At 71.9% G+C, this 57393-nt stretch carries 50 protein-coding genes; 14 read left to right on the top strand and 36 right to left on the bottom strand.

The features are described 5' to 3' along the window. Positions 1-47: 47 nt before the first annotated feature. From truB to rimP, 7 genes are all read right to left on the bottom strand, one after another. On the bottom strand, positions 48-950 hold the full coding sequence (gene truB / locus ACWGH0_RS24215) for a tRNA pseudouridine(55) synthase TruB (RefSeq protein WP_453406314.1): 903 nt from the start codon (positions 948-950) through the stop codon (positions 48-50). Further along, on the bottom strand, positions 947-1405 hold the full coding sequence (rbfA, locus tag ACWGH0_RS24220; protein WP_453406315.1) for a 30S ribosome-binding factor RbfA: 459 nt from the start codon (positions 1403-1405) through the stop codon (positions 947-949). Before rbfA ends, truB begins: the two co-directional genes overlap by 4 nt. Positions 1406-1446: 41 nt before the next feature. Next, the gene (locus ACWGH0_RS24225) at positions 1447-1740 is read right to left on the bottom strand and encodes a DUF503 domain-containing protein (RefSeq protein WP_453406316.1); all 294 of its coding nucleotides are present in this window, start codon (positions 1738-1740) and stop codon (positions 1447-1449) included. A 264-nt stretch (positions 1741-2004) separates the two neighbouring features. Beyond that, the gene (gene infB / locus ACWGH0_RS24230; RefSeq protein WP_453406317.1) at positions 2005-5148 is read right to left on the bottom strand and encodes a translation initiation factor IF-2; all 3144 of its coding nucleotides are present in this window, start codon (positions 5146-5148) and stop codon (positions 2005-2007) included. Positions 5149-5295: 147 nt separating this feature from the next. Next, complete coding sequence (locus tag ACWGH0_RS24235) at positions 5296-5574, bottom strand: YlxR family protein (RefSeq protein WP_453406318.1); 279 nt, start codon at positions 5572-5574, stop codon at positions 5296-5298. 75 nt (positions 5575-5649) lie between these two features. Next, positions 5650-6648 carry a transcription termination factor NusA gene (gene nusA / locus ACWGH0_RS24240; RefSeq protein WP_453406319.1) on the bottom strand — a complete coding sequence of 333 codons (999 nt, stop codon included), beginning with the start codon at positions 6646-6648 and terminating at the stop codon, positions 5650-5652. Positions 6649-6650: 2 nt separating this feature from the next. After that, positions 6651-7148 (bottom strand): ribosome maturation factor RimP, encoded by a 498-nt coding sequence (gene rimP / locus ACWGH0_RS24245; protein WP_453406320.1) that lies wholly within the window; start codon positions 7146-7148, stop codon positions 6651-6653. A 153-nt stretch (positions 7149-7301) separates the two neighbouring features. Between rimP and ACWGH0_RS24250 the strand changes: the two genes are divergently transcribed. From ACWGH0_RS24250 to ACWGH0_RS24260, 3 genes are all read left to right on the top strand, one after another. Beyond that, the gene (locus ACWGH0_RS24250) at positions 7302-7808 is read left to right on the top strand and encodes a hypothetical protein (RefSeq protein ID WP_453406321.1); all 507 of its coding nucleotides are present in this window, start codon (positions 7302-7304) and stop codon (positions 7806-7808) included. Next, positions 7805-8266, top strand: coding sequence for a ferritin-like domain-containing protein (locus tag ACWGH0_RS24255; protein WP_453406322.1), 462 nt, complete (start codon positions 7805-7807; stop codon positions 8264-8266). The genes ACWGH0_RS24250 and ACWGH0_RS24255 overlap by 4 nt, the downstream gene beginning before the upstream one ends. A gap of 69 nt (positions 8267-8335) precedes the next feature. Beyond that, positions 8336-9229, top strand: coding sequence for an aminoglycoside phosphotransferase family protein (locus tag ACWGH0_RS24260; protein ID WP_453406323.1), 894 nt, complete (start codon positions 8336-8338; stop codon positions 9227-9229). An 86-nt stretch (positions 9230-9315) separates the two neighbouring features. On the opposite strand, the gene ACWGH0_RS24265 is transcribed toward ACWGH0_RS24260, so the two are convergent. The 7 genes from ACWGH0_RS24265 to ACWGH0_RS24295 form a co-directional block, all read right to left on the bottom strand. After that, a complete protein-coding gene (locus ACWGH0_RS24265) occupies positions 9316-11022 on the bottom strand; it encodes a proline--tRNA ligase (RefSeq protein WP_453406324.1) in 1707 nt (568 codons plus the stop codon). A 70-nt stretch (positions 11023-11092) separates the two neighbouring features. Further along, a complete protein-coding gene (locus ACWGH0_RS24270) occupies positions 11093-11665 on the bottom strand; it encodes a GNAT family N-acetyltransferase (protein WP_453406325.1) in 573 nt (190 codons plus the stop codon). A 26-nt stretch (positions 11666-11691) separates the two neighbouring features. Next, on the bottom strand, positions 11692-12537 hold the full coding sequence (locus ACWGH0_RS24275; RefSeq protein WP_453406326.1) for a GNAT family N-acetyltransferase: 846 nt from the start codon (positions 12535-12537) through the stop codon (positions 11692-11694). A gap of 126 nt (positions 12538-12663) precedes the next feature. Then, on the bottom strand, positions 12664-13845 hold the full coding sequence (gene ispG / locus ACWGH0_RS24280) for a flavodoxin-dependent (E)-4-hydroxy-3-methylbut-2-enyl-diphosphate synthase (protein WP_453406327.1): 1182 nt from the start codon (positions 13843-13845) through the stop codon (positions 12664-12666). Positions 13846-13952: 107 nt separating this feature from the next. Further along, the gene (locus ACWGH0_RS24285; protein WP_453406328.1) at positions 13953-15254 is read right to left on the bottom strand and encodes a M50 family metallopeptidase; all 1302 of its coding nucleotides are present in this window, start codon (positions 15252-15254) and stop codon (positions 13953-13955) included. Then, positions 15251-16504, bottom strand: a complete 1254-nt coding sequence (gene dxr, locus ACWGH0_RS24290; RefSeq protein WP_453406329.1) for a 1-deoxy-D-xylulose-5-phosphate reductoisomerase — start codon at positions 16502-16504, stop codon at positions 15251-15253. Before dxr ends, ACWGH0_RS24285 begins: the two co-directional genes overlap by 4 nt. 265 nt (positions 16505-16769) lie before the next feature. After that, on the bottom strand, positions 16770-17561 hold the full coding sequence (locus ACWGH0_RS24295; RefSeq protein WP_453406330.1) for a hypothetical protein: 792 nt from the start codon (positions 17559-17561) through the stop codon (positions 16770-16772). Positions 17562-17758: 197 nt separating this feature from the next. On the opposite strand from ACWGH0_RS24295, the gene ACWGH0_RS24300 reads away from it, so the two are divergent. Together ACWGH0_RS24300 and ACWGH0_RS24305 are read left to right on the top strand one after the other, a co-directional pair. After that, on the top strand, positions 17759-18205 hold the full coding sequence (locus ACWGH0_RS24300; RefSeq protein ID WP_453406359.1) for a DinB family protein: 447 nt from the start codon (positions 17759-17761) through the stop codon (positions 18203-18205). 86 nt (positions 18206-18291) lie between these two features. Next, entirely contained in the window at positions 18292-18498 is a 207-nt protein-coding gene (locus tag ACWGH0_RS24305; protein ID WP_453406331.1) for a hypothetical protein, read from the top strand. 131 nt (positions 18499-18629) lie between these two features. Here ACWGH0_RS24305 and aroA read toward each other — a convergent pair whose 3' ends face one another. The 6 genes from aroA to ACWGH0_RS24335 all read right to left on the bottom strand — a co-directional run bounded on the left by aroA (position 18630) and on the right by ACWGH0_RS24335 (position 29037). Further along, a complete protein-coding gene (aroA, locus tag ACWGH0_RS24310) occupies positions 18630-19868 on the bottom strand; it encodes a 3-phosphoshikimate 1-carboxyvinyltransferase (RefSeq protein WP_453406332.1) in 1239 nt (412 codons plus the stop codon). 154 nt (positions 19869-20022) lie between these two features. Further along, positions 20023-21963, bottom strand: a complete 1941-nt coding sequence (locus tag ACWGH0_RS24315) for an acyl-CoA dehydrogenase family protein (RefSeq protein ID WP_453406333.1) — start codon at positions 21961-21963, stop codon at positions 20023-20025. A 391-nt stretch (positions 21964-22354) separates the two neighbouring features. Further along, positions 22355-23008: a hypothetical protein gene (locus ACWGH0_RS24320; RefSeq protein WP_453406334.1), complete on the bottom strand. Its 654-nt coding sequence runs from the start codon at positions 23006-23008 to the stop codon at positions 22355-22357. A gap of 237 nt (positions 23009-23245) precedes the next feature. Continuing rightward, the gene (locus ACWGH0_RS24325) at positions 23246-24691 is read right to left on the bottom strand and encodes an aldehyde dehydrogenase family protein (protein WP_453406335.1); all 1446 of its coding nucleotides are present in this window, start codon (positions 24689-24691) and stop codon (positions 23246-23248) included. 508 nt (positions 24692-25199) lie between these two features. Further along, on the bottom strand, positions 25200-26825 hold the full coding sequence (locus ACWGH0_RS24330; protein ID WP_453406336.1) for a PucR family transcriptional regulator: 1626 nt from the start codon (positions 26823-26825) through the stop codon (positions 25200-25202). 97 nt (positions 26826-26922) lie between these two features. After that, positions 26923-29037 carry an ATP-binding protein gene (locus ACWGH0_RS24335; protein WP_453406337.1) on the bottom strand — a complete coding sequence of 705 codons (2115 nt, stop codon included), beginning with the start codon at positions 29035-29037 and terminating at the stop codon, positions 26923-26925. A 360-nt stretch (positions 29038-29397) separates the two neighbouring features. On the opposite strand from ACWGH0_RS24335, the gene gabT reads away from it, so the two are divergent. Next, complete coding sequence (gene gabT, locus ACWGH0_RS24340) at positions 29398-30732, top strand: 4-aminobutyrate--2-oxoglutarate transaminase (protein ID WP_452806132.1); 1335 nt, start codon at positions 29398-29400, stop codon at positions 30730-30732. Positions 30733-31144: 412 nt separating this feature from the next. After that, entirely contained in the window at positions 31145-31711 is a 567-nt protein-coding gene (locus ACWGH0_RS24345; protein WP_453406338.1) for a phosphatase PAP2 family protein, read from the top strand. Here the strand turns inward: ACWGH0_RS24345 and ACWGH0_RS24350 are convergent. From ACWGH0_RS24350 to ACWGH0_RS24385, 8 genes are all read right to left on the bottom strand, one after another. Next, the gene (locus ACWGH0_RS24350) at positions 31638-32096 is read right to left on the bottom strand and encodes a hypothetical protein (protein WP_453406339.1); all 459 of its coding nucleotides are present in this window, start codon (positions 32094-32096) and stop codon (positions 31638-31640) included. The genes ACWGH0_RS24345 and ACWGH0_RS24350 overlap by 74 nt on opposite strands. A gap of 144 nt (positions 32097-32240) precedes the next feature. Beyond that, positions 32241-33656, bottom strand: coding sequence for an NAD(P)/FAD-dependent oxidoreductase (locus tag ACWGH0_RS24355; RefSeq protein WP_453406340.1), 1416 nt, complete (start codon positions 33654-33656; stop codon positions 32241-32243). A 21-nt stretch (positions 33657-33677) separates the two neighbouring features. Continuing rightward, on the bottom strand, positions 33678-34484 hold the full coding sequence (locus tag ACWGH0_RS24360; RefSeq protein WP_453406341.1) for an ABC transporter permease: 807 nt from the start codon (positions 34482-34484) through the stop codon (positions 33678-33680). Further along, positions 34484-35416, bottom strand: coding sequence for an ABC transporter permease (locus ACWGH0_RS24365; RefSeq protein WP_453406342.1), 933 nt, complete (start codon positions 35414-35416; stop codon positions 34484-34486). Before ACWGH0_RS24365 ends, ACWGH0_RS24360 begins: the two co-directional genes overlap by 1 nt. Then, on the bottom strand, positions 35413-36564 hold the full coding sequence (locus ACWGH0_RS24370) for an ABC transporter ATP-binding protein (RefSeq protein ID WP_453406343.1): 1152 nt from the start codon (positions 36562-36564) through the stop codon (positions 35413-35415). The genes ACWGH0_RS24365 and ACWGH0_RS24370 overlap by 4 nt, the downstream gene beginning before the upstream one ends. 46 nt (positions 36565-36610) lie before the next feature. Beyond that, a complete protein-coding gene (locus ACWGH0_RS24375) occupies positions 36611-37858 on the bottom strand; it encodes a polyamine ABC transporter substrate-binding protein (protein ID WP_453406344.1) in 1248 nt (415 codons plus the stop codon). Between the two features lie 48 nt (positions 37859-37906). Continuing rightward, a complete protein-coding gene (locus tag ACWGH0_RS24380) occupies positions 37907-39421 on the bottom strand; it encodes a gamma-aminobutyraldehyde dehydrogenase (RefSeq protein WP_453406345.1) in 1515 nt (504 codons plus the stop codon). 295 nt (positions 39422-39716) lie between these two features. Continuing rightward, positions 39717-40430: a DUF4190 domain-containing protein gene (locus tag ACWGH0_RS24385; protein ID WP_453406346.1), complete on the bottom strand. Its 714-nt coding sequence runs from the start codon at positions 40428-40430 to the stop codon at positions 39717-39719. Between the two features lie 109 nt (positions 40431-40539). Here ACWGH0_RS24385 and ACWGH0_RS24390 point away from each other — a divergent pair, with 109 nt between their 5' ends. Continuing rightward, positions 40540-41565, top strand: coding sequence for an adenosine deaminase (locus ACWGH0_RS24390; protein ID WP_453406347.1), 1026 nt, complete (start codon positions 40540-40542; stop codon positions 41563-41565). 22 nt (positions 41566-41587) lie between these two features. After that, a complete protein-coding gene (locus tag ACWGH0_RS24395) occupies positions 41588-42274 on the top strand; it encodes a glycerophosphodiester phosphodiesterase (RefSeq protein WP_453406348.1) in 687 nt (228 codons plus the stop codon). A gap of 91 nt (positions 42275-42365) precedes the next feature. On the opposite strand, the gene ACWGH0_RS24400 is transcribed toward ACWGH0_RS24395, so the two are convergent. Beyond that, the gene (locus ACWGH0_RS24400; protein WP_453406349.1) at positions 42366-43805 is read right to left on the bottom strand and encodes a gamma-aminobutyraldehyde dehydrogenase; all 1440 of its coding nucleotides are present in this window, start codon (positions 43803-43805) and stop codon (positions 42366-42368) included. A gap of 163 nt (positions 43806-43968) precedes the next feature. On the opposite strand from ACWGH0_RS24400, the gene ACWGH0_RS24405 reads away from it, so the two are divergent. The 5 genes from ACWGH0_RS24405 to ACWGH0_RS24425 all read left to right on the top strand — a co-directional run bounded on the left by ACWGH0_RS24405 (position 43969) and on the right by ACWGH0_RS24425 (position 49435). Next, positions 43969-44475, top strand: a complete 507-nt coding sequence (locus ACWGH0_RS24405; protein WP_453406350.1) for an Lrp/AsnC family transcriptional regulator — start codon at positions 43969-43971, stop codon at positions 44473-44475. Continuing rightward, positions 44460-45839: an aspartate aminotransferase family protein gene (locus ACWGH0_RS24410; RefSeq protein ID WP_453406351.1), complete on the top strand. Its 1380-nt coding sequence runs from the start codon at positions 44460-44462 to the stop codon at positions 45837-45839. Before ACWGH0_RS24405 ends, ACWGH0_RS24410 begins: the two co-directional genes overlap by 16 nt. A gap of 254 nt (positions 45840-46093) precedes the next feature. After that, positions 46094-46831 (top strand): ABC transporter ATP-binding protein, encoded by a 738-nt coding sequence (locus ACWGH0_RS24415; RefSeq protein ID WP_453406360.1) that lies wholly within the window; start codon positions 46094-46096, stop codon positions 46829-46831. Beyond that, positions 46813-47964 (top strand): hypothetical protein, encoded by a 1152-nt coding sequence (locus ACWGH0_RS24420; protein ID WP_453406352.1) that lies wholly within the window; start codon positions 46813-46815, stop codon positions 47962-47964. Before ACWGH0_RS24415 ends, ACWGH0_RS24420 begins: the two co-directional genes overlap by 19 nt. Positions 47965-48310: 346 nt before the next feature. Further along, a complete protein-coding gene (locus tag ACWGH0_RS24425; RefSeq protein WP_453406353.1) occupies positions 48311-49435 on the top strand; it encodes an LOG family protein in 1125 nt (374 codons plus the stop codon). 213 nt (positions 49436-49648) lie between these two features. On the opposite strand, the gene ACWGH0_RS24430 is transcribed toward ACWGH0_RS24425, so the two are convergent. From ACWGH0_RS24430 to pyrH, 7 genes are all read right to left on the bottom strand, one after another. Continuing rightward, a complete protein-coding gene (locus ACWGH0_RS24430; RefSeq protein WP_453406354.1) occupies positions 49649-50668 on the bottom strand; it encodes an ABC transporter ATP-binding protein in 1020 nt (339 codons plus the stop codon). Continuing rightward, positions 50668-52287, bottom strand: a complete 1620-nt coding sequence (locus tag ACWGH0_RS24435; RefSeq protein ID WP_453406355.1) for an ABC transporter permease — start codon at positions 52285-52287, stop codon at positions 50668-50670. The genes ACWGH0_RS24430 and ACWGH0_RS24435 overlap by 1 nt, the downstream gene beginning before the upstream one ends. 56 nt (positions 52288-52343) lie before the next feature. After that, positions 52344-53441, bottom strand: a complete 1098-nt coding sequence (locus ACWGH0_RS24440) for a thiamine ABC transporter substrate-binding protein (RefSeq protein ID WP_453406356.1) — start codon at positions 53439-53441, stop codon at positions 52344-52346. Between the two features lie 216 nt (positions 53442-53657). Next, positions 53658-54764 carry a 23S rRNA (adenine(2503)-C(2))-methyltransferase RlmN gene (rlmN, locus tag ACWGH0_RS24445; protein ID WP_453406357.1) on the bottom strand — a complete coding sequence of 369 codons (1107 nt, stop codon included), beginning with the start codon at positions 54762-54764 and terminating at the stop codon, positions 53658-53660. Positions 54765-54844: 80 nt separating this feature from the next. Next, positions 54845-55843 carry a phosphatidate cytidylyltransferase gene (locus ACWGH0_RS24450; protein ID WP_453406358.1) on the bottom strand — a complete coding sequence of 333 codons (999 nt, stop codon included), beginning with the start codon at positions 55841-55843 and terminating at the stop codon, positions 54845-54847. Continuing rightward, positions 55843-56400, bottom strand: coding sequence for a ribosome recycling factor (gene frr / locus ACWGH0_RS24455; RefSeq protein WP_138896000.1), 558 nt, complete (start codon positions 56398-56400; stop codon positions 55843-55845). The genes ACWGH0_RS24450 and frr overlap by 1 nt, the downstream gene beginning before the upstream one ends. Before the next feature lie 133 nt (positions 56401-56533). Continuing rightward, positions 56534-57289 carry a UMP kinase gene (gene pyrH / locus ACWGH0_RS24460; RefSeq protein WP_138895999.1) on the bottom strand — a complete coding sequence of 252 codons (756 nt, stop codon included), beginning with the start codon at positions 57287-57289 and terminating at the stop codon, positions 56534-56536. Positions 57290-57393 lie beyond the last annotated feature (104 nt).

Consider the following 57393-nt stretch of genomic DNA (forward strand, 5'->3'; position numbering starts at 1 on the left):
GGCCCGAGGGCCGCCCGCTCGACGGTGGACCGTACGGCCCGGCGAGCTCAGCCGAAGACGGCCAGGCTCTTCGCCTTGCCCCGGTTCTCCTCGACGAGCGCCAGGAACCGGTCCCCGGGCCCGAAGACCGCCACCGGGCTGGTGTCGTAGGCCGGCATGTCGAGCCGTACGCCGTTGGTCACCAGGCCCGCGCGCCGCTCGTCGACGTCCCACCGGGCGAACGCGGCGGCCGCCGCGTCGGCGATCGGCATGACCGTGAGCTCCTCCTGGAGCTGCTCCAGCGTCTTCGCGGCGTCCAGCCCGTACGGGCCGACCCGGGTGCGGCGCAGCGCGGTCAGGTGGCCGCCGACGCCCAGGCCCGCGCCGAGGTCGCGCGCGAGGGCCCGGATGTACGTACCGGAGGAGCAGACCACGGAGACGACGAGGTCGACGACGGGCGTCCCGTCCTCGGCCACCGCCTCGCGCACGTCGTAGACCTGGAAGGACGAGACGGTCACCGGCCGGGCCGGGATCTCGAACTCCTCGCCCTCGCGCACCCGCGAGTACGACCGCTTGCCGTCGATCTTGATGGCGCTGACCTTGGACGGCACCTGCATGATGGCGCCGGTCAGCTCGGCCACACCGGCGTCGATGCCCTCCCTGGTCACACCGGAGGCGTCGGCGGACGCGGTGATCTCGCCCTCCGCGTCGTCGGTGACCGTGGTCTGGCCGAGCCGGATCGTACCGAGGTACTCCTTCTCGGTCAGGGCGAGGTGTCCGAGGAGCTTCGTCGCCTTCTCCACGCCGAGGACGAGGACGCCCGTCGCCATGGGGTCGAGCGTCCCCGCGTGCCCGACGCGGCGGGTCTTGGCGATCCCCCGCATCTTGGCCACGACGTCGTGCGAAGTGAAGCCGGACGGCTTGTCGACGATGACAAGGCCGTCCGGCGTCGTGGTGGTGCGCTTGTTCATTCCGCGGTTTCGCCCTCGTCCTCGGCTGCGTCGTCGTCCTCGGGCTTGCGGTACGGGTCGGCCTCGCCGGCGTACGTCTTGCCCGTGGACACCTGGCGCACCTCGGCGTCCTTGGCGCGCGCCTTGTCGAGGAGGTCCTCGATGGTGCGCGCGTTGTCCGGCAGCGCGTCCGCGACGAAGGCGAGCGACGGCGTGTGGCGCACGCCGGTCTGACGCCCGACCTCGGAACGCAGCACCCCCTTGGCGCTCTCCAGCGCGGCGGCCGAGGCGGCGCGCGCTTCGTCGTCGCCGTAGACCGTGTAGAAGACCGTGGCCTCCCGCAGGTCACCGGTGACCCGGGCGTCCGTGATGGTCACGAACCCCAGTCGCGGATCCTTGATTCGCCGGTCCAGGGTCTCCGCGACCACGACCTGGATGCGATCGGCCAGCTTGCGGGCCCGCGCTTTGTCGGTCACCGGTCCGTCTCCTCTTTCTGCTGCTGCTGAACTTCAGTACTTCAGTCTTCATCACCGTGCAGCCGCCGTCGTACCGACAGCAGCTCCACCTCGGGCCGGGCGGCGACCATGCGCTCGCACCGGTCCAGTACCTCCGAGAGGTGCCCCGTGTCCCCCGATACCACCGCCAGGCCGATCTCGACCCTGCGGTAGACGTCCTGATCGCCGACTTCCGCGACGCTCACCGCGAACCTGCGATGGAGTTCGGCGACGATCGGGCGTACCACGGAGCGCTTCTCCTTCAGCGACCGTACGTCGCCGAGGAGCAGGTCGAAGGAGAGTGTCCCCACATACATGTGTGTCCGGATGTCCCGCCGGTTCGGGGTCGTGCCCCGCCAACCGCTTGGCAGGGACACAAGAACCGTACACGCAACGGCCGGGGCCGCTCGACGGAAATAACATCACCCCCGCGGCCCCCCCCCAGCCCAGCGGGGCAAAACCGCGGGCCCCCCCCACCCGTTGGGCTGCCACACAACACCCCTACCCCCCCGGGCGGGGGCCGCCCCCGGTAAATAACTCCCGCCGCGCGCCCCCGACACTGCACTGCGTGCCTACACGGCTCAGCCGCGCGGCTTCTCGCGCATCTCGTACGTCGCGATGACGTCGTCGACCTTGATGTCGTTGAAGTTTCCGAGGTTGATACCGCCCTCGAAGCCTTCGCGGATCTCGGTGACGTCGTCCTTGAAGCGACGCAGACCCTGGATGTTGAGGTCCTCGGCGACGACCTTGCCGTCGCGGATGAGGCGCGCCTTGGTGTTGCGCTTGACCTCTCCGGAGCGGACGAGAACACCGGCGATGTTGCCCAGCTTGGACGAGCGGAAGATCTCGCGGATCTCCGCCGTGCCGAGCTCGACCTCTTCGTACTCCGGCTTGAGCATGCCCTTGAGGGCCGCTTCGATCTCTTCGATCGCCTGGTAGATGACCGAGTAGTACCGGACGTCGACGCCCTCGCGGTCCGCCATCTGCGCGGCGCGGCCGGCAGCTCGGACGTTGAAGCCGATGACGATGGCGTCGGAGCCCATCGCCAGGTCGATGTCGGACTCGGTGACCGCACCCACACCGCGGTGCAGGACCCGGATCTCCACCTCTTCGCCGACGTCGAGCTGGAGCAGCGAGGACTCGAGAGCCTCCACCGAACCGGACGCGTCGCCCTTGATGATGATGTTGAGGTCCTGGACCAGACCGGCCTTGAGCACCTTGTCGAGGTCCTCGAGGGACACCCGGCGGGTGCGCTTGGCGAAGGCGGCGTTGCGCTCACGCGCAGCACGCTTCTCGGCGATCTGGCGGGCCGTACGGTCCTCGTCGACGACCAGGAAGTTGTCGCCGGCGCCGGGGACGTTGGTGAGACCCAGGACCAGGACGGGGGTCGACGGACCCGCTTCCTCGACGTTGTTGCCGTTGTCGTCGAGCATGGCGCGGACTCGGCCGTACGCGTCACCGGCGACCATCGTGTCGCCGACGCGGAGCGTTCCGCGCTGGACGAGCACGGTGGCGACGGCGCCGCGGCCCTTGTCGAGGTGGGCCTCGATCGCGATGCCCTGTGCGTCCATCTCGGCGTTCGCCCGGAGGTCGAGCGACGCGTCGGCGGTGAGGATGACCGCTTCGAGGAGTTCCTCGATGTGGAGACCCTGGCGCGCGGAGATGTCGACGAACATCGTGTCGCCGCCGTACTCCTCGGCCACCAGACCGAACTCGGTGAGCTGACCGCGCACCTTGGTCGGGTCGGCGCCCTCGACGTCGATCTTGTTGACCGCGACCACGATCGGCACACCGGCGGCCTTGGCGTGGTTCAGCGCCTCGATCGTCTGCGGCATCACACCGTCGTTCGCCGCGACCACGAGGATCGCGATGTCGGTGGACTTCGCACCACGGGCACGCATGGCGGTGAACGCCTCGTGACCGGGGGTGTCGATGAAGGTGATGGCGCGCTCTTCACCGTTGACCTCGGTGGCGACCTGGTACGCACCGATGTGCTGCGTGATGCCACCGGCCTCGCCCGCGACGACGTTCGTCTTGCGAATGGCGTCGAGGAGTCGGGTCTTTCCGTGGTCGACGTGACCCATGACGGTCACGACCGGCGGACGGGAGACGAGCATGTCCTCGCCGCCCTCGTCCTCGCCGAACTCGATGGAGAACGACTCGAGGAGCTCGCGGTCCTCCTCCTCCGGGCTGACGATCTCCAGGATGAAGTTCATCTCTTCGGCGAGGAGCTTCAGCGTCTCGTCGGAGACGGACTGCGTGGCAGTGACCATCTCGCCGAGGTTCATCATCACGCCGACGAGCGACGCCGGGTTGGCGTTGATCTTCTCGGCGAAGTCGGTGAGCGAGGCACCGCGCGACAGGCGGACGGTCTGTCCGTTGCCGCGAGGCAGCATCACGCCGCCCACGGACGGGGCCTGCATGGCCTCGTACTCCTGGCGCCTCTGCCGCTTCGACTTGCGACCGCGACGCGCGGGACCACCGGGACGGCCGAACGCGCCCTGCGTGCCACCACGGGCACCGGGACCGCCGGGACGTCCACCGAAGCCGGGACGACCGCCGAAGCCGCCGCCACCACCGGGACGGCCCGCGCCGCCACCGCCGCCGGGACCACCGGGACGGCCGGCGAAGCCGCCGCCGCCACCACCGGGACCGGCCGGACGGCCGGCGAAGCCGCCGCCGCCGGGACGACCGCCACCGCCCGGACGGCCACCGGGGCCGCCGGGACCGCGGCCACCGCCGCCGGGACCGCCACCGGGACGGGGGGTGCCCGCCGCGGGACGCTGCGGCATCATGCCGGGGTTAGGACGGTTGCCACCGGGGGCACCGCCCGGACGCGGGGCGCCGCCCTGCGGACGGGGCATGCCGCCCGGGGTCGGGCGGGCGCCGCCCTGGCCCTGGGGACGCGGAGCGCCGCCGGGAGCACCCTGCGGACGCGGGGCGCCACCGGGGGCACCGGCGCCGCCGGGACGCGGGGCGCCACCCGGACGGGGCGTCTGCGGACGCGCCATGCCGGTGGAGCCACCAGAGGTGAAGGGGTTGTTGCCCGGACGCGGACCCGCGGGACGGGCGCCTCCGGGACGGGGGGCCTGCTGGCCGCCGGGACGGGCGGGACGCTCGCCACCACGGCGGTCGTCGCGCTGGCCGCCGTCACGCTGACCGCCGTCGCGCTGACCGGCCGGGGCCGGACGGGCGGGACGGGGACCGGGCGTGGCACCCGCGGGACGCGGGGCCTGCGGCTGCTGCGCGGGCGCTGCCGGGGCCTGCTGGGCAGGCTCGGGCGCGGAGAACTCGGCCGCGGGGACCGGAGCCGCCGGAGCGGGCTTCGGCGCGGGCTTCGGACCCGGGCGCGGTGCGCCGGACGGCGCGGAGGGCGCCGATGCCGACGGGGCGGCCGGAGCCTCGGCCGCGGCCGGCTTGGGGGCCGGCGCGCCGGGCTTCGGGGCGCCGGGACGGGACGCCTGCGCCGGGGAGGGCGCGGACGTGGGAGCCGCCGGAGACGGCTTCGCGGGCGTCGCCTTACGCGGCGCGCCCGGCTTCGCTGCGGACTTGCCGGCGTTGCCGCCGGGACCCTGCAGTGCGTCAGTCAGTTTGCGTACAACCGGCGCCTCGATCGTCGAGGACGCCGAACGGACGAATTCACCAAGTTCCTGGAGCTTGGCCATGACGACCTTGCTCTCTACACCGAACTCCTTGGCGAGTTCGTAAACCCGGACCTTTGCCACTTCGCTCCTTTGAGGTCCGGGTTACCGCCGGACCGTCGCTACTTCATGGGCGTACTCATCGCGTACTCATCGAGTGCTCATCGCAATCTCGACCTACTTCCAACTCGCGAGGTACCTGACCGCACGGTTATCCGTGCCGTTCTCTTCTTACGGTGTTGCCTGCTCGACAAACTGGCTCAGTGCCGTTGTGCCGAGCGGTGCCCGGCCCCGAAAGGCCCGGGGAAACGCCCGGCGGCGGACCGCCAGGGCGAGACACTCAGAGGCGGGGTGAATGTACGCACCCCGGCCGGGCAGCGTACCGCGAGGATCGGGGACACATTCGCCCTCGATCTCCACGATGCGCAGCAGTTCGCGCTTGGCCGCTCGCTCCCGGCATCCCACACAGGTTCGCTCAGGGCATACGCGGGCATGCGTCCGGCCAGACACTATTAAGTCTACCTCCCCGCGGCGACCTCACCCCATGGGGGCAAAAATCGAACGGTTGTTGTCGTGAAACCGGCCTCAGTCCTGGTCGGAGGACTCGGGCTGCTCGGTGTCGGAGCGGATGTCGATGCGCCAGCCGGTGAGCCGCGCGGCGAGGCGGGCGTTCTGGCCCTCCTTGCCGATCGCCAGTGAGAGCTGGTAGTCCGGAACGGTGACACGGGCGGAGCGGGCCGCCATGTCCACGACCTCGACCTTGCTCACGCGCGCGGGCGACAGGGCGTTGGCGACCATCTCGGCCGGGTCGTCCGACCAGTCCACGATGTCGATCTTCTCGCCGTGCAGCTCGGCCATGACGTTGCGCACCCGGCCGCCCATCGGGCCGATGCAGGCGCCCTTCGGGTTCAGCCCCGACCGCGTCGAGCGTACGGCGATCTTGGAGCGGTGGCCGGCCTCGCGGGCGATGGCCTCGATGACCACCGAACCGTCGGCGATCTCCGGCACCTCGAGGGCGAAGAGCTTCTTCACCAGGTTCGGGTGGGTCCTGGACAGCGTCACGGACGGACCGCGCACGCCCTTGGCCACCCGTACGACGTACGAGCGCAGCCGCAGGCCGTGCGTGTACTCCTCGCCGGGCACCTGCTCCTGCACCGGCAGGATGGCTTCCAGCTTGCCGATGTCGACCAGGACGTTCTTCGGGTCCCTGCCCTGCTGGACGACGCCCGTGACGACGTCGCCCTCGTGGCCCGCGTACTCGCCGAAGGTCCGGTCGTCCTCGGCGTCGCGCAGACGCTGGAGGATGACCTGCTTGGCGGTGCTGGCCGCGATCCGCCCGAAGTCGGACGGGGTGTCGTCGAATTCCTTCGGCTCCTGGCCCTCTTCGAGGTCGGCCGGGTCCTCCTTCGCCCAGACCGTCACATGACCGGTCTCGCGGCTGAGCTCCACGCGCGCGCGGCGGTGGCTGCCCTCGGTGCGGTGGTACGCGATGAGGAGGGCCGATTCGATCGCCTCGACCATCAGGTCGAAGGAGATCTCCTTTTCTTTCGCCAAGCCCTTCAGGAGCTTTACGTCGATGTCCATGGCTACGCCTCCTCTTCCTTCTTGTCCTTGCGGTTGAACTCGATCTCCACCCGCGCCTTGGCGATGTCCGCGAAGGCGACGCGGCGGGCGGTGGGCCTGCGGCCCTTCACGCCCGGCACCTCGAGGTCCAGGCCCTCGTCGTCCACGGTGAGAATGCGCGCGACCAGCTCGTCGCCGTCGTTCAGCGTCAGCTTGGCGAGGCGGCCGGTGGCCCGTACGTAGTGGCGGTGCTCCGACAGCGGGCGGTCGGCGCCCGGGGAGCTGACTTCGAGGACGTACTCGCCCTCGCCCATCGCGTCCGTCTCGTCGAGCTTCTCGGAGATGGAGCGGCTCAGCTCGGCGCAGGCGTCGAGTTCCACGCCTTCGTCGGAGTCGACGACGATCCTCAGCTGACGGCGCCTGCCGGCCCGGGACACCTCGATGTCCTCCAGATCGAGGCCTTCCGCGCTGACCAGTGGTTCCAGGAGTGCGCGCAGCCTGTCGCTCTGGGTGGTGCTCATCCGGGTGACTCCTCGGCCGCGTGTGCTGTTGTGTGGATCGTCGCGTGTCAGATCAAAGGGTATCCGGTCCCGAGGGGTGTTGCCGTCCGCCCACCGGGGAGCCGCGGGTACGCTCGCCTGCGGTGATCACCGCAGCGGCCCGAGGGAGACACAGTGCGGCGCACGGAAACCACACGCAGGGGTGTGCTCGCCGCGACCGGGGCCGCGGCCGCCGCGCTGCTGACCGGGTGCGCGCGGGACACGGCCGCGCGCGGCCGGGAGGGCTCCTCCGCCGACGCCGTGGCCGCCGCCGTACGGGCCGAGGCGGGGATGCGCAAGCGCTCCGCGCGGGCCAGGCGGACGCTGCTGGCCCACTACGACGCCGTGATCGCCGCCCATCCCTCCGCCGCCGGCCGGCTGGAGCCGCTGCGCGACGCCGTGGCCCGGCAGGCGCAGGCCCTGCGGGGCGAGGGCGCGGCGGTACGCGCCGCGGCGCCTCCGGCCGTGGCCGCGGAGCCCGGCGCCGCGCTGAAGGAGCTCGCCGCCGAGGAGCGGCGGGCCGCCGACGCGCACACGGCGGCGCTCGTCGACGCGCCGCCGGAACTGGCGAGGCTGCTGGCGTCCGTCGCCGCGGCCGGCGCCGCGCACGTGTATCTGCTGACCGAAGGGAGCGAGGGGTGAGCGGGACGCCGACCGCCGCACGGGCGCTGGAGGCGGTGCAGGCCGCGCTGGCCGCCGAGCACGCCGCCGTGTACGGGTACGGGGTCGTCGGCGGCCGGGTCGCCGAGGGCCGCGGGGACGAGGCGCGGGAGGCGTACGACGCCCACCGGGCCCGGCGCGACGCGCTGGAGCGGACCGCGCGCGACCTGGGCGCGACCCCGGTGGCCGCGGCCGCCGCGTACGCCCTGCCGTTCCCGGTGCCGGACGCGGCGGCGGCGCTGCGGCTCGCCGCCGAACTGGAGGACCGGGTGGCCGGGGTCTACGCCGACCTCGTGCGCGCCGCCGGCGGCCCCCTGCGGCGCGAGGCGGCGGGGGCGCTGCGGGAGGCAGCGGTGCGGGCGGTGCGCTGGCGCGGGCGCGGCGTAGCCTTTCCTGGGCTCGCCGAGCTGACCACGCCGGCCGTGAGCCGCAAGCAGTGAGGCGCTCCGGCCCCGGGACCGGTCGCGGGACCGGCCCTCGCACCGGCTTTTGAAGGGGACACCACACGCATGCTTTTCGAACCGCCGCAGCGTCTCGTACGAGCGCTCGGCGAGGCGTACCCGGAGGTGGCCGCCGACTGGCTCGGACGGCTGCCGGAGCTGGCCGAGGAGGCGGTGGCGCGGCGGAAGCTGACCGTCGAGCGGGTGCAGAACCCGGGCGGCAGGAGCAGCCTGGTCGTTCTCGTACGCCGGCAGGACGGCACGGCCGCCGCGCTCAAGATCGCCCCGGAGGCGGCCGGGCCCGGCCGGGAGCGCGCGGCGCTCGCGCACTGGAACGGCTGGGGCGCGGTGGAGCTGACCGACGGGGACGCCGGGAGCGGTGAACTCCTCCTGGAGCGCCTGCACCCGGAGGTCTCGCTGCGTTCGCTGCCGGAGGCGAAGGCGCTGCTCGAGGCGGCCGGGATCGTACGCCGGCTGTGGATCGAGCCGCCCCCGGCGCATCCCTTCGAGACGGTCGCCGAGCGCACGGCCCGGCAGGCGGTGGCGATGCGCTCCGCCGATCCGGCGCTGGCCCCGCTGGTGGAGGCGGCCCTCGCGGCGCGCGAGGAACTGACGGCGTCGGCGGACGAACTCCTGCTGCTGCACGGCAACTTCAGGCAGGGCAAGGTCCTCGCGGGCGACCGGGCGCCCTGGCTCGCCGTCGGGCCGGAGCCCCTGGTCGGCGAGCGGGCGTACGACCTGGCCCGGCTGGTCCGCGACCGGGTCGAGGACCTGGTCGCGGCGGCCGCGGGCGCGTCCGCCACCCGCCGCCGGGTGAACAGGCTCGCCGACTCCCTGGACGTCGACCGGGCCAGACTGCACGGCTGGACGCTGTTCCGCGCGGTGGAGTCCGGCCTGCGCGCGACGGCGGCCGGTCGCCACCAGGACGCCGAACTCCTGCTGGAGTTCGCCGGCTGGCTGTAGTCCCCGGCCCCGGGAACGCGGGGGCGGGCACGCACGAGGGGCCCCGCGCGGATCGCGCGGGGCCCCTCATGGTGCTGCCGGCAGGCTCAGGCGGTCAGGCGGGCGATCGCCTCGTCGACCGTCAGCTCCTCGCGCTCGCCCGTGCGGCGGTCCTTCAGCTCCACGACGCCCTCGGCGCTGCGGCGGCCGGCGACCAGGATCTTGGGTACGCCGATGAGCTCGGCGTCCGTGAACTTCACGCCCGGCGAGACGCCCGGACGCTCGTCGACCAGCACGCGCAGCCCGGCCGCGCCCAGCTTGTCCGCGACCTCGACGGCCAGCTCCGTCTGGAGCGCCTTGCCCGCGGCGACGACGTGCACGTCGGCCGGGGCGATCTCGGCCGGCCAGCACAGGCCCTTGTCGTCGGCGGACTGCTCGGCGAGGGCGGCGACGGCGCGGGAGACGCCGATGCCGTACGAGCCCATGGTCACGCGGACCGGCTTGCCCTGCTGGCCGAGCACGTCGAGCTGGAAGGTGTCGGCGTACTTGCGGCCGAGCTGGAAGATGTGGCCGATCTCGATCGCGCGGTCCAGCTTGAGGCCGGCGCCGCACTTGGGGCAGGGGTCGCCCTCTTCGACGACGACGACGTCGAGGTAGTCGTCGACCTGGAAGTCGCGGCCGGCGACGACGTTCTTCGCGTGCTTGTCCTGCTGGTTGGCGCCGGTGATCCAGGCGGTGCCGGCGGCGACGCGCGGGTCCGCGATGTAGCGGACCTTCTCCAGACCCTGCGGGCCGACGTAGCCGCGCACGAGGTCGGGGCGGCCCACGAAGTCCTCGGCGGTGACGAGCTCGACCACGGCGGGCGCCAGGTGCTCCCCAAGCTTGCCCAGGTCGACCTCGCGGTCACCGGGGACGCCGACGGCGACGATCTCGCCGTCGACCTTGACCAGCAGGTTCTTGAGGGTGGCCGACGCCGGTACGCCGAGGTGTTCGGCGAGGGTCTCGATCGTCGGGGTGTCGGGGGTGTCCAGCTCCTCGACGGGACCGTGCTCCGAGCCGTCGTACGCGGCGGCGACGGCCTCGGCGCTGAAGGTGACGGCCTCGGTGTTGGCGGCGTAGTCGCACGCCGGGCAGTCCACGAAGGTGTCCTCGCCGGCCGCGGCGGGGGCCAGGAACTCCTCGGACGCCGAGCCGCCCATCGCGCCGGACACGGCGGAGACGATGCGGAAGTCGAGGCCGAGGCGCGCGAAGATCTTCTGGTAGGCGGCGCGGTGCAGCGCGTACGACTCCGCCAGGCCCTCGTCGGTCGTGTCGAAGGAGTACGAGTCCTTCATCTGGAACTCACGGCCGCGCAGCACGCCGGAGCGCGGACGCGCCTCGTCGCGGTACTTCGTCTGGATCTGGTAGAGCATGACCGGCAGGTCCTTGTAGGACGTGCACTGGTCCTTGACGGTCTGCGTGAAGATCTCTTCGTGCGTCGGGCCGAGCAGGTAGTCGGCGCCCTTGCGGTCCTTGAGGCGGAACAGCAGGTCGCCGTACTCCTCCCAGCGGCCGCTCGCCTCGTACGCCTCCTTGGGCAGCAGCGCGGGGAGCAGCACCTCCTGGGCGCCGATCTCGTCCATCTCCTCGCGGACGACGCGCGTGATGTTCTCGAGGACCTTCTTGCCCAGCGGGAGCCAGGTCCAGATCCCCGCCGCGTTCCGGCGGACGTAGCCTGCGCGCACCAGCAGCTTGTGGCTGAGCGTCTCGGCGTCCGCCGGGTCGTCACGCAGTGTCTTGACCATCAGACGGGACATGCGCTGGACCTGGGCCATGGTGAACTCCTGCGAAGAAACGTGTGATGGCTAGGAGGTTAGCCGGGCGGCGTCGGGCACGGGAAATCCGTTACCGGCCGGGACGGCGCAGCGGGAGCGGCGCGCCCATCACGGCGTACGGCCTCGGAGCGCTCGGGAAGTGGACCTGGCGTGCCAGGTCGACGTAGCCCAGCGCACGGTAGAGGCCGCGGGCCGGGCTCTCGGTGTCGATCGCGGAGAGGATCGAGCGGGGCTCCTGCGCGGTGTCCGTGATGGTGGTGATGAGCCGGCGGCCGATGCCGCGTGCCTGGTGGGCGGGGGCGACGTGCAGTTCGGTGATGACGAAGGAGTGGTCGAGCCAGCCGTCGTTGCCGCTCTGGCGCAGGTACGGCTCGACGACCGTGGACCACCAGTGCGTCCGGCTGTTGGGCATCCCGTAGACGAAGCCGACGAGCCGCCCGTCGGGCGTTGTGGCGCCGAGCGCGCGGGCGCCGGGGTTCAGCAGGTGCCGCAGCACGATGTGACGGCGTACCCCGATCTCGTCGTCGGTGAGGCCGAAGGCGAGGGCCTGTACGGCGAGCGCCTCGTCCACGCGCGCGGCGAGATCCACGGGCTCGATCACAACGGCGGGGGTCTGGGGTTCTCCCCCGGAAAGAGGTGCCATGCAGCGCACCCTACTTCGCAAGGACGTCAGAACAACACGCTCATAAACGCGCCGACCTCACGGAACCCGACCTTCCGGTAGGCCGCGCGGGCGGCGGTGTTGAAGTCGTTCACGTACAGGCTGACGACGGGCGCGATGTCGGCCAACGCGTAGCGCAGGACCGCCGCCATGCCGGTCTCGGACAGGCCCCGGCCGCGGAACTCGGGGGCCACCCAGACGCCCTGGATCTGGCAGGCCTGCGCGGTCGCGGCGCCGATCTCCGCCTTGAAGACGACCTTGCCGTCGTCGATGCGGGCGAACGACCGCCCCGCGGCGACGAGTTCGGCGACCCGCGCCTGGTAGAGCAGTCCCCCGTCGCCCGCGAGCGGGGAGACGCCGACCTCCTCGGTGAACATGGCCACGCACGCGGGCATGATCACGTCCATCTCGGCCTTGCCGATGCGCCGGACCCGGGGGTCGGGCCGGATGTCGGGCGAGGGCTGCTCGGTGACCATGAGCGGCTGGTGCGGGCGTACGTCGCGGGCGGGGCCCCAGCTGGGTTCCAGCAGCCGCCACAGCTGCCGGGTGGTCTCGGCGGGGCCGACGATCGAGGAGCAGCGGCGGCCGGCCCGGCGGGCGCGGTCGGCGAAGCCGCGGACGGCCTCGGGGGTCGCGCAGATCGGGACCAGGTTGGCGCCGGAGTAGCACAGCGAGCGCAGACGGCCGTCGGCGTACCAGCCCCACATCTCGCCGCCCAGGCGCCACGGGTCGAGTCCCGCCGCCTGGACGCGCGAGGTCACGAAGGCGTTGGCGACCGGATCGCTCTCGAGGATCGCGAGCGCGGCGCCGAGTTCGCCGGGGTCGAGGACCCGGGTAGTGGTCTGAGTCAACACGTGAGGGGCCTCACCGTACGGTCTTCTGATCTCCGCACTCTACCGGGCGCTCCCGCGGGACGCCGCAATACGGGACGGAGCCCTGCCTCGGGGGCAGGGCTCCGTCGCGTACGGGTGCGGGGGAAGTCAGTGACTGACGGCGGCCTCGGGCTCGCCGACGGCGTCGACGACCGGCGGGCCGGACGGGACGCCGTCCTTCTCCATCTGCTCGGCGATCTTCAGCGCCTCTTCGATGAGGGTCTCGACGATCTTCGACTCGGGCACGGTCTTGATGACCTCGCCCTTGACGAAGATCTGGCCCTTGCCGTTGCCCGACGCGACGCCGAGGTCGGCCTCACGGGCCTCGCCGGGGCCGTTGACGACGCAGCCCATGACGGCCACGCGCAGCGGCACCTCCATGCCGTCGAGACCGGCGGCGACCTGGTCGGCCAGCTTGTAGACGTCGACCTGGGCGCGCCCGCAGGACGGGCAGGACACGATCTCCAGGCGGCGCTGCTTGAGGTTGAGCGCCTCCAGGATCTGGAGGCCGACCTTGACCTCCTCGGCCGGCGGCGCGGACAGCGAGACGCGGATGGTGTCGCCGATGCCCTCGCTGAGCAGCGCGCCGAACGCCACGGCGGACTTGATGGTGCCCTGGAACGCGGGGCCCGCCTCCGTCACACCGAGGTGCAGCGGGTAGTCGGACTGGGCGGCGAGCAGGCGGTAGGCGTTGACCATCACGACCGGGTCGTTGTGCTTGACCGAGATCTTGATGTCACCGAACCCGTGCTCCTCGAAGAGCGACGCCTCCCACAGCGCGGACTCGACGAGGGCCTCGGGCGTGGCCTTGCCGTACTTCTTCAGCAGGCGCGCGTCGAGCGATCCGGCGTTGACGCCGATGCGGATCGGGGTCCCGGCGTCGGAGGCCGCCTTGGCGATCTCCTTGACCTTGTCGTCGAACTGCTTGATGTTGCCCGGGTTCACCCGGACCGCCGCGCAGCCCGCGTCGATGGCGGCGAAGACGTACTTCGGCTGGAAGTGGATGTCGGCGATCACCGGGATCTGCGACTTGCGCGCGATGGTCGCGAGCGCGTCGGCGTCGTCCTGGGTGGGACAGGCCACGCGTACGATCTGGCAGCCCGAGGCCGTCAGCTCCGCGATCTGCTGGAGCGTCGCGCCGATGTCGGACGTCCTGGTGGTCGTCATCGACTGCACCGAGACGGGTGCGTCCCCGCCGACGGCCACCGATCCGACCTGGATCTTGCGGCTGACCCTACGGTCGGCGAGCTTCGTCGGAACGGAAGGCATTCCGAGAGAAATTGCAGTCATCTGCTGTGCAACCCCAAGTGTGGATCAAGGTCCCGAGATCGGCGGGCTCCGGACTTCGAGGTTACGTCACCGCGAAAGCCCGGAGCACACCACATCACCGCGTCCGCTCAAGAGATTCGCACCGGATTGACCACATCGGCCACCAGTACGAGCGCCGTGAAGCAGATGAAGACACCGGCGACCACATAGGCCACGGGCATCAGCTTGGCCACGTCGAAGGGACCCGGGTCGGGTCGCCGGAACAGCTTCGCCACAGTGCGCCGCAGCGACTCCCACAGCGCCCCCGCGATGTGCCCGCCGTCGAGCGGCAGGAGCGGGAGCATGTTGAACAGGAAGAGGGAGAGGTTGAAGCCGCCGATGAGGAACAGCATCATCCCGACGGTGTTCTCCATGGGCAGCCCGAGACCGAGGATCTCGCCGCCCACACGGGCCGCGCCGACCACGCCCATCGGGGAGTCCGCCTTGCGCTCCTCGCCGTTGAACGTCGCGTTCCACAGGTCCGGGACCTTGGACGGCAGGTCGATCAGCGAGGCCACGCCGGACTCGATCATCACGCCCATGCGGTCCAGCGAATCGGTGAAGGACAACGGGACGACGGCCGAGCCGGGGCCGAAACCGAGGTAGCCCGCCTCGACGTACTGATCGGCGACGGGCTGCCCCTGGGCGTCCTTCTCGGCCACCTTGTTGGCGATCAGATCGGCCTTGAGGACCTTCTGGGCGCCGTCGCGCTCGACCGTGACGGTGGCCGGGCCGATGGTCTCGCGGATGCGGTCGGACAGGGTGGCCCAGTCCTCGACGGGCCTGCCGTTGAAGGCGACGATCCTGTCGCCCTTCTGCAGGCCGGCGGCCTTGGCGGGCGACGCCGGGTCGCCCTTGCGGCAGTCGCGGTTCTCGCTCTGCGCGACCACGCAGGGGACGACGGTGTCGACGGTGGTCGTCTGCTGGTTCAGGCCGATCGTCATGAAGACGCCGAGGAAGATCGCCACGGCCAGGATCAGGTTCATGAAGGGGCCGGCGAACATCACGATCACGCGCTTCCACGGCTTGCGCGTGTAGAAGAGCCGGGTCTCGTCGCCGGGCCGCAGTTCCTCGTACGCCGCCGAGCGGGCGTCCTCGATCATGCCGCGCCAGGGCGACGTCGACCGGGCCTCGATCTTGCCGTCGGGTCCCGGCGGGAACATCCCGATCATGCGGATGTAGCCGCCGAGCGGGATCGCCTTGATGCCGTACTCCGTCTCGCCCTTGTGGCGCGACCAGATGGTCGGGCCGAAGCCGACCATGTACTGCGGCACCCGGACGCCGAAGAGCTTGGCGGTCGAGAGGTGACCGAGCTCGTGCCAGGCGATGGAGACGAGCAGCCCGACAAAGAAGATGACTATCCCGAGGACCGTCAACAGGATCGTCGTCATGCGCGAGCCTCCGCTGTTGCCTGTGCTGCGATTTCACGGGCCCGGGCTCGTGCCCAGGTCTCGGCTTCCAGGACGTCCGCGACCGTGAGCGAGGTTCCCGTACGAGGGGCGCCGTGCTCGGCCACTACTGCGGCGACCGTATCCACGATCCCGGTGAACGGCAGCCGTCCCGCGAGAAACGCGTCGACGCACTCCTCGTTCGCGGCATTGAACACCGCCGGGGCCGTGCCCCCGAGCGTACCGACGTGGCGGGCGAGTCCCACGGAGGGGAACGCCTCCTCGTCGAGGGGGAAGAACTCCCAGGTCGACGCCTTGGACCAGTCGAAGGCGGGGGCCGCGTCCGGGACGCGCTCCGGCCAGCCGATGCCGATGGCGATCGGGCCCCGCATGTCGGGCGGCGTCGCCTGGGCGAGCGTCGAGCCGTCGGTGAACTCCACCATCGAGTGAACGTACGACTGGGGGTGGACGACGACCTCGATGCGGTCGAAGGGGATGTCGTAGAGGAGGTGGGCCTCGATGACCTCCAGCCCCTTGTTGACCAGAGTGGCCGAATTGACGGTGATCACCGGGCCCATCGCCCAGGTGGGGTGCGCGAGTGCGTCCTCCCGGGTGACACCGGCCAGCTCGGCCTTCGTACGTCCCCGGAACGGGCCGCCGGACGCGGTGACGACGAGCTTGCGCACGTCGGAGCGGGTGCCGCCGGCGAGGGCCTGGAACAGCGCCGCGTGCTCGGAGTCGACCGGGATGATCTGGCCCGGCTTGGCGAGCGCCTTCACGAGCGGCCCGCCGACGATCAGCGACTCCTTGTTCGCGAGGGCCAGGGTGCGGCCCGCTTCCAGGGCGGCCAGGGTCGGGGCGAGGCCGATGGATCCCGTGATGCCGTTGAGGACCGTGTGGCACGGGGAGGCGGCGACCTCGGTGGCGGCGTCGGGTCCGGCCAGGATCTCGGGCAGCGGCTCAGCGTCGCCGTACCGGGCCGCGAGCGCCTCGCGCAGGGCGGGCACGGCGTCCTCGCGGGCGACCGCGACGGTACGGACGCGCAGCTGCCGCGCCTGCTCGGCGAGCAGGTCGACCCGGCCGCCGGCCGCGGAGAGCGCGGTGACGCGGAAGCGGTCGGGATTGCGGAGCACCAGGTCGATGGCCTGGGTTCCGATGGACCCGGTGGAGCCGAGGACGACGATGTCCCGGCGGCCTTCGGACGGGTCGAAGGCGATGTGCGGGTCGGCGAGGGGGGCTGGACTGTCGCTCATGCCCCCCATTGTTGCCGCAATGGCGCACCGGGCGGACAGCGCGTCCCCGCGTTTCACCGGCTTCGCGGCGGCCGGGCGGCGGCGGGGTCACCGGCGTCGTGCCCGGCGGGCGGCGACGGGGGCGCGCAGCCGGGCGGGGCGGCGGGGCCGGGCGGGAGCGCCGTCACGGTGTGCGGGGCGGTGGGGCGGCCGGTGCGCCGGGTTCGCTCCGTACTCCATCGGCCGGTGCCGCGACGGCCGTTCGGCGTACGGGCCGGCTCGCGGATCACCCGGGTGCGACCACCGACCGGAACTTCTCCCACTGGGCGTCGGTGACCGACTCGGGCACGCCGCCGAAGTCCTTGGTGCTCGTGATCTCGCCCCGGAAGGAGAGGGTGGCCGAGCCGGAGCGCACGACGGTGAGGTACTCGTGGAGCTTGAGCTTGCCCTTCACGTCGAGAATGGTGAAGTGGTAGGCCCTGGCCTCGTCCGCGCCCGCGCCGAACTCGGGCGCGTCGACCGGCTCCACCTTCAGGTATTCGCCCTTGGCGATGGCCCGCACCTCGGTGAAGCCGTCGGCGCACTCCCGGCCGGCCCTGGCGAGGGCCTTCATCACCCGGGCCGCGTCGCCGCCCCCGTACGAGCGGAGCTGGACGGCGACGGTCAGGCCGAGCACCTCGTCGGGGACATCGACCTGGCGGTTGACCTCGCTCTTCAGGTCGTAGTCGGTGACGTCGGCGGCGAGGCTGACCAGGGGCTGGCAGAGGGCCGGTTCGGCCGTGTAGTCGTCACCGTGCGGCGCGCCGAGGGTGAACTCCGAGGCGGTGTACTCGCCGACGCTCTCGCCGTCGGTGAAGGAGGCGGCGGTGAGTTGCGCCTCGGTGAGGGCTTCGGGCCCCTGGGCGCCGGCGGACGCCGTTCCCCTTCCGCCCGGCCGCTTGCCGTCCTGGCCGGTGTCGCCGTCCTGGCCGCCGCCGTCCTGACCACCGCCGCACGCGGCCGCGCCGGCCAGCAGGAGGCCGGCCGCCACGAGGGCCGCGCCGCGCCGCCGCCGGCTGTGCTTTCCCGCCCCGAACATGCGTGACCCCTGGTTCCGTTGATGCGTGAGTGAGTGCACGATTGTGGTGCACGGGTGCGGTTCGCGCCACAGGCACCCCGCCCGGACGACGCCCGTCCGCCTGTTCGCCCGTACGCCCTTACGAGAAGGAGCCGGCCTTGGCCGTCGAACGCACCGATCCCTTCGTCATCGCCGGTGAACGCGAGACCCTGCGCGCGATGCTGGAGTTCCACCGCTCGACGCTCGCCATGAAGTGCGACGGGCTGGGCGACGAGGACCTGCGCCGGCAGTCGGTGCCGCCGTCGACGCTGTCGCTGCTGGGTCTGGTGCGGCATATGGCGGAGGTGGAACGGGCATGGTTCCGCCGGGTGATCGACGGCGAGGACATTCCGCTCGTGTGGTCGGACGAGGGCGACTTCCAGGTGGCGTACGACGCGTCCTCGGCCACCCGGTCGCAGGCGTTCGACGCCTGGCGGACGGAGGTCGGGCACGCGCGGCGCATCGAGCGGGAGGCCGAGTCGCTGGACGTGACGGGCGTCTGGGCCCGGACGGGCAAGGACGTGTCGCTTCGGCTGGTGATGCTCCACATGGTGCACGAGTACGCCCGCCACAACGGCCACGCCGACTTCCTGCGCGAGGCGATCGACGGAAGCGTCGGCGTGTGATGCGGGCCCCGGCTGCCCCGAGTGAGCTGCTGATCCACGAAGTTGAGCGGACCGGTTCCGGTGAGGCCGTCTGTGTGGTGCGGTGCGTGGGCGGAGTCGCGCGCGTGGGGCAGGAGTACGCGGTTCCGGCGGCGCCGGGCGCGGCTGAGTGCCTTCCCGTCGTACTGGAGGGCATCCAGCGCTACGAGAACGTGCACGTCGATCTCTTCGGTGCGCCGCACGCCGCCAAGGTCCGGCTGTCGGGGCCGGGGGTGCGGGGGCTGAGGCCGCGGCTCGTCGTCTCCGGGGGGTGAGCGGCCCCTCGGGCGTCCGGCGCATACCGAGCGGGCGTCCGGCGGGCGTCCGGCGGCGGTTGAGCGGGTGGCGGCGGGCGTGCGGCGGTTGGGTACGGTCCGGCGGTTGAGCGGCGCGCCTCCGGCGGCGGTTACCAGGCGCGCCGGAGTGCCGCGAAGGCCTCGTGGAAGGCCGGGAACGTCTTGCGCACGCAGCCGGGGTCGTCGAAGGTGACGCCCGGTGCGGTGCGCAGGGAGGTGACGGCGAAGGACATCGCCATGCGGTGGTCGCCGTGGGTGGCGATCTCGGCGGGGCGCGGCGTGCCGGGGTGGATCTCGATCCAGTCGGGGCCTGTGGCGACCGTGACGCCCATCCGCCGCAGGTTCTCCGCGCAGGCCTCCAGCCGGTCGCACTCCTTCACGCGGGTGTTGGCGACGTCCTCGATGCGGACCGGCCCGTCGGCGTACGGCGCGATGGCGGCCAGCGTCGGCATGGTGTCGGAGATGTCGCGCATGTTGACCGTGAGGCCGTGCAGGGTGCCGGTGCCCCGGACGGTGGTGCTGTCGGCGGCGACGCGGACCTCGGCGCCCATCCGCTTCAGCACGTCGACGAAGCGCAGGTCGCCCTGGAGCGCGCCGGCTCCCAGCCCGGGGACCGTGACCTCGCGGCCGGGCGAGATCGCCGCCGCGGCGAAGAAGTAGCCGGCGGTGGAGGCGTCGGGCTCGACGGCGTACGTCGTGGCGCGGTAGCCGCCGGGCGCGACGGTGAAGACGTCGCCCTCGCGGGTGACGCGGGCACCGAAGCCGCGCATCATCGCGAGCGTGATCTCGACGTACGGCGCCGAGACGAGGTCGGTGACCGTGATGCGCAGGCCCTCGGCGGTCAGCGGGCCGAGCATCAGGAGCGCCGTCAGGTACTGCGACGACTCCCCCGCGTCGAGGGTGACGTCGCCGCCCTTGATGCCGGCGGCTTCGATGCGCAGCGGGTGGTGGCCCTCGGCCTCCTCGTGGCGGAGGTCGACGCCCAGTGCGCGCAGCGCCTCGGTGAGCGGGGCCAGCGGGCGGCGGCGCATCTGCGGGGAGGCGTCGAAGCGGTACGTGCCGGACGCCGCCGCGGCGGCGAGTGTGGGCAGGAAGCGGGCGGTGGTGGCGCCGTCGCGGCAGTACACGTCGGCCGCGCCGGCCGCCGGGCCCTCGGGGCGCCCCTCGACGCGCCAGGCGTCGGCCCCGCGCTCCAGCCGGTAGCCGAGCCGGCCGAGTCCCTCGGCGAAGCCCTCGGTGTCGTCCGAGCTCAGCGGACGCAGCAGGGTGGTGGTTCCGGCGGCCGCGGCGGCGAGGAAGAGGGCGCGGGCGGTCACGGACTTGGAGCCGGGAATGTCTACGAGGGTCACGGAACCCCATCCTGCCGCGCCCACGCCGACGCGCCGCGCTCCGTTCCGCCCCTTGGACACGTACGGGCGTACGGGCGTACGGGCGTACGGGCGTACGGGCGTACGGGCGTACGGGCGCGAGCGCACCCGGCGGCGCCGGGTGCGCCCGCGTGTGTCAGCGGATCGGGCGGTGGACGTTCTCCCGTTCCGAGGGGCCGGGGGCGGCCTCGGTGATCCAGGGCCCGTCGCCGCTGGGGTCGACGACGCCCTGCTCCAGCCAGGTGTACGTACCGGACAGGACGCCCTTGACGACCTTGCGGTCGAGGTCGTCGGTGTTGGTCCACAGGCGGTTGAAGAGTTCCTCCGTCCGGATGCGGGACTGGCGGCAGAAGGCGTCGGCCAGTTGGTACGCCTCGCGGCCGTGATCCGTGGTGGTGCGCAGGAGTTCGGCGCGTACGCAGGCCGCGCTCACGGCGAAGAGCTCGGCCCCGATGTCGACGATCCGGCCGAGGAAGCCCTGCTTCGTCTCCATGCGGCCCTGCCAGCGCGACATCGCGTAGAAGGTGGAGCGGGCGAGCTTGCGTGCCGTGCGTTCGGCGTAACGGAGGTGGACGGACAGGTCCGGGTGCCCGGCCGGGTGGAACTCGGCGTACGAGCGCGGCAGTTGTCCCGGCCCGGTGACGAGTTTGGGGAGCCACTTGGCGTAGAAGCCGGCCGCGTTCGCACCCGCCTTCGCCTTGGCCGAGAGCGGCTTGTCGGGGTCGATGATGTCGCCCGCCACCTTCAGGTGGGCGTCGACCGCCTCTCGCGCGATGAGCAGGTGCATGATCTCGGTGGATCCCTCGAAGATCCGGTTGATGCGCAGATCGCGCAGCATCTGCTCGGCGGGGACGGCCCGTTCGCCCCTGGCGGCCAGCGAGTCCGCGGTCTCGAAGCCCCGGCCGCCGCGGATCTGGACGAGCTCGTCGGCCATCAGGCAGGCCATCTCGCTGCCGTACAGCTTGGCGAGGGCCGCCTCGATACGGATGTCGTTGCGGTCCTCGTCGGCCATCTGTGAGGACAGGTCGAGTACCGCTTCGAGGGCGAAGGTGGTGGCGGCGATGAAGGCGATCTTCGAGCCGACGGCCTCGTGGAAGGCCACCGGCTTGCCCCACTGCTCGCGCACCGACGACCACTCGCGGGCGATCTTCAGGCACCACTTGCCCGCGCCGACGCACATCGCGGGCAGCGACAGGCGTCCGGTGTTGAGGGTGGTGAGCGCGATCTTGAGGCCGGCGCCTTCGGGGCCGATGCGGTTGGCTGCGGGGACCCGTACCTGATGGAAGCGGGTGACACCGTTCTCCAGGCCGCGCAGGCCCATGAAGGCGTTGCGGTTCTCGACGGTGATGCCCGGCGCGTCCGCCTCGACCACGAAGGCGGTGATGCCGCCCTTGTGGCCGGGCGACTTCGGCACGCGCGCCATGACGACCAGCAGGTCGGCCACCACCCCGTTGGTCGTCCAGAGCTTCACGCCGTCCAGGACGTACGCGTCGCCGTCCGGGACCGCGGTCGTCGCGAGCCTGGCGGGGTCGGAGCCCACGTCCGGCTCGGTGAGGAGGAACGCGGAGATGTCGGTGCGGGCCAGGCGCGGCAGGAAGGCGTCCCGCTGCTCCTGTGTGCCGAAGATTTTGAGCGGCTGCGGTACGCCGATCGACTGATGCGCCGACAGGAGCGCGCCGATGGCGGGGCTCGCGGAGCCGACGAGCGCCAGGGCCTTGTTGTAGTACACCTGGGTGAGGCCGAGGCCGCCGTACTTGATGTCGATCTTCATGCCGAGCGCGCCGAGCTCCTTGAGCCCGTTGATCACCTCGTCGGGGATCTTCGCCTCGCGCTCGATCCGCGCGCCGTCGATCCGCGTCTCGCAGAAGTCCCGGAGCTTGGCGAGGAACGCCTCCCCGCGCGCCGCGTCCTGGGGCGGCGGCATCGGATGGGGGTGGATGAGGTCCATGCGCAGGCGGCCGAGGAACAGTTCCTTGGCGAAACTGGGCTTGCGCCAGTCCTGCTCGCGCGCCGCCTCGGCGACCTGCCGCGCTTCGCGCTCGGAGACCTTGGGCTGCTGGGTCGGTTGTGCGGACATGAGGAGCTCACCTCGCCGCGAGTCGTGGCCCGGTCGGTCGCATTACCGACTGGTTTACTCGACCGTATCTACCCGATATCCGGCATCCCCACCACCCCTGGCGCACCGTTCGCGGTCGGGGCGGAACGCGGCCGCGTCGCGTCCGTCCGGCTGAGACGGGGCGGCGGCGCGCCGGGACGGAGGCCCGGCAGGCGACGGCGGGGCCTTCGTGGGCGGCTCAGTGACGGCGGTCTCCTACGAGCGCCCGGCGGGCCGTCCCGCCCGGATCACGGACGCTCGCGCAGTCGCCCACAGCAGCCACCCTGGTCGGCTCACCGGCGCCGGCCTTCCACCCGCGGCCCGCACCCGCCGCCCGCCGGGCCGTCCCGCGCGGGTCGGCGACGGCGGTCGCTCACCCGGCGGCCCGTCCCGGGCCCGGCACCGGTTCCCGGTGACTCAGCCGCACCGGGAACGCCGACGCCATACGGCTCCAGCCGTGGCCGCCGAAGTGGACCGAGCACCACGAACCGTCGACGAAGCCGATCTCGTGGTTGCCGCCCGCCACGTCGCTCCGGTCACGGATCCAGGTCACGTTGCGCAGATCCGTGGACCAACCCACTTCGGCCGGAGTGAGCCCGCCGGTGAAGGAGCGCGCGCGGGACACGTAGGCGAGCTGGAGGCGTCGGTCGGTGACCTGCATCAGCACGCCCGCGCTGTTCTTGGTCCGCGGCAGTACGGAGCGGGCCAGGTGGCTGGCCATGCTGTCCCAGCCGCCGTGGAACGGCTTGCCCGGCTTCTGCGCCTCACGCCAGAAGACCGCTTCGAAGAACGCCTCGAACGGGTTCCAGGTGATGGCGAAGACCCTCGCGGCTGCGTGCACGGGCAGGAGCAGCCAGCTCCCGAGCGTGCGACTCTCGGACCGCAGGGCGCGCGGGCGGCGGAAGTAGCCGGGCCTCGGCGCCCTGCCGGGGAGGGAGACCCCGTGCTCACCCCGCAGCACCTCGCCCACCGGCACCAACGCCCTCGCGCGCTCGGCCGCATCGCGGTTCCGGTTCCCAGGGCTCACCCGAAATCGTCCCTCACCGTCCTGGGAGCGACGGAGCGCCCGCCTCCTGATCAACTCCGGGAACGTAACGCACACGGCCGCCCTTGCAGCACTCCAGGCCATGGCCCAGCGCTCTCCGCAACTGCGTCGCCCTGCCCAGCAGCGACAAAGTCCTTCGCCAGGTCGTCGCGGGGGAAAAGGGAACGGCCGGAGCCCCCGCACAGTGGGCTCCGGCCGTGGTTCAGGTGGTGTACGGGGTCAGAGGGCGAGGCCCGTGAAGACCATGACCCGCTCGTACGTGTAGTCGTCCATCGCGAACCGCACGCCCTCGCGGCCGACGCCGGACTGCTTGACGCCGCCGTACGGCATCTGGTCCGCGCGGTACGACGGGACGTCGCCGACGATCACGCCGCCGACCTCCAGCTCGCGGTGGGCGCGGAAGGCCGTCTGGAGGTCGTGCGTGAACACGCCCGCCTGGAGGCCGTACTTGGAGTCGTTGACCGCGGCGAACGCCTCGGCCTCGCCCTCCACCTTGCGGACCGTCAGGACCGGTCCGAAGACCTCCTCGCAGGAGACCGTGGTGTCGGCCGGTACATCGGCGAGAACGGTCGGGGCGTACGACGCGCCCTCGCGCTTGCCGCCGGTCAGCAGGCTCGCGCCGGCCTTGACGGCCTCGTCGACCCACGCCTCGACGCGCTTGGCCGCGTCCTCGTTGACCAGCGGGCCGACGTCGGTGGCGGCGTCGTTCGGGTCACCGGTGACCTGCGCCTCGACGGCGGCGACGATCTTCGGGACGAGGCGCTCGTACACGGACGCGTCGGCGAGCACGCGCTGCACGGAGATGCAGGACTGACCGGCCTGGTAGTTGGAGAAAGTCGCGATGCGGGTCGCGGCCCAGTCCAGGTCCTCGTCCGTGGCCCAGTCGGCCAGGACGACGGCCGCGCCGTTGCCGCCGAGCTCCAGGGTGCAGTGCTTGCGCGGCACCGAGTCCATGATCGCGTAACCGACCTTCTCGGACCCGGTGAAGGAGATGACGGGCAGGCGGTCGTCCTGCACCAGCGCCGGCATCTTGTCGTTGGCGACGGGGAGGACGGACCAGGAGCCGGCCGGCAGGTCGGTCTCGGCGAGCAGCTCACCCAGGATCAGGCCGGACAGCGGCGTGGCGGGAGCCGGCTTGAGGATGATCGGGGCGCCGACGGCGATGGCCGGGGCGACCTTGTGCGCGCAGAGGTTCAGCGGGAAGTTGAAGGGCGCGATGCCGAGGACGGTGCCGCGGGGGAAGCGGCGCGTCAGGGCGAGGCGGCCGACGCCACCGGCGTCGGTGTCGAGGCGCTGGGCCTCTCCGCCGTTGTAACGACGGGCTTCCTCGGCGGCGAACCGGAACACGGAAACGGCGCGGCCGACCTCACCCCGGGCCCACTTGATCGGCTTGCCGTTCTCGGCGGAGATCAGCTGGGCGATCTCCTCCGTACGCTCCACCAGACGCTTGCTGACGTGGTCGAGGGCGGCGGCACGGACGTGCGCGGGCGTGGCCGCGAACTCGGCCTCGACGGCGTGCGCGGCGGCGACGGCCTCTTCGACCTGCGCGTCGGTGGGAATGCTCACGCTGCCGACGAGCCGGCCGTCCCAGGGGGACGTGACGTCGAACGCGTCCTCGCCGGTGGCCTGGCGGCCAGCGAGCCAGAAGGCGTGGGTGGAAGTCATGTCGTTTCCGGCCCTTCCGAGGGGGTGGGTGCTGATGTCCACCACGGTAGGGGGACGGAGGCGGAAGGTCGTTTGTCCGACGTGGAGTGCTGCGCGTCGCGGGGACGCCGGTTTGGACGACGACAGGGTCGTACGCGGTGGCGGAGCGGGGTGGTGCGGGGCACGGGCGCCTCGGGTCTCGGCGGATCTCGCCCCTGCCCGCCCCTTCCCGGGGAACCGGGGCTTCGCCCGGACCCGCTCCGCAAACGCCGGAGGGGAGGAAGGTGGCGACGGGGCGGCGCGGCCGTGGCAGCCTCCGAGGTGCCCCCGCGCGGGTCGGCAATTCAGCGAGCGCGCGGGCGGGGCGGCACTCGGGCTGGGGTGTGTTGGCGCGCGCGGGCCGGCGTGCGGACACCTGCCACGCGGGCGGGCCCGCGTGGGTCATGTGTTCACCCGTACGGGCGCCGGAGGCGATCCGCTGATCCGTCGGCCGTCGCCCCAACGCCGGCCAGCCGGACCCCGCCGCAGGTCAGCCCCCCGTCGGGGTCGCCGTGCTGGTGGCCTTCAGGGCCAGCCACAGCTCCATCCGGACGTCCGCGTCGTCCAGTGAGCGGCCCAGGATCTCCTCGACGCGACGCATCCGGTAGCGGAGCGTGTGGCGGTGCACGCCCAGGTCAGCCGCCGCCGCGTCCCACTGGCCGTGCCGGGAGAGCCACGCCCGGAGGGAGGCGATCAGGTCGCCACGGCCCTTCGCGTCGTGCTCGTGCAGGGCCCGCAGGGTCCCGTCCGCGAAGGACCTGACCGCGTCGTCCGCGAGGAGCTGCATCACCGAGCCCGCCGCCAGTTCCTCGTGCTCGACCAGCGCGCGCCCCCGCCTGCGCGCGACCGACAGGGCCTGTTCCGCCTGCTTGTACGCCCCGACCGCCGTGATCGGCCCGGCCGGCGCGGAGAGGCCGACCACCAGTTCGTCCGCGTCCGCCGGCTCGTGCGGCCGGGCGGAGTCGCCGCGCAGGGCCTCCGTATGGGCGAGGCACGCCTCCACCGCCTCGCCCGCGTCCGCGGCCAGCACCACCAGCCGTTCCCCGTCCGGCACCACGAGCACCGGCTCCCCCGCCCGCATCGCCGCCGACTCCATCGCGTCGGCGAGCGCGTGCAGGGGGTCGCTGCCGGCGGGCGCGGCCTCCGCCTCCGCGACGGCGGGCTCGGCGATCAGCAGCCGGAAGGGGGCGTCGAGCAGCGCCCCGTACAGTTCGCCCGCCACCGCACGCGCGTGGTCCGGTTCGCCCGCCAGCAGCATCCGCAGGACGGCCGCGCCGAGCCGCTGCTCGGCCGCCTGGAGGGAGCGCGACCGCTCGGTGGTCAGGGTCAGCAGTGCGATGGCGGAGTGCACGGCGTACCGCTCGGCGGTGCCCAGCGGAGCCCCTGTGCCGACCGCCAGTACGCCCCGTACCCGCCGCCCCGCGCCGAGCGACTGGAGCTCGACGCGGTCGTCCGCCTCGGCGTCGCCGTCCGCTCCGCCGCCGACCACGGAGCTCGCGGGCGCGGGGCGCTCGCGCAGCCGTTCCACGTCGGCGGTGAGCCGGGCGGCCCGGCGCGCCGCCCAGTCGGGCGCGGCGGCTACCACCGCTCCTGAGACGTCGTACAGCGCGGCCCACCCGTTCACGTGCGACGCGAGCCGGGCCAGCAGGTCACCCGGCCCGTCGCCGGACAGCGCCGCCTTCGTCAGTTCGCGCTGCGCCTCGAAACCGGCGGTGACGGCGCGGTACTGGTCGGCGGCGTTCGCCGCCGAGACGGCCTTGCTGATGGCGATGAAGGGCGTACGGCGGGGCACTTCGAGCAGCGGCAGGCCCTCTTCCGTGGCGGCGTCGACGAGGGCCGGGGGGATGTCGTCGTAGTGCACGCCGACGGCGAAGCCGAGCCCCACGACTCCGGCCCCGGCCAGCCGCCGCACGTACCGGCGCATCACCTCGGGGTCCTCGGCCTCGATCTTCAGGGCGGTGACGAGCAGCAGCTCGCCGCCCTCCATGTACGGCACGGGGTCGGGCAGCTCGCTGACGTGGGCCCAGCGCACGGGCGTGTCCAGCCGGTCCGCACCGGCGCGCACGGTGAGCTTGAGCGCCGAGTGGTGGACGAGGGAGGCAAGGGTGGGCGGCATGGACGGTCTGACCTTAGGACGGAGGATTTTCGCCGTCGCGTATGAACGGCTCATCTCGATTCTGCCAGGACGTACGGGTCCCCCGCGCCCCCGCCTCTCAGCCCCGCAGATCGACCAGCAGCGGAGGGGCGTGCTCGCCGCGCACCGTGGTCAGCGACAGCACGGCGTGTCCGGCGGGCACGGAGTGCGCCAGTTCGGAGGCCGACCACCGCTCGCGCTCGACCTTCCGTACCGTGATCGCGTCCGTCGTCACGGCCTTGCCGGTGACGATCCGGCGGAAGACGTGGAAGGCGCGGGTGAGCGGCTGGTCGGCGAAGACCGTCCGGCTGGTCACGTCACGCGTTTCCACCCACTCGGTGCCCCACGCCTCGGCGAACCGCTTCCCGTCCCACGTCGTGACCCCCGAGAAGGCCATCCGGCAGCCCACCGCGCCGAGCAGCGCCGCGCGCAGGTGCTCCGGTACGTCGTCCAGCGACCGCAGGGTGAGCACCGCGCCGGCGTTCGCCGAGCGCAGCCTCTGGACGCCGCGCACGGTCTCCGCGGTGATCGCGCGCGTCGCGTCGTCCAGCACCAGGCAGGCGAAGAGCGACCGGTCGGCGCGGTGCGCGGCGCTCGCCGTGAACTGGGCGAGGACGAGTCGCGCGAGCATCCTCGACGCCTCGGCGTGACCGCGCTCCGGCAGGTCGACGCGGACCCGCAGGGGGTGTTCGAGGGAACGGAGCGAGAAGGGCCGCGCCCGGCCGCCCGTGTCGAAGAACGGGGCGAACGCGGGCCGGTCGAGCAGCGCCACCCGGTCGGCGAGGGCGAGGCCCGGGTCGCCGGGCGCCGCCGCCTGCCGGGCGCGGGCGTCGAGTTCCCGCCGCAGGGCGTACTGCGACTCGCCGTCCAGCGCCTCGCGCAGCGCGCCGAGCGCGGCCGGTACGCCGTCGAGCAGCTCACGCAGTTCGGGTACGGAGGGGAAGCGGCCGTAGGCGGCGCGGTACGGGCCGAGGAGCTGGGCGAGGGCGGTGGCGGCGCGGCGGCTGTCGACGTCGGGGAGGTCGCCGACGAAGCCCTCGGCGAGCACGGCGGCGGCCTCGTCCGGGTCGGTGGTGCCGCCGTACAGGTCGAGGTCGTACGCGGAGGACGGGTCTCCGAGTTTGATCACGACGTCGTACGCCTCGTCGGGGCCGAGCCGGGTCCCGGCCGCCGCGACGGCGATGACGGCGGCCTGCCCCGCGAGCGCCTGGAGGGCGAGGGATTCGACGACGGGCCGCACCAGGGCCCGGGTCTTGCCCGTGCCGGGCGGGCCGACGGCGACCAGGGAGGTGCCGAGCAGTTCGGGGTCGAGGGCGAGGCCGGTGCCGCGCCGGGCGTACGGGTTGCGCTCGCCGGGGTGGACGGTGCCGAGCCGGACCTGGCGGGCGCACAGGTCGTGCGCGGCGGCGCGTACGGGCAGGTCGCGCGCGCCCGAGGGGTGGGTGCAGGCGGCGGCGCCGTTGCGCAGGACGGTGTCGGTGAAGGCGCTCAGCCGCGAGGGGTCGGCGCGGACGGACTGCCAGGCGCGGCGGATGCGGGCGTAGTCGACGTCGTTCATCCGCCCCGACCTGGTCTCCTCCGCGAGCCGGGCGGCGGCCTCGGTCTGCCCGGCGCCGCGCAGCTCGGGCCACTCGGCGGGGTCGGCCGCGGAGCCCGGTTCGGTGCGGGGGTCGGGCACGGCGCGGGCGGCGGGGGGCTTGGGGAGCAGGTAGCGGCGTACGACCTCGGCCCAGCGGCCCATGCGGCCGAAGGCGACGGCGAGCAGGAGGGCGAAGAGGCCGTAGTAGAGGTACGTCACCCAGACGTAGGCCATGTTGCCGCCGTCCTCGCGCCACGACTCGGGGGTGACCCAGAAGAGCGGCCAGAGCCAGAAGCTGATGTAGCCGTTCCAGCAGAGCGACCAGATGAGCAGGGCGGTGAGGAGTGAGATCAGGGCGCCGCCGACGAGCTGGCGGCCGGGCACGGTCTCGGGCTCCTCGGCGGGACGCGGGACATGGCCGTACGACCAGACGCCGGGGCCGTCGGCGGTGCGGGGCGTGCGCAGCCACTCCGTGAGGCTCGGGCCGGTGGCCGGGGCGTGGGTGGGGGCGGGCGGCGCCTCGGGGGGCGCGGAGGGGGGCGGCCCGGCGGGGCGGGGTACGGCGTCGGCGCGGGTGGCGCGTGCCTCGGGTGTGCCGGTGCCTTCGGTGTCCATGTGCTGCCCCTGCCCCTCGTCCCCTGACCGCCAAGCCTGTGCGCAGGGCCTCAATCTAGTGCCCGGAGCTGGGCAGTTCACCGCCCCCGCGCCCGGTCGCGCGGCGGTTCGCCGCCTGCGCGGCCGGTCGGGCGGCACGTCGGCGGCGGCGCGGACGCGGTCGGGGGCCCGGGTCCCTGCCGACCGGGCCCGGGGCCGGAGCGCCGCGGTCCCCCGGCCGCAGCGCCGCCGACGGCCCGGCTATGTCCGCCGCGGACAAGGACACGCCCCCACTTCTCCCGAACGGAACATGCCACCCCCCACCCACCGCCCCTAGCCTGCGAAGTAAAGAAGCGTCCGTAATACCCCCAGGAGCCCCCCATGACCGCAGTCCCGCAGGAGCGCCGCGTCGTCACCGCGATTCCCGGCCCGAAGTCGGCCGAGCTTCAGGCCCGGCGCACCGCCACGGTCGCCGGTGGCGTGGGCTCCGTGCTGCCCGTCTTCACCGCGCGCGCGGGCGGCGGCATCATCGAGGACGTCGACGGCAACCGCCTGATCGACTTCGGCTCTGGTATCGCCGTGACCTCCGTCGGCGCCTCCGCCGAGGCCGTCGTGCGCCGCGCCTCCGCGCAGCTCCAGGACTTCACCCACACCTGTTTCATGGTCACGCCGTACGAGGGCTACGTGGAGGTCTGCGAGGCGCTCGCCGAGCTGACCCCGGGCGACCACGCCAAGAAGTCCGCGCTGTTCAACTCGGGCGCCGAGGCCGTCGAGAACGCCGTCAAGATCGCCCGTGCGTACACCAAGCGCCAGGCCGTCGTCGTCTTCGACCACGGCTACCACGGCCGTACGAACCTCACGATGGCGCTGACCGCCAAGAACATGCCGTACAAGCACGGCTTCGGTCCGTTCGCCCCCGAGGTCTACCGCGTCCCGGTCGCCTACGGCTACCGCTGGCCGACCGGCGCCGAGAACTGCGGCCCCGAGGCCGCCGCGCAGGCGATCGACCAGATCAACAAGCAGGTCGGCGCCGAGAACGTCGCCGCGATCATCATCGAGCCGGTGCTCGGCGAGGGCGGCTTCATCGAGCCCGCCAAGGGCTTCCTGCCGGAGATCGTGAAGTTCGCCAACGACAACGGCATCGTGTTCGTCGCCGACGAGATCCAGTCCGGCTTCTGCCGCACCGGCCAGTGGTTCGCCTGTGAGGACGAGGGCATCGTCCCCGACCTGATCACGACCGCCAAGGGCATCGCGGGCGGTCTGCCGCTCGCCGCCGTGACCGGCCGCGCCGAGATCATGGACGCCCCGCACGGCGGCGGCCTCGGCGGCACGTACGGCGGCAACCCGGTGGCCTGCGCCGGCGCGCTGGGCTCCATCGAGACGATGAAGGAGCTCGACCTCAACGCGAAGGCCAAGCGCATCGAGGAGGTCATGAAGGGCCGCCTGGCCACCATGGCCGAGAAGTTCGACATCATCGGCGACATCCGCGGCCGCGGCGCCATGATCGCCATCGAGCTCGTGACGGACCGGGACACCAAGGAGCCGAACGCGGCCGCCGCCGGCGCGCTCGCCAAGGCGTGCCACGCCGAGGGTCTGCTGGTCCTGACCTGCGGCACCTACGGCAACGTGCTGCGCTTCCTGCCGCCGATCGTCATCGGCGAGGACCTGCTCAACGAGGGACTGGACATCATCGAGGCGGCCTTCGCCGGCGTCTGACCTGTGAAGACGTGCGACCTGTGAAGAAAGAGTGGGGGGCCGATGGCGGGATGGAGATCCGGCTGTCGGCCCCCGGCCCGCTGGCGTACGGTTTCTGCAGATGAGTGAAACACCCCGCTCGCAGGGGACTGCGGGCGGTTCCAGGTCGAGGCACCCCCTGCCCCGCCCTGGCCGTGCCTTCGCGCACATGACCGGAGCTTCTGGCTCCGGAACTCCTCACCGATCGGATGGCCGCCCGCCCCACACCCCCCGGGGCGCGCGGCAGCCCGGTCCAGGCGGCTGCCCCGGAACCACCCCCCCTGTTCCGGGGCAGCCGGCTTTCCTCCTCCGGCTCGTCCGGCGCCTCGGGCGCTCCCGCGATGCCTGGCTCTTCGCCCTCTCGGCGATCGTCTTCGCGCTGGTCACCTGGCAGGTGGCCGCCGCCGGACCCCTGCGCCGCGCCGACGAGCGCCTCGGCCGGGCCCTGGCGGGCCGCGGCCCGACCGGGCTCACGGAATTCCTCGCCGACCTCGGCAGCGCGGCGGTCGCGCTCCCGGTGCTCGCCTCGGCCCTCGCGTACGCGCTGTGGCGCGGGGGGCGGGGCGCCTGGCCACGCGCGGCGGCCGCCGCCCTCGCCATGGCGGCCGTGCCCGCCCTCGTGGTCCCGCTCAAGTCCTGGATCGCCCGTACGGGCCCGCTCACCCGGGAGACCGGTTACTACCCGTCCGGGCACACGGCGACCGCGGTCGTCGCCTACGGCGGCGCGGCCCTGCTCGTGTGCGCGTACGTACGCCGCGGCCGCTGGTGGCCGCCGGTCCTCGCGTGCGCGCTGACGCTCGCCACCGGCGCCGGGCTCGTCCTGCGCGGCTACCACTGGCCGCTGGACGTCGTCGGCAGCTGGTGTCTGTGTCTCATGCTGCTGCTGATCAGTCGTCGCCCGCCCGGGCGATGCCCGCGGCGGCCTCGTGCATCGCGAGTTCCAGCAGCGCCGGATCGGTGAGCGTGCCCGCGCCGTCCGGCGGCACGAGCCAGCGGACGCCGCCGGCCGTCCGGCCGGGATAGGGGACGACGATCCAGGTGCCGCTGCCGGCGCCGCGCACGCCCGTGCCGATCCAGCGGCCGACCGTGCCCGCCGGCACGAAGAAACCCATGCGGGAGTCGCCGAAGTCGGCGAGCACGGGCCCCGGCCGGTCGACGAGACGGGTCAGGATGTCGAGCGTGGGGTAGCCGAGCTCCCCCGGCAGGATCAGGACGTCCCAGCGCCTGCCGGCGGGAAGGAGCGCGACCCCGAGGGGGTTGCGCTCCCACTCCCACCGGCAGGCGTCGGGATCCGGTGCCACCGATACGAGCCAGTCCACCGCGGTGTGTGCCCCCGAGCCGGTCATGTCGTCCAGCCTCCGTTCGCGTGCGCAGCCAGTGCGTTCACGAGGGAGAGGGGGCCGGGCCCGGACTATTACGCGGGTTCGGCCATCCTGTTGCTGTGACCCACGTCTCAGTGGGGCCTCCGTCGCGCCGGGCCCGGCCGCGGCTCAGCTGTCGAAGCCGAGCCCCAGCTTGTCCATGGCCTTCAGCCACAGGTTGCGGTGGCCCCCGTTGTCGTCGGACCGGGCCAGCGACCACTTGGTGATCCCGATGCCGGCCCAGGCGAAAGGTTCCGGCGGGAACGGCAGCGGCTTGCTGCGGACCATCTCCAGCTCCGTGCGCTCGGTCCGCTCGCCCGCGAGCAGGTCGAGCATGACGTCGGCCCCGAAGCGGGTGGAGCCGACCCCCAGGCCGGTGTACCCGGCGGCGTACGCCACCTTCCCCGCGTGGGCCGTCCCGAAGAATGCCGAGAAGCGCGAGCACGTGTCGATGGCGCCGCCCCACGCGTGGCTGAAGTTCACCCCCTCCAGCTGCGGGAAGCAGCGGAAGAAGTGCTCGGCCAGCTTGAGGTACGTCTGCGGCCGGTGGTCCATCTCGGCGCTCAGCCGGCCCCCGAAGGGGTAGACGGCGTCGTAACCGCCCCACAGGATCCGGTTGTCGGCGCTGAGGCGGAAGTAGTGGAACTGGTTGGCGCTGTCGCCCAGCCCCTGGCGGTTCTTCCAGCCGATCGAGGCGAGCTGCTCCGCGGTGAGCGGCTCGGTCATCAGGGCGTAGTCGTAGACCGGGACGGTGTACGGGCGCACCCGCTTGACCAGCGACGGGAAGATGTTGGTGCCGAGTGCGACCCGGCGGGCGAAGACGCGGCCGTACGGGGTGCGCACCGCCATGCCGGCGCCCGCCGGGACCAGGTCGAGGCCCCTGGTGTGCTCGTAGATCCGTACGCCGAGACCGAGGCACGCCCGCTTGAGCCCCCACGCCAGTCTGGCGGGGTGCAGCATGGCGACGCCGCGCCGGTCGAACAGGCCGCCGATGAAGGTCGGCGAGTCCACCTCGGCGCGGACCTGGTCCCGGTCGAGGAGTTCCAGGCCGGTGAAGCCCAGCTTCCGCGCCTCCTCGTACATCTCCCGCAGCTCTGCGAGCTGGTGCGGCTCGGTGGCGACGTCGATCTCACCGGTGCGCTCGAAGTCGCAGTCGATGCCGTACGCCGCCACCGCCGCCTCGATGGCGTCGAGGTTGCGCTCGCCCAGTTCCTCCAGCTTCGCCAGCTCGCCGGGCCAGCGCGAGATGCCGTTGCCGAGGCCGTGGGTGAGGGAGGCGGCGCAGAAGCCGCCGTTGCGGCCCGAGGCGGCCCAGCCCACCTCGTGCCCCTCGATCAGTACGACGTCCCGTCCGGGGTCGCGCTCCTTGGCGAGGAGCGCGGTCCACAGTCCGCTGTATCCGCCGCCGACGACGAGCAGGTCGCAGCGCTCGTCACCGGCGAGGGCGGGCAGGGGGGCGGGCCTTTCGGGGTCGTCCAGCCAGAACGACACCGGCTTCGCGCCGGAAAGGGATTGTGCAGCAGTACGCATGGCAACTGGGGCCATGGTTTCCAACTCCTTCAGGGCTTACTCGGGTTGTGCGTTGCTCTTCCGCCGGCTCGCGGCCAGCTGGCCGCCGAGCACGATCAGTACGGCGATGACGAACATGGCCGTGCCGATGACGTTGATCTGCACAGGCGTACCGCGCTGCGCCGATCCCCACACGAACATGGGGAAGGTGACGGTGGAGCCCGCGTTGAAATTGGTGATGATGAAGTCGTCGAAGGAGAGCGCGAAGGCGAGCAGCGCTCCCGCGGCGATTCCGGGCGCGGCGATCGGCAGGGTCACGCGCAGGAACGTCTGCACGGGCCCGGCGTAGAGATCGCGCGCGGCCTCTTCGAGGCGCGGGTCCATCGACATCACGCGCGCCTTGACCGCCGTCACCACGAAGCTGAGGCAGAACATGATGTGCGCGATGAGGACGGTCCAGAACCCGAGCTGGGCGCCCATGTTGAGGAAGAGCGTCAGCAGCGAGGCGGCCATGACGACCTCGGGCATGGCCATCGGCAGGAAGATCAGCGAGTTGATCGCGCCACGCGCCCGGAAGCGGTAGCGGACCAGCGCGAAGGCGATCATCGTGCCGAGGACGGTGGCTCCGACCGTGGCCCAGGCGGCGATCTGGAGCGAGAGGGCGAGCGAGCCGCACAGGTCGGCGACGCCGCACGGGTCCTTCCACGCGTCCAGGGAGAACTCCTGCCAGGCGTAGTTGAAACGCCCCTTCGGGTTGTTGAAGGAGAACACCATGACGACGATGTTCGGCAGGATCATGTAGGCGAGCGTCAGCAGCCCGGCGATGACGACGAGATTGCGCCGTATCCAGTGGATGACCACCATCAGACCAGATCCTCCGTCCCGGACTTGCGGATGTACACGGTGACCATGGCCAGCACGATCGCCATCAGGATGAAGGACAGGGCGGCGGCCGTCGGGTAGTCGAGCACCCGCAGGAACTGGGACTGGATGACGCTGCCGACCATCTTCGTGTCGGTGGAGCCGAGCAGTTCCGCGTTGACGTAGTCGCCGCACGCCGGGATGAACGTCAGCAGCGTGCCCGAGACGACGCCCGGCATGGACAGCGGGAAGGTCACCTTGCGGAAGGTGGTCGCCGGGGTGGCGTACAGGTCGCCGGCCGCCTCGTGCAGCCTGCCGTCGATGCGCTCCAGCGAGGTGTAGAGCGGCAGGATCATGAAGGGCAGGAAGTTGTACGTCAGACCGCAGACCACCGCCATCGGCGTGGCCAGCACCCGGTCGCCCTCGGTCCAGCCGAGCAGGCTGGTGATGTCCAGGACGTGCAGGGTGTTCAGCACGTCCACCACCGGGCCGCCGTCCGCCAGGATCGTCTTCCAGGCGAGCGTGCGGATCAGGAAGCTGGTGAAGAACGGGGCGATGACCAGCACCAGGACGAGGTTGCGCCAGCGTCCCGCCTTGAAGGCGATCATGTACGCGAGCGGGTAGCCCAGCAGCAGGCACAGGAGGGTCGCGGTGCCGGCGTACAGCAGCGACCGTACGAACTGGGGCGCGTAGTCCGTCAGCGCGTCCCAGTACGTCCGGAAGTGCCAGGTGACCTCGAAGCCCTTCTCCAGCGAGCCGGTCTGCACCGAGGTCGACGCCTGGTAGACCATCGGCAGCGCGAAGAAGACGATCAGCCACAGGATGCCGGGCAGCAGCAGCCAGTACGGTACGAGCCGCTTGCGCGTGGAGGGCTTGCGCGGGGCGGGCGGCTCCACGGGGGTGGGCGCCAGGGGCGGCGCGTCGGTCACGCTCACGCGCTCTCCTCCACCGTCTCCACACCGGCTTGGATGTCCTGGTCGGCGTCGAGCCCGAAGGTCTGCGCCGGGCTCCAGTGCAGGACGACCTCGGCGCCGGGGACCAGCCGGGCGTCGCGTTCGGTGTTCTGCACGTACACCTCGAAGTCGGCGCAGGCCGGGCTGTCGACGATGTACTGCGTGGAGACGCCGATGAAGCTGGAGGCGACGATCCGGCCGGTGAGCCGGTTGCGTCCCACCGGGACGTCCCCCGCGTCGTCGGCGTGCGCGAGGGACACCTTCTCGGGGCGTACGCCGACGAGCAGCTTGCCGCCGGTGCCGGGCCGGGACACGCACCGCTCGCCGGACAGCCGCAGCTTGGAGCCGCCGCAGGTGACGACGGTGTCGTCACCCGAGGTCTCGACGACCTCGGCCTCGATGAGGTTGGACGTGCCGAGGAAGTTGGCGACGAACGTCGTCCTCGGGTTCTCGTACAGGTCGGCGGGGGCGCCGAGCTGCTCGACCCGTCCGCCGTTCATCACCGCGACCTGGTCGGCCATGGTCATGGCCTCCTCCTGGTCGTGCGTGACGTGCACGAAGGTGATGCCGACCTCGGTCTGGATGCGCTTGAGCTCCAGCTGCATCTGGCGGCGCAGCTTGAGGTCCAGGGCGCCCAGCGGCTCGTCGAGGAGCAGTACCTGCGGGTGGTTGATGAGCGCGCGGGCGACGGCGACGCGCTGCTGCTGGCCGCCGGAGAGCTGGTGCGGCTTGCGGTGGGCGAAGGCGCCGAGCTCGACGAGGCCGAGCATGTCGTCGACCTGCTTCTTCACCGACTTGATGCCGCGCCGGCGCAGGCCGAAGGCGATGTTCTCGGAGATGTCGAGGTGCGGGAAGAGCGCGTAGCTCTGGAAGACGGTGTTGACCGGGCGCTTGTACGGCGGCAGGCCGGTGACGTCCTTGTCGCCGAGGTGGACGGTGCCGGTGGTGGGGTCCTCCAGGCCGGCGATCATCCGCAGGGTGGTCGTCTTGCCGCAGCCGGACGCCCCGAGGAGGGCGAAGAAGGAGCCCTGCGGGATGGTGAGGTCGAGCGGGTGCACGGCCGTGAAGGAGCCGTAAGTCTTGCTGATCCCGGAGAGGCGGACGTCGCCGCCTTCTGTCTTCTGCGTCATGGGGTGTGGTCCCAGGGTGGTGAGAGGGGCGGAAGCGGACAGCGGTTCAGGCGCCGATGAGCTTGGCGAACTTCTCCTCGTACGCCGTCTCTTCCTTGCCACTGAGCGAACGGAAGGCGCGGGACTTCGCGGCCATCGCCTTGTCGGGGAGGATCAGCGTGTTCGAGGCCATCGACTTGTCGATCTTCGCCAGCTCCTCGCGGACGCCGTCGACGGGACAGACGTAGTTGATGTACGCGGCGAGCTGGGCGGCGACGGGCGGCTCGTAGTAGTAGTCGATGAGCTTCTCGGCGTTGGCCTTGTGCCGTGCCTTGGCGGGGACCAGCAGGTTGTCCGTGGACGTGATGTAGCCGGCGTCCGGGATGACGAACTCGATGTCCGGGTTGTCGGCCTGGAGCTGGATGATGTCGCCGGCCCAGGCGAGGCAGGCCGCCATGTCGCCCTTGCTCAGGTCCGACGTGTAGTCGTTGCCGGTGAAGCGGCGGATCTGCTTCTTGTCGACGGCCTTCTGCATCCGGGCGACGGCCGCGTCGAAGTCGTCGTCGCTGAACGTCCCCGGGTCCTTGCCCATGTCCAGGAGGGTCATGCCGACGGAGTCGCGCATCTCGGAGAGGAAGCCGACCTTGCCCTTGAGCTTCGGGTCGTCGAGGAGCTGGCTGACGCTCTCGATCTTCCGGCCGCCGGTCGCCTTCTTGTTGTAGGCGATGACGGTGGAGATGCCGGTCCAGGGGTACGAGTAGGCGCGTCCCGGGTCCCAGTCGGGTGACCGGAACTGCGAGGACAGGTTGGCGTACGCGTGCGGCAGGTTCGCCGGGTCGAGCTTCTGCGCCCAGCCGAGCCGGATGAGCCGGGCGGCCAGCCAGTCGGTCACGTTGATAAGGTCGCGCCCGGTGTCCTGGCCCGCCGCGAGCTGCGGTTTGATCTTCCCGAAGAACTCGACGTTGTCGTTGATGTCCTCGGTGTACTTGACCGTGATCCCGGTCCGCTTCCTGAAGGCGTCCAGGGTGGGCCGGCTCTTCTCGTCCTCGCTGACGTCCATGTACTCGGTCCAGTTGGAGAAGCTGATCCGCTTCTCCGAGGCCGAGTGGTCGTCGGAGGCGGGCGAGTCGCCTTCCCGCTTGGCCGGCGGGATGCCGCACGCGCTCAGCGTGCCGAGACCGCCGACCGCGAGCGCGCCGATGCCTGAGGCGCGCAGCATCGAACGGCGGCTGAGGGCGCCCCTGCCGTTGGCCATGCTGCGTCGCATCGCGGCCAGTTGGGCCGCGGAAAGGCTGTCGGGCTGGTACTGCTCCATGCGCAAGTGCCCTTTCGGGTGGGTGTGGCCGCTGGTCGTGCGGCGTACTTATCGGTCCCCGAAGATCGTGCGGTGCCAGTCCTTGCGGGCGACCGCGGTGTTGTCGTACATCACGTGCTTGACCTGCGTGTACTCCTCGTGGGAGTACGACGACATGTCCTTGCCGTAGCCGCTGGCCTTGTATCCTCCGTGCGGCATCTCGCTGATGATCGGGATGTGGTCGTTCACCCACACGCAGCCCGCCTTGAGCTCGCGGGTGGCGCGGTTGGCGCGGAACACGTCGCGGGTCCAGGCGGAGGCGGCGAGTCCGTACGGGGTGTCGTTGGCCAGCGCGATCCCTTCGTCGTCGGTGTCGAAGGGCAGGACGACCAGGACCGGCCCGAAGATCTCGGCCTGGACGATCTCGCTGTCCTGGGGGGCGTCGGCGACGAGCGTGGGCCGGTAGTACGCGCCCTTGGCGAGGTCGCCGCCGGGCGCCTCGCCGCCCGTGACGACCCGGGCGTACGACCGTGCCCGCTCGACGAAGCCGGCGACCCGGTCGCGCTGGGCGTGGCTGATGAGCGGCCCGAGGTCGGTGGACGGGTCGAAGGGGTCGCCGAGCCGTACGCCGTCCATCGTCTCGGCGACGCCCTCGACGAAGGCGTCGTAGAGGGGGCGCTGGACGTAGGCGCGGGTGGCGGCCGTGCAGTCCTGGCCGGTGTTGATGAGGCCGGCGGCCACCGCGCCGTTCACCGCGGCTTCGAGGTCCGCGTCGTCGAAGACCACGAAGGGCGCCTTGCCGCCGAGTTCGAGGTGCAGGCGCTTGACGGTGGCGGTGGCGATCTCCGCCACGCGCTTGCCCACGGCCGTCGAGCCGGTGAACGAGGTCATGACCACGTCCGGGTGCCCGACGAGGTGCTCGCCCACGTCCTTGCCCGCGCCGGTGACGATGTTGACGACGCCGTCCGGGATGCCGGCGTCCTTCGCGGCCTGCGCGAACATGACGGACGTCAGGGGCGTGAGCTCGGCGGGCTTCAGGACGATGGTGTTGCCGGCCGCGATCGCCGGCAGCACCTTCCAGGCGGCCATCTGGAGGGGGTAGTTCCAGGGGGCGATGGACCCGACGACCCCGATGGGCTCCCGCCGTACGTACGAGGTGTGGTCGCCGGAGTACTCGCCGGCCGACTTGCCTTCGAGGTGCCGGGCCGCGCCCGCGAAGAACGCGGTGTTGTCGATGCTGCCGGGCACGTCGAACTCGGTGGACAGCTTGATGGGCTTGCCGCACTGGAGCGACTCGACGTAGGCGAAGTCGTCCGCCTGCTCGGTGAGCACGGCGGCGAAGCGGTGCATCGCGTCCGAGCGCTCGCCGGGGGTGGCGGCGGACCATCCGGGGAACGCCTCGCGCGCGGCGGCGACGGCGGCGTCCACGTCAGCGGTGGACGCCAGCTCGTACTCGTAGACCTTCTCGCCGGTCGCGGGGTCCACGACGGCGTGTGTCCGTCCCGAGGTGCCCGCCCGCAGCTGTCCGCCGATGTACTGCGCACCGTCCGCGAATCGGTCCTGCACCGGGAAGCGGTTGACCATGACGCACTCCGTAGCTCCAGCTGGATTTGAGTGCCGATCCTGACAGAGCAGCTGATCACCAACAAGGGATTCCGTTGTTGCCTTTTGGTTACGCGACGGAATCGGTCGACCATGTGTCGAGGTGAACCGCAAATACGGGACGGAGTGTCCGTGGCGCCCGCGCACCTGGCGTGGCATGCCGCCGTTCCACGGCGAAACCGCAGGTGGGACGGGGGGTGGCGGCGGGCCCCCACAGCAGGAGGCCCCCGGTCGGGGACCGGGGGCCGGCGTGCGCGGAGGGGTGGCGCGAAGACGCCTAACCGCGGACGGGCGCCTCGACGACCAGGGACGAGTTGGCGTACGGGTCGTACTCCGGCGACTCCAGGTCCTTCTCGTTCTCCGCCTGCACGATCGCCCAGACGATGAACCCGATGAACGCCGCGCTCAGCACGAAGCCGACGACCCCGAGGATGATGCCGGCCAGCGCCATCCCGGCGTTCGTGGCCTCGCCGCGCTGCACCCGCTTGCGGCCCAGGATGCCGAAGATCAGCGCGAGGATGCCCAGGATGATGCCGAGCCCGTAGGCGCAGAAGAACGTGACGGCGATGATGCCGAGCACCATCGCGGTGATGCCGTAGCCGTTCGCGGGCGCCGGGACCTGCTGCCCGGTCCAGGCGGCCGGGCCGCCGTAGCCGGCGTACCCGGGGTAGCCGCCGGTGGTGTACGGGCCCTGGGGCTGCGGCGTCGCGTACGCCGGGTAGCCGTACTGGCCGGGAATCGTCTGCCCCGGAGTGACGGGCGCGGTCGGCGGCGGCGGCACCGCGCCGGGTCCCGGAGTCCCGCCCGGCCCGTATCCCGGCGCCGGTTCCCCGGTCGGCACCGAGGTGACCGTCTGCTGGTCGTGCACGGCCGGACGGCCGGTCGCCGGCTTGTCCAGCGGCACCTTGCGCGCCGGCTGGTCCGGCGGAGCCCAGGGGTCCCGCGGCTGCTCGGGCGGCGGGCCCGAGGGGTGGTTCGCGTTGTCTGACATGTGCTCCCCCATCGTGGTTCCGCCATGCTACGGCCTGCGTTCCGCCCCGTACCGCCCGCCTACGATGATCCTTGAACCCCCTCAGCCCGCCGTTGTCCCGGAGGATCCGATGACCGATCTGCACCCCTTCGTCGCAGGGCTGCCCAAGGCCGAACTGCATGTGCACCACGTCGGATCCGCCTCCCCCCGCATCGTCTCCGAGCTGGCCGCCCGCCACCCCGACTCGAAGGTCCCGACCGACCCCGAGGCGCTCGCGGACTACTTCACGTTCACCGACTTCGCGCACTTCATCGACGTGTACCTGTCCGTCGTCGACCTGATCCGCACCCCGGAGGACGTCCGGCTGCTGACCTACGAGGTCGCCCGCGACATGTCCCGGCAGAACATCCGGTACGCCGAGCTGACCATCACGCCGTTCAGCTCGACCCGCCGCGGCATCGACGAGAAGGCGTTCATGGAGGCCATCGAGGACGCCCGCAGGGCGGCGGAGAAGGAGCTGGGCACCGTACTGCGCTGGTGCTTCGACATCCCGGGCGAGGCCGGCCTGGAGGCGGCGGAGGAGACCACGAGGCTGGCCGTGGACCTGCGCCCGGAGGGCCTGGTGTCGTTCGGGCTCGGCGGACCCGAAATCGGCGTGCCCCGCCCGCAGTTCAAGCCGTACTTCGACCGCGCGATCGCGGCCGGGCTGCACTCCGTGCCGCACGCCGGTGAGACGACCGGCCCCCAGACCGTCTGGGACGCGCTGAACCACCTGCGCGCCGAGCGCGTCGGCCACGGCACCAGCTCGGTCCGGGACCCGGAGCTGCTGGCCCACCTCGCCGAGCACCGCATCGCGCTGGAGGTCTGCCCGACCTCCAACATCGCGACCCGCGCGGTGGCCACGCTGGACGAGCACCCCCTCCGGCGGATGGCCGAAGCGGGCGTCCTGGTCACCATCAACAGCGACGACCCGCCGATGTTCGGCACCGACCTCAACAGCGAGTACGTCGTCGCGGCCCGCCTGCTCGGCCTCGACGAGCGCGGTGTCGCCGAACTCGCCAAGAACGCGGTGGAGGCGTCCTTCCTCGACCCGGCGGGCAAGCGGCGGATCGCCGCCGAGATCGACGCGTACACCGAGAACTGGCTCGCCCGGTAACACGCCGCCGGACAATGGGCCCATGCGCACTGTGACTGCCGTGGCCCACCGCGGCGACCCGTACCGGCTCCGTGAGAACACGCTCGCCTCGCTCCGCTCGGCGGTGGAGCGGGGCGCGGACGCCGTGGAGATCGACGTCCGGCCGACCCGCGACGGTGTCCCCGTGCTGCTGCACGACGACTCGCTCAAGCGGCTCTGGGGTCACGAACGGCTGCTCGCGCACCTCACCGAGCGGGAGCTGCGCGAGACGACGGGCGGCGAAGTCCCCACCCTGCGGGAGGCGTTGACCGCCCTCGCCGACAGCCGCGTCATGATCGACCTGCCGGGGGCCACGGCCGCGTCGGTCCGCGCCGTGGTCGGCGTCGTGCACGAGTGCGGGGCGGCGGAGCGCGCGTACTACTGCGGGGGCGCCTCGGCCATGCTCGACGTACGCGCCGCCGATCCGGGCGCCGAGATCGCCCTGACCTGGACGACGCTCACCCCGCCGCGCCCGGCGCTGCTCGACGCGGTCAAGCCCCGCTGGCTCAACTACCGCTTCGGTCTGGTCGGCCGCGACCTCGCGGAGCGGGTGCACCGGGACGGCATGCTGGTGTCCGCGTGGACCGCCGACACCGGGCGCACGATGCGCCGCCTGATCGGCCACGGCGTCGACTCCATCACCACCAACCGCGTGAACACCCTGGCCGGCATCCTGCGGCGCACACGCTGAGATCACTCGTGCCGCCCACTCGCGTCCCGCGCGCGAAGGGCGGGCAACAGACAGTCCGTCCGTCGCCCGCCCCGGTGGAACAGCGTCGTGATCAGCCCTCGAGGGAGGTCATCACGTGCTTGATGCGCGTGTAGTCCTCGAAGCCGTACGCGGAGAGGTCCTTGCCGTAACCGGACTTCTTGAAGCCGCCGTGCGGCATCTCGGCGACCAGCGGGATGTGGGTGTTGATCCACACGCAGCCGAAGTCGAGGTTCTTGGACATGCGCATCGCCCGCGCGTGGTTCTTGGTCCACACCGAGGACGCCAGCGCGTACTCGACGCCGTTGGCCCACTCCAGGGCCTGCGCCTCGTCCGTGAAGGACTGGACGGTGATGACGGGGCCGAAGACCTCGTTCTGGATGATCTCGTCGTCCTGCTTGAGGCCGGAGACGACGGTCGGGGCGTAGAAGTAGCCCTTGTCGCCGACCTGCTGGCCGCCCGCCTCCACCTTGGCGTGCGCCGGCAGCCGCTCGATGAAGCCGCTGACCTGCTTGAGCTGGTTGGCGTTGTTGAGCGGGCCGTACAGCACGTCCTCGTCGTCCGGCTGGCCGGTCTTGGTGTCCTGGGCGGCCTTGGCCAGCGCCGTCACGAACTCGTCGTGAATCGACTCCTGCACGAGCACGCGCGTGGCGGCCGTACAGTCCTGGCCGGCGTTGAAGAAGCCCGCGACCGAGATGTCCTCGACGGCCTTGGCGATGTCGGTGTCCTCGAAGACGACGACCGGCGCCTTGCCGCCCAGCTCGAGGTGGACGCGCTTGACGTCCTTGGCGGCGGACTCGGCGACCTGCATGCCGGCGCGTACGGAACCGGTGATGGAGGCCATGGCCGGGACCGGGTGCTCGACCATCGCACGGCCGGTGTCACGGTCGCCGCAGACGACGTTGAAGACGCCCTTGGGGACGATGGAGCCGATGATCTCGGCCATCAGGACGGTCGAGGCGGGCGTGGTGTCCGACGGCTTGAGGACGACGGTGTTGCCCGCGGCGAGCGCCGGGGCGAACTTCCAGACGGCCATCATCATCGGGTAGTTCCACGGCGCCACCTGCGCGCAGACGCCGACCGGCTCACGGCGCACGATGGAGGTCAGGCCCTCCATGTACTCGCCGGCGGAGCGGCCTTCGAGGAGCCGGGCCGCACCCGCGAAGAAGCGGATCTGGTCGACCATGGGCGGCAGTTCCTCGGTCCGCGTGAGGCCGAGCGGCTTGCCGGTGTTCTCGGACTCGGCCGCGATGAGCTCCTCGGCGCGCTCCTCGAAGGCGTCCGCGATCTTGAGCAGCGCCTTCTGGCGCTCCGCGGGCGTGGTGTCGCGCCACGCCGGGAAGGCCGCGGCGGCCGCCGCCATGGCGGCGTCGACGTCCTCCTGGCCGGAGAGCGGGGACGTGGCGTACACGTCGCCCGTGGCCGGGTTGACCACGTCGATGGTCCGCCCGTCGGCGGCTTCGCGGAACTCTCCGTCGATGTAGTTGCGCAGGCGGCGCGGTTCGGTGGTCACAGCCACCCCTCCTTGTGCGATGTCCGATTGCTGAGATCCCTACCCTAGTCGCTCGGGTGTCGCTTTCGACATACCCGCCCGCCAGTAACTTCGGATTCAGCAAGATCCGAAGCTCCAAACAACGGATTTCATCGGTTTGGGGTTGCGGAACAGTCGAGACGTCGTGCACAGTGAGGACGTGGCCAGTAGAAGCACAGATTCCAGGACCGGGAACGGGTCGTCCCCCACGGTCGATGCCGTCTCTCTGGCGATCATCGAGCAGCTGCAGGAGGACGGACGCCGTCCCTACGCCGCGATCGGCAAGGCCGTCGGCCTCTCCGAGGCGGCCGTGCGCCAGCGCGTACAGAAGCTGCTCGACCAGGGCGTGATGCAGATCGTCGCCGTCACCGACCCGCTCACCGTGGGCTTCCGGCGGCAGGCCATGGTCGGCATCAACGTCGAGGGCGACCTCGATCCCGTCGCCGAAGCGCTGACTGCCATGGCCGAATGCGAGTACGTGGTGATGACCGCGGGCTCCTTCGACCTCATGGTGGAGATCGTCTGCGAGGACGACGACCACCTGCTCGAAGTGATCAACCGACGGATCCGGACGCTCCCCGGCGTGCGATCCACCGAGAGCTTCGTCTACCTCAAGCTGAAGAAGCAGACCTATATGTGGGGAACCCGATAGTCGTGAGCCAGGACCTCTCCAAGACCGCGTACGACCACCTGTGGATGCATTTCACCCGCATGTCGTCCTACGAGAACGCACCCGTGCCCACCATCGTGCGTGGTGAGGGCACCTACATCTACGACGACAAGGGCAAGAAGTACCTCGACGGTCTCTCCGGCCTGTTCGTGGTCAACGCCGGCCACGGCCGCCACGAGCTCGCGGAGACCGCGTACAAGCAGGCGCAGGAGCTCGCCTTCTTCCCGATCTGGTCGTACGCCCACCCCAAGGCCGTCGAGCTGGCCGAGCGCCTGGCGAACTACGCGCCGGGCGACCTGAACAAGGTCTTCTTCACCACCGGCGGTGGCGAGGCGGTCGAGACCGCGTGGAAGCTGGCGAAGCAGTACCACAAGCTCACCGGCAACCACACCAAGTACAAGGTGATCTCCCGCGCGGTGGCCTACCACGGCACCCCGCAGGGCGCCCTGTCCATCACGGGTCTGCCGGCTCTGAAGGCACCCTTCGAGCCGCTCGTACCGGGTGCGCACAAGGTGCCGAACACCAACATCTACCGCGCGCCGATCCACGGCGACGACCCCGAGGCCTTCGGCCGCTGGGCCGCCGACCAGATCGAGCAGGAGATCCTCTTCGAGGGCCCCGAGACCGTCGCGGCCGTCTTCCTGGAGCCGGTGCAGAACGCCGGCGGCTGCTTCCCGCCGCCGCCCGGGTACTTCCAGCGGGTCCGCGAGATCTGCGACAAGTACGGCGTGCTGCTCGTCTCCGACGAGGTCATCTGCGCCTTCGGCCGCCTCGGCACGATGTTCGCCTGCGACAAGTTCGACTACGTGCCGGACATGATCACCTGCGCGAAGGGCATGACGTCGGGCTACTCCCCGATAGGCGCCTGCATCGTCTCCGACCGCATCGCCGAGCCGTTCTACAAGGGTGACAACACCTTCCTGCACGGCTACACCTTCGGTGGCCACCCCGTCTCCGCGGCGGTCGGCTGCGCGAACCTCGACATCTTCGAGCGCGAGGGCCTCAACCAGCACGTGCTCGACAACGAGGACGCGTTCTTCTCGACGCTGAAGAAGCTCAACGACCTGCCGATCGTCGGCGACGTCCGCGGCAACGGCTTCTTCTACGGCATCGAGCTGGTCAAGGACAAGGCCACGAAGGAGACCTTCACGGACGAGGAGACGGAGCGCGTGCTCTACGGCTTCCTCTCCAAGGCCCTCTTCGAGAACGGCCTGTACTGCCGTGCCGACGACCGTGGCGACCCGGTCGTCCAGCTCGCGCCGCCGCTGATCTCCAACCAGGACACCTTCGACGAGATCGAGGGAATCCTGCGCCAGGTGCTCACCGAGGCGTGGACCAAGCTCTGATCCCGGAGCAGCAGGCCGACCCCGTCGGCCACGGTCCGGGCTTGCTCTGATCGTATGACCCAGTCGCGGCCCGGATACCCCCGTTCGAGTGAGAACGGACGTATCCGGGCCGCGCGCTTGCCACGCCACCACCCCTCGCGTCCTTACGGTGCAGTGACCGATCGGCCCCGTCTTCGTTCCCCCATACGGGGGACGGGATATCTGCTGTGACGCTCAAGACGTGCTGTGACCACTCAAGACGCGAGGTGTACGCCATGGTGGCCCCGCCCGACAACGATGTGCTGTGGGCACGCTCCCTGCACTGCTCCCACGGCGGATCGCCCGCCCTCACCGGCGTTTCGCTGGGTGTGCGCGAGGGCGAGATCGTCGCCGTCACCGGCCCGCGCGGCAGCGGCAAGACGACCCTCCTCCAGTGCCTCTCCGGCCGGATCGTCCCCCAGCAGGGGGAGGTCTGGTTCAACAGCGTGCCCGTCCATACGATGAGCGCCCCGCTGCGCGAGAGGCTGCGCGGCGACCGGTTCGGCTGGATCGGCCCCGAGCCCCGGCTCGTGCCGGAACTCAAGGCGTGGGAGAACGCCGCCCTGCCCCTCCTGCTGAACGGCGTCTCGCACCGCGCCGCGAAGAAGGCCGCCATGGAGTGGCTGGAGCGGCTCGACATCGGCGCGGTCGCGCGCAAGCGGCCGGCCGCCCTGCCACAGTCCCAGCGCCAGCGGATCGCCGTGGCCCGCGCCCTGGTCACCGGACCGACGGTGATCTTCGCCGACGAGCCGACGGCGCCGCTGCACCGCGCCGACCGCGCTCAGGTCCTGCGTACGCTCACCACCGCGGCCCGGTCGCACGAGATCACCGTGCTCCTCGCGACCCACGACCCGGACGTGGCGGCGGTCGCGGACCGTACGGTGTCGCTGCTCGACGGGCGCCGCGTCAACCCCGTACAGCCCGACGGCGGCGACGGTGCGGAAGGCCGGGCCGCGTGCTCGCTCTCCGTCTAGCCCGCGGCACCCACCCGCTGGTCCTGCTGCGCCGGCTGCTGGTCGCGGCGGCGTCCGCCGGTGTGGGCCTCCTCCTCCTGTGCGCCCTGGGGTACGCCCTGGGCCACCCCGAACAGTCCGCGGGCTCGGTGCGGCGCCTGCTCTGGTGCCTGCCCCCGCTGGCGGCCGCCGTCTACTTCGCGGTGGGGGTGGCCCGTACCGACCCGGGTACGCGGGCCCCCCGCGCCGGGCTGTCCGCCGTGGGCCTCGGCCCGGTGCGGCTGGCCGCCCTGGCGGCGGTGTCCACCGCCCTGTCGTGCGCGCTGGGCAGCGCGCTCGCCCTTCTGCTCTTCCTCCACCTGCGCGGCGGCCTCACCGGGCTGCCGTTCGACGGCGCCGGGGCCGAGCTGCTGGGCGCGGGCCGGCCGCTGCCTCGGGCCGGCGCCCTGACCCTGCTGTGCGTGGTGCCGGTGTCGGCGGCGACCGCGTGCGCCCTGGCGCTGCGGCCGCGACCGGTGAAGCGCCAGGACGCCGAGCCCGTCTCCCCGACGGGCCTGCCGTGGGGCGTGGCCCTCGTCGCGGCGGGCCTCGCGGTCGAGACGTACCTGACCCGGGGCCGGCCGGGCACGGCACTCGCGCTGCCGGGCCGGCTGGACGTCGCACCCGCCGGTGTGCTGGCCGGCTGGGCTCTGACCGCCGTCGGACTGGCGCTGGCGGGCCCCGGACTGACGTACCTCTCGGGGCGCCTCCTCCAGTCGCTCCGCCCGGGCGCGGCCCGGCTGCTGGCGGGCCGCTTCCTGATGAACGAGGCCCGCCGTCTCGGTCGGCCGCTGGGCGTGGTCTGCGCGGTGGCGTCGGCAGCGGTCGCAGCGGCCGGCCTCCGCGACGCCGGCTCCCCCGCCCACGCCGCCTTCGGTCCGCTGGCCGGGCTGGGCGCGGGGCTGGTGCTGACCTGCGCGCTGGGGACGCTGGTGATGGCCGCCCTGGAGGCGAAGCAGTACCGCGCGCCGACCACCGAAGCGCTGGTGGGCCTGGGCGCCCCACCGCAGACGCTCCGCGCGGCGGCGGCCCTGCGAGCGGCGGCCGTCCTCACGGTCTTCACCCCGATCACCCTCGCCCTGGCCACGCTCGCCGCGGTCCCCCTGACCCAGTAACACCCCGCCCCGGCCACGCCCGCCCCCTCTTCGGGCCCGGGCCCGTCCGAGGGCCACGGACCGTACGACGCGCTCGCGGAATCCGGTCGCCCGCCTCCGGCCCCGGTCCGGCGCCTCCCTCGGCCCCGCGCCCGGCCGCCACCCCCGTCCGGGGCCCGCGAGGCCGTACGGGCCCATGGGCGGGGGTGGGCGCACCTCCACCGGACCCGGGGAAGCTCCACGGGGCGTACGGGTCGCAACCCCGTCCCGCTCGTCGACCCGTGGAGCGGCCCCCGCCCGGCCCGCGCCCCCGCGGGTCACGGCCCCGGGGCTCGGACCGGGGACACGTACCGCCTAGCATCTTCGGGTGCCTCAACTCTCGGACCGTGCCCAGGACCCCGCCCCCGACCGCGAGATCGAAACGCTCGCCGAGTTCGACGACGCCGTCGCGGGCGGTTCGCTCGGGGGATACCGGGTGCAGGCCGTCGACCTGACGGCCCGTACCCCCGAACTCCTCGCCGTCGCCACGTCCGGCGCTGTGTTCCTCGGCTGCCCCATGGAGCCCGAGGGCCTGGCCAAGGTCCGTGCGGACGGCGCGCTCGTCTTCCCGCCCGTCCCGGATCTCCCCTTCGACCCGTACCGCGGCCTCCTGTACACCCCGGACACCCTCTTCGCGTACCTGGACCAGGGCTACGAGGCCACCCCCGACGCACTCGCCTACGCCTGGTTCCAGCGCACCAAGGCCGACGGCGACATACTCGCCTCGATGCTCCGCTCCATCCACGACGACGCGGTGTCCGACGCCCTCGACGAGCACCTGGCCGGCGCCCGCGTCGTCGGCGTCATGGGCGGCCACGCCATGGCGCGCGGCACCAGCGCGTACGCGGGCGCCGCCCGCCTCGGCCGCACGCTCGCCCGCAGCGGCCTGACCGTGGCGACCGGCGGCGGCCCCGGCGCGATGGAGGCGGCGAACCTCGGCGCGTACCTCGCGCCGGTCGAGGAGGACTCCGCGCTCGACGAGGCACTCGAACTCCTCGCCAAGACGCCGTCCTTCAGGCCCTCCGTCACCGACTGGGCCCGCGCCGCCTTCGACGTGCGCGACCGCTGGCCGTCCGGCGGCGACTCCATCGGCATCCCCACCTGGTTCTACGGCCACGAGCCGCCGAACCCCTTCGCCGGCCACATCGCGAAATACTTCGCCAACGCGACCCGCGAGGACGGCCTGCTCGCGCGCTGCGACGGCGGCGTCGTCTTCCTCCCCGGGGCGGCCGGCACGGTCCAGGAGATCTTCGACAACGCGACCCCCAACTACTACGAGTCGCGCGGCGAACCGACCCCCATGGTCCTCGTCGACCGCGCCCACTGGACCGAGAAGCACCCCACCTGGCCGCTTCTGCGGTCCCTGGCCGCGGGCCGCCCGATGGAGTCACGCGTCGCCCTGGTCGACACCGTCGAAGAGGCCCCGGCCGCCCTGGCCCGCCTGTCCGGCTGACGGCCGGCCGAGCCGCCCGCACGCCCGCGCGCAGCACGGTGGCGTCGCGCAGGTCCCGGTACGGGCGCCCGCGCGCTCCGCGCCGGCGGGTGGCCGAGCCGTCCGAAGCCGACATAAGGAACGTCGTGAGCCCGACCGGGGGCGGCGGGGACACAACAGCCACCGACTCCCGTACGGCGTCGCGCGCACGGCGTCCCCACACCCGCAGCGCCCCTAGCCCTCCAGCACCACGACCTCGTCCCCCGCGAACGCCACCCCCACCTCCGCGCCCACCTCCGGCGCGTCGCGCAGCGCGCACTCCGCCTCCAGCCGCGGCGCTCCCGCCGGCTGGAGCAGCAGGGCCACGTGGTGTCCCCGGAACGTCCGCGCGGTGACGCCGCACCGCAGGCCCTCCGCCGCCGGCACCAGCCTGACGCCGGCGGGCCGCACCAGCAGCCGGGCCTCCCCCTGCGCCGTGCCCGCCGGGACCGGGACCTTGCCCCAGACGGTGTCGGCCGCCTCGCCGCTCACCGTCGCCGCCACGACGTTGTCGAAGCCCAGGAACCGCGCGACGAACTCGGAGGCCGGCCGCTGCCAGACCTCCAGCGGCGTACCGGTCTGCGCGATCCGGCCGTCCCGCATCACCACGACCCGGTCGGCGAGCGCGAAGGCTTCGCCCTGGTCGTGCGTGACGGCCAGCACGGTCGTGCCCAGCCGCCCGAAGAGCTGCCGCAGCTCGACGACGAGCCGCTCGCGCAGTCCTCGGTCCAGCTGTCCCAGCGGCTCGTCGAGCATCAGCAGCTTCGGCTCCGGTGCGAGCGCCCGCGCCAGCGCGACCCGCTGCTGCTCGCCGCCCGACAGCGTGCTGACCGCTCGCCGTCCGGCGCCGGGCAGACCGACCAGCGCCAGCAGTTCCTCGACCCGGCGGGCCTGCTCGGCCCTGCCCGCGCCCCTCATCCGCAGCCCGAAGGCGACATTCCCGCCGACGTCCCGCTGCGGGAAGAGCTGGTGGTCCTGGAACATCAGCCCGACGCCCCGCCGGTGCACCGGCACTCCCCGCTGGTCGTGCCCGTCGAGCAGCACCCGCCCTGCGTCCGCCGCCTGGAGCCCGGCGACGACCCGCAGCAGCGTGGACTTCCCGCTGCCGCTCGGCCCGAGCACGCACACCACTTCGTGTTCGGCGACCTCCAGGTCCACGTCGTCGAGCGCGGCCCGCTTCCCGAACCGCACGGTCGCCCCGTCGAGCCGCAACATCAGAACTCCCCCGCTCCGGAGCGGTCGGGCCGCAGGCGTTCCAGCACCAGCAGCGCCACCGCGCACACCACCATCAGAATCGTGCTCAGGGCCATCGCCTGCCCGTAGCTGAGGTCCCCGGCCCGCCCCAGCAGCCGCGCCACGGCCACCGGCAGCGTCGGGTTGTCGGGCCGCGCGATGAAGACGGTCGCCCCGAACTCACCCAGCGACACGGCGAACGCGAACCCGGCGGCGACCAGCAGCGCCCGCCGCACCATCGGCAGGTCGACCTCCCGCCACGCCCGCAGCGGCGAGGCCCCGAGCACCGCCGCCGCCTCGCGCAGCCGCGCGTCGACCGCCCTCAGTACGGGCAGCATGATCCGTACGACGAACGGCACTCCGACCAGCGCCTGCGCCAGCGGCACCAGGATCCACGACGTGCGCAGGTCCAGCGGCGGCCGGTCGAGGGTGATGAGGAAGCCGAAGCCCACCGTCACGGCGGAGACGCCCAGCGGCAGCATCAGCAGCGCGTCGAAACCGCGCACCAGCCGCCCCGCCCGCCGGGTCAGCGCCGCCGCCGCGAGACCGCCGACGACCAGCGCGATCGCCGTCGCGGCGAGGGCGTACTGGAGCGAGTTCCACACCGCTTCCAGCGGCGGTACGAGGAAGGTGCCCCCGCTCGCACCGGCCGACTGGAGCGCCCGGTAGTACCCGAACCCGTACCCGTCGGGCCCGTCCAGCGACCGCTCGACGAGCACCCCGAGCGGTACCAGGATCAGCGCCGCCACGGTCGCCAGCACCCCGCCGAGCAGCCCCCACTGCCCGGCCCCGCGCGGCCGCCGGGAGGTGTGGGCCGGGTCGACCAGCTTCAGGGCGCTCTCCGCGCGCCGTACCGTCCAGGCGTGTACGGCGAGGATCGCGCCGACCGCCGCGAACTGCGCCAGCGTCAGTACGGCGGCCGTCGGGAGGTCGAGGAACTGGGCGGTCTGCCGGTAGATCTCCACCTCCAGGGTGGAGTAGGCGGGCCCGCCGAGGATCTGCACGACGCCGAACGAGGTGAACGTGAACAGGAAGACCATCAGTGCGGCGGCGGCGACGGCGGGCGCCAGCGCCGGCAGCGTCACCCGCCGCCAGGCGGCGAACCGCCCGGCGCCGAGCACCCGCGCCGCCTCTTCCTGGCGCGGATCGAGCTGCGACCACAGGCCGCCCACGGTCCGTACGACGACGGCGTAGTTGAAGAAGACGTGCGCGAGCAGGATCGCCCACACACTGGTGTCGAGCCGTACGCCCCACACCTCGTCCAGCAGCCCGCCCCGCCCGAGCAGCGCCAGGAACGCCGTCCCGACGACGACCGTCGGCAGCACGAAGGGCACCGTGACGACGGCCCGCAGGATCTGCTTGCCGGGGAAGTCGAGCCGGGCGAAGACGTACGCCGCCGGGAGCGCGATCAGCAGGGTCAGCGCCGTCGAGGCGAGCGCCTGCCAGGTGGTGAACCACAGCACCGCGCGGATGTCCGGCTGGGCGAGCACCTCGCCGATCCGGCCGAACTGCCAGACGCCGTCCGCCTTCAGGCCGCGTCCGACGATCGCGGCCACGGGGTAGGCGAAGAACACCGCGAAGAACGCGACGGGCACGGCCATCAGGCCGAACCGCACCGCGCTCCCGCGGAGGTCCCGGTCCTTCGTCGCTTTCCCGGCTACTTCAGGACGAGCGAGGACCACGACTTGACCCACTGCTCACGCTTGTCGGCGATCTTCTCGGGGGCCACGGTCTGCGGCTTGTCGACGACCACGCCGTGCTTCGTGAACAGCGCGGGGAGCTTCGCGTCCTTGATCACCGGGTTGACGAACATGTTGAGCGGCATGTCCTCCTGGAACTTCTTCCCGATGAGGAAGTCGATGAGCGCCTTGCCGCCCTCCGCGTTCCTCGCACCGGTCAGCAGCCCCGCGAACTCCGTCTGCCGGAAGCAGGTGCCGGTCGCGACGCCGGTCGGCGCCTCCTTGGGCTGCGGCTCGGCGTACAGCACCTCGACGGGCGGGCTGGAGGCGTACGAGACCACGAGCGGCCGGTCCGCCCTGGCCTTCTTGCCGCCCGCGGAGCCGGAGAACTCCTCGTTGTACGCCTGCTCCCAGCCGTCGACGACCTTGACGCCGTTGGCCCGGAGCTTCTTCCAGTAGCGCTCCCAGCCGTCGTCGCCGTACTCGCCGACCGTGCCGAGCAGGAAACCGAGGCCGGGCGACGAGGTGCCGGCGTTCTCGGTGACGAGGAGGTTCTTGTACTGCGGCTTGATCAGGTCGTCGAAGGACTTCGGCGGCGCGAGCTTCTTGTCCGCGAAGTACTTCTTGTCGTAGTTGACGCAGATGTCGCCGGTGTCGACGGGCGTGACGCGGTGCTCGCCCTTGTCCGGCTGGACCTCGTCCGGGACGCCGGCGAGTCCCTCGGCCTCGTACGGCGTGAAGATGCCGTTGTCGAGGGCCCGGGAGAGCAGCGTGTTGTCGACGCCGAAGAAGACGTCGCCGCGCGGGGAGCCCTTGGTGAGGATCTCCTGATTGAGCGCGGCGCCCGCGTCCCCGCTCTTGAGGACCTTGACCGTGTAGCCGGTCTCCTTGGTGAACGCCTTCAGCACGGCCTCGGACGCGTTGAACGAGTCGTGGCTGACCAGCGTCACGGTCTTGGACTTCTTCTTGCCGTCGCCGGAGCCGGCGTCCTGTGTGTCGCCGCCGCACGCGGCGAGCGTGGAGACGCCGAGAGCGGCGGCCAGCGCGGTGATCGCGAACTTCTTGGTGGTGCTCACTGACTTCCTCCTGGGATGGCACATCCAGGAAGAGACGCGGCCCTGCCCGCGGAAAACGGGCAGGGCGCAACAGCTCGAGTAGTGACCGAACTTCCTACCCAGAATGACCTGGGCAAGGTTCAGAGGGTCTGCGGCGTACCGCACTCTCAGCGCTGTGGCGCTCCCCTGTCGGAATATGAAAATGTGCGGCCCACGTTACACGGGCCGATTTCCGGCCTACCGCTCGGTGGCCGCCAGCTGCCCGCACGCTCCGTCGATCTCCTGACCGCGGGTGTCCCGTACGGTCACCGGCACGCCGTGGGCCGCGATCGCCGCGACGAACGCCTTCTCGTCCTCGGGACGGGAGGCCGTCCACTTGGAGCCCGGGGTCGGGTTCAGCGGGATCAGATTGACGTGGACCCGCTTGCCCTTGAGGAGGCGGCCGAGCAGGTCGCCGCGCCACGCCTGGTCGTTGATGTCGCGGATCAGCGCGTACTCGATGGAGATGCGGCGCCCGGACTTCTCGGCGTACTCCCACGCCGCGTCCAGCACCTCGCGCACCTGCCAGCGCGTGTTGACCGGCACCAGGGTGTCGCGCAGCTCGTCGTCGGGGGCGTGCAGCGAGACGGCGAGGCGGCACTTGAAGCCCTCGTCGGCGAACCGCAGCATCGCGGGGACCAGGCCCACGGTCGACACGGTGATGCCGCGCTGCGACAGCCCGAGGCCGTCCGGCTCGGGGTCGGTGAGCCGGCGGATCGCGCCGACGACGCGCTTGTAGTTGGCGAGCGGCTCGCCCATGCCCATGAAGACGATGTTGGAGAGCCTGGCCGGGCCGCCCGGCACCTCGCCGTCGCGCAGGGCGCGCATGCCGTCGACGATCTGGTGCACGATCTCGGCAGTCGACAGGTTGCGGTCGAGGCCGGCCTGGCCGGTCGCGCAGAACGGGCAGTTCATGCCGCACCCGGCCTGCGACGAGATGCACATCGTGACCCGGTCCGGGTAACGCATCAGGACCGACTCGACGAGCGTCCCGTCGTGCATCTTCCACAGGGTCTTGCGGGTGGTGTCCTCGTCGCAGCTGATGTGGCGCAGCGCGGTCATCAGCTCGGGCAGCAACTCCGCCTGGAGCTTCGCGCGCGAGCCGGCGGGGATGTCGGTCCACTCCGCCGGGTCGTGGGCGTACCGCGCGAAGTAGTGCTGCGACAGCTGCTTGGCGCGGAACGGCTTCTCGCCGATCGCGGCCACGGCCTCGCGGCGCTCGGCGGGCGTGAGGTCGGCGAGGTGCCGCGGGGGCTTCTTGGCTCCGCGCGGCGCGACGAAAGTGAGTTCTCCAGGTACAGGCATGGTCTTACCAGTGTCGCAGACGTACGGAAAGGGCCCGCCGTCCTGTGGACAGCGGGCCCTCTCACCGATGAACGCGCAGGTCAGCCGGTCCCTACGAAGAGCACGAGCAGCAACCAGACCACCGGTGCGGTCGGCAGCAGCGAGTCCAGGCGGTCCATGATCCCGCCGTGGCCCGGCAGGAGCGTTCCCATGTCCTTGATGCCGAGGTCCCGCTTGATCATGGACTCTCCGAGGTCGCCGAGCGTGGCGCTCGCGGCCACCGCGAGACCCAGCAGCAGGCCCTGCCACCACGTCCCGCCGTGCACCAGGAACTCCATGCACAACGCGCCCGCAGCCATCGCGAACGCGACCGCGCCGCCCAGCCCTTCCCGGGTCTTGCCGGGGCTGATGCGCGGCGCGAGCTTGTGCCGGCCGAAGCGCCAGCCGACGGCGTACGCCCCGGTGTCGCTGACCACCGTGAGCAGCAGGAACGTGAGGACTCGCTGCGCACCGTCGTCGGCCGCCAGCATCATCGCGACGAACGTGGCGAGGAACGGCACGTAGAACGCCGCGAAGACGCCCGCCGTGACGTCCTTGAGGTAGCCGTCGGGCGGTTCGGTCATGCGCCACACCAGCACCGCGAGCGCGGTGAGTGCCATGGCGACCCACGCGCCCTCGGCGCCCCTGACGTATCCGGCGACGACCATCGCCGCGCCGCCGACCGCGAGCGGCACCAGCGGGGCCCTGATGCCCTTGCGCTCCTCCAGCCGAGAGGTCAGCTCCCACAGCCCGACCACCACGGCGACCGTTATCACGCCGATGAACGCGGCTTTCCAGATGAACAGCGACGCGACGATCACCGCGCCCAGCCCCACGCCCACCCCTATGGCGGCACGCAGATTACGCCCCGCGCGCTTCTTGTGCGGGGACGGCGGCGGGGTCGGCATGGGCTCCTCGGGCGGCACGATGGGCATGGGGCGAGTCTGCTCGGCCGGATGCGCATCGTAGGCGGGACCCGCCGGGGCAGGCCCCTGGTCGGAGGGCCCCCACGCGGCGGCGTAGTCGCCCCGTGCCGGGGCCCCCCAGGAAGAGTCGTTCATCAGACCTCGAGCAGCTCGGCTTCCTTGTGCTTGAGCAGCTCGTCCACCTGCGCGGTGTACTTCGCGGTGGTGTCGTCGAGCTCCTTCTCCGCACGGCGGACCTCGTCCTCGCCGGACTCCTTGTCCTTGACGAGCTTGTCGAGGGTCTCCTTGGCCTTGCGGCGGACGGAGCGGATCGAGATCTTGGAGTCCTCGGCCTTGGTCTTGGCGACCTTGATGAACTCCTTGCGGCGGTCCTGCGTCAGCTCGGGGAACGTCACCCGGATGATGTTGCCGTCGTTGCTGGGGTTGACGCCCAGGTCGGAGTCGCGGATCGCCTGCTCGATGTTGCGCAGCGCGCTCTTGTCGAACGGCGTCACGATCGCCATCCGCGCCTCGGGAACCGAGAACGAGGCGAGCTGGTTGATCGGCGTCAGCGCGCCGTAGTAGTCGGCCACGATCTTGTTGAACATGGCCGGGTGCGCGCGGCCCGTGCGGATCGCGGCGAAGTCCTCCTTGGCCACCACGACGGCCTTCTCCATTTTCTCCTCGGCCTCGAGGAGGATTTCTTCGATCACCACTTGCTCCTGCGTGTCTCGATCGGGCCCGGCATGAACTGCATGAACAGACCCTGTGAACCTGCGTCTGTGAATCTGCGGCGCGTTGTCTCTGCACGGTGTCCGACCGGCAGAGTTCTTGTCCATCCCCCGGTCAGGCCCGGGTGCCCCGGTCGCTCACGAGCGTGCCGATCTTCTCACCCTTGACCGCCCGCGCGATATTGCCCTCGGCGAGCAGTTCGAAGACGAGGATCGGAAGGTTGTTGTCCCGGCAGAGAGTGATCGCCGTCATGTCGGCGACCTTCAGGTCCCGGGTGATGACCTCGCCGTACTCGAGCGCGTCGAACTTGACGGCCGCGGGGTTGGTCCGGGGGTCGGAGTCGTAGACCCCGTCGACACCGTTCTTGCCCATGAGCATGACCTCGGCGTCGATCTCCAGGGCCCGCTGGGCGGCGGTGGTGTCGGTGGAGAAGTAGGGCATGCCCATGCCGGCGCCGAAGATGACGACCCGGCCCTTCTCCAGGTGGCGCACGGCGCGCAGCGGGATGTACGGCTCGGCGACCTGCCCCATCGTGATGGCGGTCTGCACCCGGCTGTCGATGCCCTCCTTCTCCAGGAAGTCCTGGAGGGCGAGGCAGTTCATGACCGTGCCGAGCATGCCCATGTAGTCGGACCGGGCGCGGTCCATGCCGCGCTGCTGGAGCTCGGCGCCACGGAAGAAGTTGCCGCCGCCGATGACGACCGCGATCTCCGCACCGTCACGCACGACGGCGGCGATCTCCCGCGCGATGGCGTGCACGACGTCAGGGTCCACACCCAGGCCGCCGCCGCCCGCGAACGCCTCGCCGGACAGCTTCAGCATGAAACGGCCGGTCACTTTGCCGTCGTCGCTCTTCTGGGTATTCGTCATGGAGATCTCCTAGTGCACATACGAAGAAGGCCATTGCCGGTGGGTGCTGAGTCCCGTGCGCGGCAATGGCCTCCTCGTAAGATCTGCGGTCGTCCGTTACGTAC

The organism is Streptomyces sp. NPDC054887, assembly GCF_053610585.1.

What these genes read in the sequence shown, in the direction of transcription:
- ACWGH0_RS24285 (WP_453406328.1), bottom strand. Translation starts at nt 15,254, where the DNA reads ATGACGACGATCCTGTTGACGGTCCTCGGGATAGTCATCTTCTTTGTC.
- ACWGH0_RS24380 (WP_453406345.1), bottom strand. Translation starts at nt 39,421, where the DNA reads ATGGTCAACCGCTTCCCGGTGCAGGACCGATTCGCGGACGGTGCGCAG.
- ACWGH0_RS24415 (WP_453406360.1), top strand. Translation starts at nt 46,094, where the DNA reads ATGGTGGCCCCGCCCGACAACGATGTGCTGTGGGCACGCTCCCTGCAC.
- ACWGH0_RS24270 (WP_453406325.1), bottom strand. Translation starts at nt 11,665, where the DNA reads ATGGCACCTCTTTCCGGGGGAGAACCCCAGACCCCCGCCGTTGTGATC.
- ACWGH0_RS24330 (WP_453406336.1), bottom strand. Translation starts at nt 26,825, where the DNA reads ATGCCGCCCACCCTTGCCTCCCTCGTCCACCACTCGGCGCTCAAGCTC.
- rimP (WP_453406320.1), bottom strand. Translation starts at nt 7,148, where the DNA reads ATGAGCACCACCCAGAGCGACAGGCTGCGCGCACTCCTGGAACCACTG.
- ACWGH0_RS24325 (WP_453406335.1), bottom strand. Translation starts at nt 24,691, where the DNA reads ATGACTTCCACCCACGCCTTCTGGCTCGCTGGCCGCCAGGCCACCGGC.
- ACWGH0_RS24300 (WP_453406359.1), top strand. Translation starts at nt 17,759, where the DNA reads ATGCTGGAGTTCCACCGCTCGACGCTCGCCATGAAGTGCGACGGGCTG.
- truB (WP_453406314.1), bottom strand. Translation starts at nt 950, where the DNA reads ATGAACAAGCGCACCACCACGACGCCGGACGGCCTTGTCATCGTCGAC.
- ACWGH0_RS24225 (WP_453406316.1), bottom strand. Translation starts at nt 1,740, where the DNA reads ATGTATGTGGGGACACTCTCCTTCGACCTGCTCCTCGGCGACGTACGG.
- ACWGH0_RS24450 (WP_453406358.1), bottom strand. Translation starts at nt 55,843, where the DNA reads ATGAACGACTCTTCCTGGGGGGCCCCGGCACGGGGCGACTACGCCGCC.
- ACWGH0_RS24370 (WP_453406343.1), bottom strand. Translation starts at nt 36,564, where the DNA reads ATGACGCAGAAGACAGAAGGCGGCGACGTCCGCCTCTCCGGGATCAGC.
- ACWGH0_RS24315 (WP_453406333.1), bottom strand. Translation starts at nt 21,963, where the DNA reads ATGTCCGCACAACCGACCCAGCAGCCCAAGGTCTCCGAGCGCGAAGCG.
- ispG (WP_453406327.1), bottom strand. Translation starts at nt 13,845, where the DNA reads ATGACTGCAATTTCTCTCGGAATGCCTTCCGTTCCGACGAAGCTCGCC.
- ACWGH0_RS24355 (WP_453406340.1), bottom strand. Translation starts at nt 33,656, where the DNA reads ATGGCCCCAGTTGCCATGCGTACTGCTGCACAATCCCTTTCCGGCGCG.
- ACWGH0_RS24260 (WP_453406323.1), top strand. Translation starts at nt 8,336, where the DNA reads ATGCTTTTCGAACCGCCGCAGCGTCTCGTACGAGCGCTCGGCGAGGCG.
- ACWGH0_RS24395 (WP_453406348.1), top strand. Translation starts at nt 41,588, where the DNA reads ATGCGCACTGTGACTGCCGTGGCCCACCGCGGCGACCCGTACCGGCTC.
- dxr (WP_453406329.1), bottom strand. Translation starts at nt 16,504, where the DNA reads ATGAGCGACAGTCCAGCCCCCCTCGCCGACCCGCACATCGCCTTCGAC.
- ACWGH0_RS24435 (WP_453406355.1), bottom strand. Translation starts at nt 52,287, where the DNA reads ATGGCCGTGCCCGTCGCGTTCTTCGCGGTGTTCTTCGCCTACCCCGTG.
- gabT (WP_452806132.1), top strand. Translation starts at nt 29,398, where the DNA reads ATGACCGCAGTCCCGCAGGAGCGCCGCGTCGTCACCGCGATTCCCGGC.
- ACWGH0_RS24430 (WP_453406354.1), bottom strand. Translation starts at nt 50,668, where the DNA reads ATGTTGCGGCTCGACGGGGCGACCGTGCGGTTCGGGAAGCGGGCCGCG.
- ACWGH0_RS24350 (WP_453406339.1), bottom strand. Translation starts at nt 32,096, where the DNA reads ATGACCGGCTCGGGGGCACACACCGCGGTGGACTGGCTCGTATCGGTG.
- nusA (WP_453406319.1), bottom strand. Translation starts at nt 6,648, where the DNA reads ATGGACATCGACGTAAAGCTCCTGAAGGGCTTGGCGAAAGAAAAGGAG.
- rlmN (WP_453406357.1), bottom strand. Translation starts at nt 54,764, where the DNA reads ATGCCTGTACCTGGAGAACTCACTTTCGTCGCGCCGCGCGGAGCCAAG.
- ACWGH0_RS24335 (WP_453406337.1), bottom strand. Translation starts at nt 29,037, where the DNA reads ATGGACACCGAAGGCACCGGCACACCCGAGGCACGCGCCACCCGCGCC.
- ACWGH0_RS24375 (WP_453406344.1), bottom strand. Translation starts at nt 37,858, where the DNA reads ATGGAGCAGTACCAGCCCGACAGCCTTTCCGCGGCCCAACTGGCCGCG.
- ACWGH0_RS24265 (WP_453406324.1), bottom strand. Translation starts at nt 11,022, where the DNA reads ATGGCCCAGGTCCAGCGCATGTCCCGTCTGATGGTCAAGACACTGCGT.
- ACWGH0_RS24295 (WP_453406330.1), bottom strand. Translation starts at nt 17,561, where the DNA reads ATGTTCGGGGCGGGAAAGCACAGCCGGCGGCGGCGCGGCGCGGCCCTC.
- pyrH (WP_138895999.1), bottom strand. Translation starts at nt 57,289, where the DNA reads ATGACGAATACCCAGAAGAGCGACGACGGCAAAGTGACCGGCCGTTTC.
- ACWGH0_RS24385 (WP_453406346.1), bottom strand. Translation starts at nt 40,430, where the DNA reads ATGTCAGACAACGCGAACCACCCCTCGGGCCCGCCGCCCGAGCAGCCG.
- ACWGH0_RS24390 (WP_453406347.1), top strand. Translation starts at nt 40,540, where the DNA reads ATGACCGATCTGCACCCCTTCGTCGCAGGGCTGCCCAAGGCCGAACTG.
- ACWGH0_RS24360 (WP_453406341.1), bottom strand. Translation starts at nt 34,484, where the DNA reads ATGGTGGTCATCCACTGGATACGGCGCAATCTCGTCGTCATCGCCGGG.